This is a genomic window from Acinetobacter sp. SA01 (assembly GCF_011319235.1).
GTDB lineage: Bacteria > Pseudomonadota > Gammaproteobacteria > Pseudomonadales > Moraxellaceae > Acinetobacter.
Genome location: NZ_WXXM01000004.1, coordinates 115,344 through 171,364 on the forward strand (window position 1 = coordinate 115,344; position 56,021 = coordinate 171,364).

General features: G+C 40.5%; 63 protein-coding genes, 1 tRNA gene and 4 pseudogenes (2 of these 68 cut by a window edge). 36 read left to right on the top strand and 32 right to left on the bottom strand.

All coding sequences use genetic code 11. The annotated features are described in order from the left end of the window. Together GTU69_RS05905 and GTU69_RS05910 are read right to left on the bottom strand one after the other, a co-directional pair. A protein-coding gene (locus GTU69_RS05905) for a thioesterase family protein (RefSeq protein WP_166169109.1) crosses the window boundary here: on the bottom strand, positions 1-257 show its 5' portion. 181 nt of this gene lie to the left of the window's left edge; 257 of the gene's 438 nt are visible here — the first part of the coding sequence; its start codon is at positions 255-257; its stop codon lies off the left edge, out of view. 166 nt (positions 258-423) lie between these two features. Further along, positions 424-1,584 (bottom strand): iron-containing alcohol dehydrogenase, encoded by a 1,161-nt coding sequence (locus tag GTU69_RS05910; RefSeq protein WP_166168947.1) that lies wholly within the window; start codon positions 1,582-1,584, stop codon positions 424-426. 116 nt (positions 1,585-1,700) lie between these two features. Between GTU69_RS05910 and GTU69_RS05915 the strand changes: the two genes are divergently transcribed. The 4 genes from GTU69_RS05915 to GTU69_RS05930 are packed head-to-tail and all read left to right on the top strand — an operon-like array spanning position 1,701 to position 5,449. Beyond that, positions 1,701-2,225 carry a low molecular weight protein-tyrosine-phosphatase gene (locus tag GTU69_RS05915; RefSeq protein ID WP_166168949.1) on the top strand — a complete coding sequence of 175 codons (525 nt, stop codon included), beginning with the start codon at positions 1,701-1,703 and terminating at the stop codon, positions 2,223-2,225. A 12-nt stretch (positions 2,226-2,237) separates the two neighbouring features. Beyond that, entirely contained in the window at positions 2,238-3,272 is a 1,035-nt protein-coding gene (gene murB / locus GTU69_RS05920) for a UDP-N-acetylmuramate dehydrogenase (protein ID WP_166168951.1), read from the top strand. A gap of 6 nt (positions 3,273-3,278) precedes the next feature. After that, the gene (locus GTU69_RS05925; RefSeq protein WP_166168953.1) at positions 3,279-4,406 is read left to right on the top strand and encodes an ElyC/SanA/YdcF family protein; all 1,128 of its coding nucleotides are present in this window, start codon (positions 3,279-3,281) and stop codon (positions 4,404-4,406) included. After that, positions 4,406-5,449 (top strand): alpha/beta hydrolase, encoded by a 1,044-nt coding sequence (locus tag GTU69_RS05930; RefSeq protein WP_166168955.1) that lies wholly within the window; start codon positions 4,406-4,408, stop codon positions 5,447-5,449. The genes GTU69_RS05925 and GTU69_RS05930 overlap by 1 nt, the downstream gene beginning before the upstream one ends. Before the next feature lie 100 nt (positions 5,450-5,549). On the opposite strand, the gene GTU69_RS05935 is transcribed toward GTU69_RS05930, so the two are convergent. Together GTU69_RS05935 and GTU69_RS05940 are read right to left on the bottom strand one after the other, a co-directional pair. Next, complete coding sequence (locus GTU69_RS05935; protein ID WP_166168957.1) at positions 5,550-7,220, bottom strand: FMN-binding glutamate synthase family protein; 1,671 nt, start codon at positions 7,218-7,220, stop codon at positions 5,550-5,552. 530 nt (positions 7,221-7,750) lie between these two features. Continuing rightward, positions 7,751-8,752 carry a WYL domain-containing protein gene (locus GTU69_RS05940; RefSeq protein ID WP_166168959.1) on the bottom strand — a complete coding sequence of 334 codons (1,002 nt, stop codon included), beginning with the start codon at positions 8,750-8,752 and terminating at the stop codon, positions 7,751-7,753. 233 nt (positions 8,753-8,985) lie between these two features. On the opposite strand from GTU69_RS05940, the gene GTU69_RS05945 reads away from it, so the two are divergent. The 4 genes from GTU69_RS05945 to GTU69_RS05960 are packed head-to-tail and all read left to right on the top strand — an operon-like array spanning position 8,986 to position 12,716. Further along, entirely contained in the window at positions 8,986-10,545 is a 1,560-nt protein-coding gene (locus GTU69_RS05945; RefSeq protein WP_166168961.1) for a circularly permuted type 2 ATP-grasp protein, read from the top strand. Positions 10,546-10,569: 24 nt separating this feature from the next. Further along, on the top strand, positions 10,570-11,172 hold the full coding sequence (locus GTU69_RS05950) for an alpha-E domain-containing protein (protein ID WP_166168963.1): 603 nt from the start codon (positions 10,570-10,572) through the stop codon (positions 11,170-11,172). Next, on the top strand, positions 11,169-11,948 hold the full coding sequence (locus tag GTU69_RS05955) for a transglutaminase family protein (protein ID WP_166168965.1): 780 nt from the start codon (positions 11,169-11,171) through the stop codon (positions 11,946-11,948). The genes GTU69_RS05950 and GTU69_RS05955 overlap by 4 nt, the downstream gene beginning before the upstream one ends. A 27-nt stretch (positions 11,949-11,975) precedes the next feature. Beyond that, positions 11,976-12,716 (top strand): proteasome-type protease, encoded by a 741-nt coding sequence (locus GTU69_RS05960; RefSeq protein ID WP_086197263.1) that lies wholly within the window; start codon positions 11,976-11,978, stop codon positions 12,714-12,716. 67 nt (positions 12,717-12,783) lie between these two features. On the opposite strand, the gene alr is transcribed toward GTU69_RS05960, so the two are convergent. The 11 genes from alr to GTU69_RS06015 all read right to left on the bottom strand — a co-directional run bounded on the left by alr (position 12,784) and on the right by GTU69_RS06015 (position 23,246). Next, positions 12,784-13,848, bottom strand: a complete 1,065-nt coding sequence (alr, locus tag GTU69_RS05965) for an alanine racemase (RefSeq protein WP_166168967.1) — start codon at positions 13,846-13,848, stop codon at positions 12,784-12,786. Between the two features lie 301 nt (positions 13,849-14,149). Beyond that, positions 14,150-15,595 carry a replicative DNA helicase gene (dnaB, locus tag GTU69_RS05970; protein WP_166168969.1) on the bottom strand — a complete coding sequence of 482 codons (1,446 nt, stop codon included), beginning with the start codon at positions 15,593-15,595 and terminating at the stop codon, positions 14,150-14,152. Positions 15,596-15,855: 260 nt separating this feature from the next. After that, positions 15,856-16,302 (bottom strand): 50S ribosomal protein L9, encoded by a 447-nt coding sequence (rplI, locus tag GTU69_RS05975; RefSeq protein WP_086197266.1) that lies wholly within the window; start codon positions 16,300-16,302, stop codon positions 15,856-15,858. A 9-nt stretch (positions 16,303-16,311) separates the two neighbouring features. Continuing rightward, positions 16,312-16,539, bottom strand: a complete 228-nt coding sequence (gene rpsR / locus GTU69_RS05980) for a 30S ribosomal protein S18 (protein WP_004719336.1) — start codon at positions 16,537-16,539, stop codon at positions 16,312-16,314. Positions 16,540-16,551: 12 nt separating this feature from the next. After that, positions 16,552-16,938, bottom strand: a complete 387-nt coding sequence (gene rpsF, locus GTU69_RS05985) for a 30S ribosomal protein S6 (RefSeq protein ID WP_086197267.1) — start codon at positions 16,936-16,938, stop codon at positions 16,552-16,554. 316 nt (positions 16,939-17,254) lie between these two features. After that, positions 17,255-18,133: a heme o synthase gene (gene cyoE, locus GTU69_RS05990; protein ID WP_166168971.1), complete on the bottom strand. Its 879-nt coding sequence runs from the start codon at positions 18,131-18,133 to the stop codon at positions 17,255-17,257. A gap of 10 nt (positions 18,134-18,143) precedes the next feature. Beyond that, complete coding sequence (locus GTU69_RS05995) at positions 18,144-18,470, bottom strand: cytochrome o ubiquinol oxidase subunit IV (protein WP_086197269.1); 327 nt, start codon at positions 18,468-18,470, stop codon at positions 18,144-18,146. Further along, positions 18,470-19,090: a cytochrome o ubiquinol oxidase subunit III gene (gene cyoC, locus GTU69_RS06000; protein ID WP_086197270.1), complete on the bottom strand. Its 621-nt coding sequence runs from the start codon at positions 19,088-19,090 to the stop codon at positions 18,470-18,472. The genes GTU69_RS05995 and cyoC overlap by 1 nt, the downstream gene beginning before the upstream one ends. A gap of 4 nt (positions 19,091-19,094) precedes the next feature. Beyond that, on the bottom strand, positions 19,095-21,083 hold the full coding sequence (gene cyoB, locus GTU69_RS06005) for a cytochrome o ubiquinol oxidase subunit I (protein WP_166168973.1): 1,989 nt from the start codon (positions 21,081-21,083) through the stop codon (positions 19,095-19,097). 3 nt (positions 21,084-21,086) lie between these two features. After that, complete coding sequence (gene cyoA / locus GTU69_RS06010; RefSeq protein ID WP_086197272.1) at positions 21,087-22,157, bottom strand: ubiquinol oxidase subunit II; 1,071 nt, start codon at positions 22,155-22,157, stop codon at positions 21,087-21,089. A gap of 318 nt (positions 22,158-22,475) precedes the next feature. After that, positions 22,476-23,246 carry an RDD family protein gene (locus GTU69_RS06015; RefSeq protein ID WP_166168975.1) on the bottom strand — a complete coding sequence of 257 codons (771 nt, stop codon included), beginning with the start codon at positions 23,244-23,246 and terminating at the stop codon, positions 22,476-22,478. Positions 23,247-23,452: 206 nt separating this feature from the next. Between GTU69_RS06015 and GTU69_RS06020 the strand changes: the two genes are divergently transcribed. Further along, positions 23,453-24,403: a site-specific integrase gene (locus GTU69_RS06020; RefSeq protein ID WP_166168977.1), complete on the top strand. Its 951-nt coding sequence runs from the start codon at positions 23,453-23,455 to the stop codon at positions 24,401-24,403. Here GTU69_RS06020 and GTU69_RS06025 read toward each other — a convergent pair. The 8 genes and pseudogenes from GTU69_RS06025 to GTU69_RS06060 all read right to left on the bottom strand — a co-directional run bounded on the left by GTU69_RS06025 (position 24,378) and on the right by GTU69_RS06060 (position 27,184). After that, complete coding sequence (locus GTU69_RS06025) at positions 24,378-24,629, bottom strand: hypothetical protein (protein ID WP_166168979.1); 252 nt, start codon at positions 24,627-24,629, stop codon at positions 24,378-24,380. The two genes, GTU69_RS06020 and GTU69_RS06025, sit on opposite strands and share 26 nt — an antisense overlap. Beyond that, entirely contained in the window at positions 24,629-24,979 is a 351-nt protein-coding gene (locus GTU69_RS06030; RefSeq protein ID WP_166168981.1) for a hypothetical protein, read from the bottom strand. The genes GTU69_RS06025 and GTU69_RS06030 overlap by 1 nt, the downstream gene beginning before the upstream one ends. After that, the gene (locus GTU69_RS06035; RefSeq protein WP_166168983.1) at positions 24,976-25,191 is read right to left on the bottom strand and encodes a hypothetical protein; all 216 of its coding nucleotides are present in this window, start codon (positions 25,189-25,191) and stop codon (positions 24,976-24,978) included. Before GTU69_RS06035 ends, GTU69_RS06030 begins: the two co-directional genes overlap by 4 nt. Continuing rightward, positions 25,184-25,411 (bottom strand): hypothetical protein, encoded by a 228-nt coding sequence (locus GTU69_RS06040; protein ID WP_166168985.1) that lies wholly within the window; start codon positions 25,409-25,411, stop codon positions 25,184-25,186. The genes GTU69_RS06035 and GTU69_RS06040 overlap by 8 nt, the downstream gene beginning before the upstream one ends. Further along, the gene (locus tag GTU69_RS17130; RefSeq protein WP_240921595.1) at positions 25,404-25,865 is read right to left on the bottom strand and encodes a hypothetical protein; all 462 of its coding nucleotides are present in this window, start codon (positions 25,863-25,865) and stop codon (positions 25,404-25,406) included. Before GTU69_RS17130 ends, GTU69_RS06040 begins: the two co-directional genes overlap by 8 nt. Positions 25,866-25,881: 16 nt before the next feature. Beyond that, positions 25,882-26,142: pseudogene (locus tag GTU69_RS06050) on the bottom strand (hypothetical protein); the annotation flags it as partial. Positions 26,143-26,162: 20 nt separating this feature from the next. Continuing rightward, entirely contained in the window at positions 26,163-26,933 is a 771-nt protein-coding gene (locus GTU69_RS06055; RefSeq protein WP_166168987.1) for a hypothetical protein, read from the bottom strand. An 11-nt stretch (positions 26,934-26,944) separates the two neighbouring features. Next, on the bottom strand, positions 26,945-27,184 hold the full coding sequence (locus tag GTU69_RS06060) for a hypothetical protein (protein ID WP_166168989.1): 240 nt from the start codon (positions 27,182-27,184) through the stop codon (positions 26,945-26,947). Between the two features lie 54 nt (positions 27,185-27,238). On the opposite strand from GTU69_RS06060, the gene GTU69_RS06065 reads away from it, so the two are divergent. The 18 genes and pseudogenes from GTU69_RS06065 to GTU69_RS06150 all read left to right on the top strand — a co-directional run bounded on the left by GTU69_RS06065 (position 27,239) and on the right by GTU69_RS06150 (position 36,135). After that, positions 27,239-27,793 carry a hypothetical protein gene (locus GTU69_RS06065; protein ID WP_166168991.1) on the top strand — a complete coding sequence of 185 codons (555 nt, stop codon included), beginning with the start codon at positions 27,239-27,241 and terminating at the stop codon, positions 27,791-27,793. A 115-nt stretch (positions 27,794-27,908) separates the two neighbouring features. Next, complete coding sequence (locus GTU69_RS06070; RefSeq protein WP_166168993.1) at positions 27,909-28,163, top strand: hypothetical protein; 255 nt, start codon at positions 27,909-27,911, stop codon at positions 28,161-28,163. A 103-nt stretch (positions 28,164-28,266) separates the two neighbouring features. After that, the gene (locus GTU69_RS06075; RefSeq protein ID WP_166168995.1) at positions 28,267-28,485 is read left to right on the top strand and encodes a hypothetical protein; all 219 of its coding nucleotides are present in this window, start codon (positions 28,267-28,269) and stop codon (positions 28,483-28,485) included. Positions 28,486-28,576: 91 nt separating this feature from the next. Then, positions 28,577-28,816: a hypothetical protein gene (locus GTU69_RS06080; protein WP_166168997.1), complete on the top strand. Its 240-nt coding sequence runs from the start codon at positions 28,577-28,579 to the stop codon at positions 28,814-28,816. A 99-nt stretch (positions 28,817-28,915) separates the two neighbouring features. Further along, on the top strand, positions 28,916-29,245 hold the full coding sequence (locus GTU69_RS06085) for a hypothetical protein (RefSeq protein WP_143222733.1): 330 nt from the start codon (positions 28,916-28,918) through the stop codon (positions 29,243-29,245). 89 nt (positions 29,246-29,334) lie between these two features. Further along, a complete protein-coding gene (locus tag GTU69_RS06090; RefSeq protein WP_086197414.1) occupies positions 29,335-29,799 on the top strand; it encodes a hypothetical protein in 465 nt (154 codons plus the stop codon). A 628-nt stretch (positions 29,800-30,427) separates the two neighbouring features. After that, positions 30,428-30,715, top strand: a complete 288-nt coding sequence (locus tag GTU69_RS06095; protein ID WP_166168999.1) for a hypothetical protein — start codon at positions 30,428-30,430, stop codon at positions 30,713-30,715. A gap of 98 nt (positions 30,716-30,813) precedes the next feature. Beyond that, positions 30,814-30,890, top strand: a tRNA-Met gene (locus GTU69_RS06100). A gap of 267 nt (positions 30,891-31,157) precedes the next feature. Then, a complete protein-coding gene (locus GTU69_RS06105) occupies positions 31,158-31,403 on the top strand; it encodes a hypothetical protein (protein WP_086197412.1) in 246 nt (81 codons plus the stop codon). Between the two features lie 951 nt (positions 31,404-32,354). Next, a pseudogene (locus tag GTU69_RS06110) lies at positions 32,355-32,567 on the top strand (hypothetical protein); the annotation flags it as partial. Between the two features lie 683 nt (positions 32,568-33,250). Beyond that, positions 33,251-33,439 carry a type II toxin-antitoxin system HicA family toxin gene (locus GTU69_RS06115; protein ID WP_086197411.1) on the top strand — a complete coding sequence of 63 codons (189 nt, stop codon included), beginning with the start codon at positions 33,251-33,253 and terminating at the stop codon, positions 33,437-33,439. Between the two features lie 2 nt (positions 33,440-33,441). After that, positions 33,442-33,828 (top strand): type II toxin-antitoxin system HicB family antitoxin, encoded by a 387-nt coding sequence (locus GTU69_RS06120; RefSeq protein ID WP_086197410.1) that lies wholly within the window; start codon positions 33,442-33,444, stop codon positions 33,826-33,828. A 127-nt stretch (positions 33,829-33,955) separates the two neighbouring features. Next, entirely contained in the window at positions 33,956-34,153 is a 198-nt protein-coding gene (locus GTU69_RS06125; protein ID WP_166169001.1) for a hypothetical protein, read from the top strand. Positions 34,154-34,192: 39 nt separating this feature from the next. Beyond that, positions 34,193-34,639 carry a hypothetical protein gene (locus GTU69_RS06130; RefSeq protein ID WP_166169003.1) on the top strand — a complete coding sequence of 149 codons (447 nt, stop codon included), beginning with the start codon at positions 34,193-34,195 and terminating at the stop codon, positions 34,637-34,639. Continuing rightward, positions 34,590-35,003 (top strand): annotated as a pseudogene (locus GTU69_RS06135) (putative metallopeptidase); the annotation flags it as partial. The gene GTU69_RS06130 and the pseudogene GTU69_RS06135, both read left to right, overlap by 50 nt. Further along, positions 34,996-35,400, top strand: coding sequence for a hypothetical protein (locus GTU69_RS06140; protein ID WP_240921596.1), 405 nt, complete (start codon positions 34,996-34,998; stop codon positions 35,398-35,400). The pseudogene GTU69_RS06135 and the gene GTU69_RS06140, both read left to right, overlap by 8 nt. Positions 35,401-35,587: 187 nt before the next feature. Then, positions 35,588-35,776, top strand: a complete 189-nt coding sequence (locus GTU69_RS06145; RefSeq protein ID WP_166169005.1) for a hypothetical protein — start codon at positions 35,588-35,590, stop codon at positions 35,774-35,776. Between the two features lie 182 nt (positions 35,777-35,958). Next, complete coding sequence (locus GTU69_RS06150) at positions 35,959-36,135, top strand: hypothetical protein (protein WP_166169007.1); 177 nt, start codon at positions 35,959-35,961, stop codon at positions 36,133-36,135. 678 nt (positions 36,136-36,813) lie between these two features. Here GTU69_RS06150 and ppsA read toward each other — a convergent pair. Further along, positions 36,814-39,192, bottom strand: a complete 2,379-nt coding sequence (gene ppsA / locus GTU69_RS06160) for a phosphoenolpyruvate synthase (protein WP_166169011.1) — start codon at positions 39,190-39,192, stop codon at positions 36,814-36,816. Between the two features lie 153 nt (positions 39,193-39,345). Here ppsA and GTU69_RS06165 point away from each other — a divergent pair, with 153 nt between their 5' ends. Together GTU69_RS06165 and GTU69_RS06170 are read left to right on the top strand one after the other, a co-directional pair. Beyond that, positions 39,346-40,182 carry a pyruvate, water dikinase regulatory protein gene (locus tag GTU69_RS06165; RefSeq protein ID WP_086197275.1) on the top strand — a complete coding sequence of 279 codons (837 nt, stop codon included), beginning with the start codon at positions 39,346-39,348 and terminating at the stop codon, positions 40,180-40,182. A 140-nt stretch (positions 40,183-40,322) separates the two neighbouring features. Further along, a complete protein-coding gene (locus tag GTU69_RS06170; RefSeq protein WP_166169013.1) occupies positions 40,323-41,009 on the top strand; it encodes a hypothetical protein in 687 nt (228 codons plus the stop codon). A 43-nt stretch (positions 41,010-41,052) separates the two neighbouring features. Here GTU69_RS06170 and GTU69_RS06175 read toward each other — a convergent pair whose 3' ends face one another. The 4 genes from GTU69_RS06175 to GTU69_RS06195 form a co-directional block, all read right to left on the bottom strand. Then, complete coding sequence (locus GTU69_RS06175) at positions 41,053-41,607, bottom strand: flavoprotein (protein WP_166169015.1); 555 nt, start codon at positions 41,605-41,607, stop codon at positions 41,053-41,055. A gap of 512 nt (positions 41,608-42,119) precedes the next feature. Beyond that, a complete protein-coding gene (locus GTU69_RS06185; RefSeq protein WP_166169017.1) occupies positions 42,120-43,121 on the bottom strand; it encodes an LLM class flavin-dependent oxidoreductase in 1,002 nt (333 codons plus the stop codon). 157 nt (positions 43,122-43,278) lie between these two features. Beyond that, entirely contained in the window at positions 43,279-43,797 is a 519-nt protein-coding gene (locus GTU69_RS06190; protein ID WP_166169019.1) for a glycine zipper domain-containing protein, read from the bottom strand. A 194-nt stretch (positions 43,798-43,991) separates the two neighbouring features. Continuing rightward, the gene (locus GTU69_RS06195) at positions 43,992-44,423 is read right to left on the bottom strand and encodes a hypothetical protein (RefSeq protein ID WP_086197280.1); all 432 of its coding nucleotides are present in this window, start codon (positions 44,421-44,423) and stop codon (positions 43,992-43,994) included. 365 nt (positions 44,424-44,788) lie between these two features. Between GTU69_RS06195 and prfA the strand changes: the two genes are divergently transcribed. Beyond that, positions 44,789-45,877, top strand: a complete 1,089-nt coding sequence (gene prfA / locus GTU69_RS06200) for a peptide chain release factor 1 (protein ID WP_166169021.1) — start codon at positions 44,789-44,791, stop codon at positions 45,875-45,877. Further along, positions 45,877-46,695 (top strand): peptide chain release factor N(5)-glutamine methyltransferase, encoded by an 819-nt coding sequence (gene prmC, locus GTU69_RS06205; RefSeq protein WP_166169023.1) that lies wholly within the window; start codon positions 45,877-45,879, stop codon positions 46,693-46,695. The genes prfA and prmC overlap by 1 nt, the downstream gene beginning before the upstream one ends. 37 nt (positions 46,696-46,732) lie before the next feature. Here prmC and GTU69_RS06210 read toward each other — a convergent pair whose 3' ends face one another. The 4 genes and pseudogenes from GTU69_RS06210 to GTU69_RS06225 form a co-directional block, all read right to left on the bottom strand. After that, positions 46,733-47,563 (bottom strand): ABC transporter permease, encoded by an 831-nt coding sequence (locus GTU69_RS06210; RefSeq protein ID WP_166169025.1) that lies wholly within the window; start codon positions 47,561-47,563, stop codon positions 46,733-46,735. Continuing rightward, complete coding sequence (locus tag GTU69_RS06215) at positions 47,563-48,462, bottom strand: aliphatic sulfonate ABC transporter substrate-binding protein (RefSeq protein WP_240921598.1); 900 nt, start codon at positions 48,460-48,462, stop codon at positions 47,563-47,565. The genes GTU69_RS06210 and GTU69_RS06215 overlap by 1 nt, the downstream gene beginning before the upstream one ends. 596 nt (positions 48,463-49,058) lie before the next feature. Next, positions 49,059-49,414, bottom strand: a pseudogene (locus tag GTU69_RS06220) (hypothetical protein). 213 nt (positions 49,415-49,627) lie between these two features. Continuing rightward, positions 49,628-50,647, bottom strand: a complete 1,020-nt coding sequence (locus GTU69_RS06225) for an AraC family transcriptional regulator (protein WP_166169029.1) — start codon at positions 50,645-50,647, stop codon at positions 49,628-49,630. Positions 50,648-50,804: 157 nt separating this feature from the next. Here GTU69_RS06225 and GTU69_RS06230 point away from each other — a divergent pair, with 157 nt between their 5' ends. The 5 genes from GTU69_RS06230 to GTU69_RS06250 form a co-directional block, all read left to right on the top strand. Continuing rightward, on the top strand, positions 50,805-51,575 hold the full coding sequence (locus GTU69_RS06230; RefSeq protein ID WP_166169031.1) for a 3-hydroxyacyl-CoA dehydrogenase: 771 nt from the start codon (positions 50,805-50,807) through the stop codon (positions 51,573-51,575). Between the two features lie 426 nt (positions 51,576-52,001). Further along, positions 52,002-53,138 (top strand): acyl-CoA dehydrogenase family protein, encoded by a 1,137-nt coding sequence (locus GTU69_RS06235; protein WP_166169033.1) that lies wholly within the window; start codon positions 52,002-52,004, stop codon positions 53,136-53,138. Between the two features lie 241 nt (positions 53,139-53,379). After that, the gene (locus GTU69_RS06240) at positions 53,380-55,026 is read left to right on the top strand and encodes an AMP-binding protein (protein WP_166169035.1); all 1,647 of its coding nucleotides are present in this window, start codon (positions 53,380-53,382) and stop codon (positions 55,024-55,026) included. A 135-nt stretch (positions 55,027-55,161) separates the two neighbouring features. Further along, positions 55,162-55,935, top strand: coding sequence for a HesA/MoeB/ThiF family protein (locus GTU69_RS06245; protein ID WP_166169037.1), 774 nt, complete (start codon positions 55,162-55,164; stop codon positions 55,933-55,935). Positions 55,936-55,993: 58 nt separating this feature from the next. Then, positions 55,994-56,021, top strand: partial view of an AarF/UbiB family protein gene (locus GTU69_RS06250; RefSeq protein ID WP_166169039.1) — the beginning only. The gene runs 1,271 nt beyond the window's last position; 28 of the gene's 1,299 nt are visible here — the first part of the coding sequence; its start codon is at positions 55,994-55,996; its stop codon lies beyond the right edge, outside the window.

Here is a 56,021-nt window from a genome sequence, read left to right on the forward strand (position 1 = left end):
GCTACGCCAACCTCAATGATTTCAGGATAAGACAGTTCCTGGAGAAAGCTACATGCCGAATCGACCACCAAGCCAATGACTGGCGAATAGCGAATATCAAAGTCTGCCTTTTCAATCAGCAAGGCATTGGCAGCTGTATCAAAATAACTGTAATAAGTCACATTGTTGACGTGTCCATAAATATCATTATCCGACCAGCGGGTTTGAATAGGTAAAAAATATGAAAAATCGGTACGATGTTTGGGTATTTGTTTCATTGGCATAGTTGTTTTGATGATTTCATTTGTTTTTACTGTGAAGTCCATAAAAATACAAGTGAAAAAATAAGTCATCCCAATAAAATGGGATGACTTATAATAAATTATTATTTGGTTATTTTGATATCACTTAAATCTTGTTTTTATCACAAATATAAATAGAAATTTATGCATAAATAGCTTGGTAAATTTCCCGTGCATCCTGTTGAATCAGGTCACGCGGGTTATTTTGCAACAGCCGGGTTTGCAGCATCGCATCACTTGCCAATTGATCCAGCATATTTTCAGGAACATTTAAATCTTTCAGTCTTAAAATCAGGCCACTTTGGTCTAAGTGATTTTGCATATGATCAATAAATAAATCACATAAACCATCTGTACTGCCAGTACTTTTCGGGTCCAACCAGCACATCAGCTCGGCATAGTATTGTTTGGCATTCGGTGTATTGAATTTTAATACTTCGGTCAAAACCAGAGCATTGCTATGGCCATGTGAAATATGAAAATGTCCGCCTAAGGGATAGGCAAGTGCATGGATTGCTGCCACAGGAGCATTGGCAAAGGCCTGTCCGGCGAGCATTGATCCAACTAGCATATTTTGACGTGCTTCTAAATTCTGCCCATCTGCTAAGACTAAACTTAGATTTTTATTGAGTAATCTTAAAGCCTGTTTAGCTAACATGTCGGCATAGGGATTCTTTTTGATTTTTGAGGTATAGGCTTCAATTGCATGCACCATCGCATCAATACCGGTTGCCGCGGTAATATGTGCAGGTAAGTTTTGGGTAAAAGTCGCATCTAAAATGGCGACATCGGCAAATAAAACTGGAGCAACGATGCCGGTTTTGGTGGTTTCACCGGTGGTGATAATCGAGATCGGCGTCACTTCGGAACCTGTACCGGCCGTTGTAGGAACTAAAAACAGCGGCAATCGCGGTTGTTTGGCATTATTTACGCCATATAAATCCTGCAAATTTTGTTGTTGCTGCGGATGAGCCAGAACCGCAATCACTTTGGCAACATCCAGTGAACTGCCACCACCAAAACCCAAGATGATGTCTGCTTTTTCATTTTTGGCGAAGTTTACGGCGTCCAATACAATATGTTCAGGAGGATCAGCCTGAACGTTTGAATAAATTGCATAGGGCAGTCGAATGGTTTCTAAGATTTCAATAATCGGCATATGCAGTTGCTGCTGAATGATGCCTGAATCGGTGATCAGCAGCAGTTTTTTATACGTCTGTTGTTGTAATAATGGCTTTAACTCATAGATCGAGCCCAGTCCTGAAATAATATTCGAGACGGTTTGAAATTGAAAATGGCTCATCTATTGCTTCCTTTTTGATATCAAATTCAAGATTATTGTTTTAGTGTTCTATAGGATTCATCCTGTAAATAACTTAACATAAGACACCTGAAAATAAAGCAGTAATTGAGGTTGTTATGTCATCCAAAACGCCCTATAAGGTGTTATGTGTATGTTTAGGAAATATTTGTCGCTCTCCTACGGCAGAAGTTGTTCTTAGACATTTTTGTGATAAACAGCAACTGAATATTATGATCGACTCTGCAGGAACCAGTAATTACCATCCCGGAAAAGCACCAGATGAGCGTAGCCAGAAACATGCCTTAAAACGGGGCTATGATTTATCATCGTTACGGGCGCGCCAGTTAAAAGCGCAAGATTTTCTTGAATTTGATCTTATTCTGGCGATGGATCATGAAAATTTATTCAATATTCAAATGCTTTTAAAACAGGCTCAAACCGCATATGCGGCCCACCAGATTCGGGCAAAAATTGCATTGATGAGTGAATACGATCAAACTTATCCCAAACAGGCTTTGCCAGATCCTTATTATGGCGGAGCAAATGGGTTTGAGCGTGTACTCGATCAGTGTGAATCGAGCAGCTTGGCTTGGGTCAGCATTTTTAAACAACAGTTCAAACAACAGATCGATGTTAAATAAAGGTTTAAGCACATGAATATTCAAACTCAAATTCAACTTAAGCCTTTTAATACCTTAAGTCTTGATGCAACCGCATCGCATTACTGCAAAGTTCAGTCCACAGCTGAATTGGTGGATGCCTTACATTATGCCAAGCAACAGCAGTTAAATGTTTTGATTCTGTCTGGTGGCAGCAACATGCTCTTGCCGGAAAAAATCCATGCGCTGGTGATTCATATGGATATTCGGGGCATTGAATATGTGGCTGAAGATGATTACAGCAAAACCATTTGTGTGGGTGCTGGTCAGGTCTGGCATGATTTCGTACTCTGGACTACAGAAAATCATTTATATGGCCTGCAGAATCTGGCACTTATTCCAGGTTTGGTCGGTGCATCTCCAGTACAGAATATTGGTGCCTATGGAGTAGAAGCGGGCGAGTTCATCGAGTCGGTTCAAGTTTATGACCGTCAGCTGGAACAATTCAGCACCATTCTGGCTCAAGATTGTGATTTTTCCTATCGGCACAGTATTTTTAAAGATGACCCGAACCGTTTTGTGATTACTCATGTGACTTTTAAGTTGCTTAAGCAAGCCCATTTAATGTTGAATTATGGTGATCTCAAGCAGGCAGTAGGTGAAGAACAGACGGCTGAAAACCTGCAAAAACAAGTCATTCAGATTCGTCAAAGTAAATTACCAAATCCAAAAGAATATCCGAATGTGGGAAGTTTTTTCAAAAATCCGATTATTTCAGAACAGCTTTTTGACCATTTGGCACAGACATTTCCGAATTTTCCCCATTATCCTCAGGCCAAAGGTAGGGTTAAAATTGCAGCAGGCTGGCTGATCGATCAATCCGGCTGGAAGGGTAAAAAACTGGGGGTGGTGGGCATGTTCCATAAGCAAGCTTTGGTGCTGGTCAATTATGATCAGGCCAATCTGGCAGATGTTCAAGCCACCTATCATGCTGTACAACATGATGTGCAGCAAAAATTTAATATTTTGTTAGAACCTGAACCGGTACTTTTTGATGAAACCGGTTTAATTCGTTCACATATGGAATAAAAGACAATGGCGAAATCACATTGGATGGTTCGACTGGTACAAATTGCTTCAGTGCTATTTGTACTGTTCGGCTGTTTCATGGTTTTGCTTTATTCCCCCTTTTATTCTGGTTGGGTGGTGAGTGCACTAAACAGTTTTGTGCCGGTAGAAGTGAATCAGGTCGCGGCAAAAAGCCAGCAAATGGCAGCTTTAAGTGAACATGAAGATCTGGAACCAGGTTCTAAAGTCTGGATCGCCCGTCAGGCCTATCTGAAATTGATGGAAGAGGCGATACAAAGCCATAATTCACAGGATCTGGTATTGATTCAAGCGCGTTATAAAGCCTTGCAACAAACGATTGAAGATGCACAACTCCAGGAAAAAGAACAACAGGACAAACCGAAAATTCCGCTGCTGGCAAATCCGGTCGAAGCTGCCTCTGAAGCAGAAGATCCAACTCAAACCGTTAAAGACTTGCTGGATTTGAACAGTACTGAAAATAAAGCCTTAATGGAAAAATATCTGGATTTTCTGCGGACGCATGAAATAGAACCGGAAAAGGTCGCTGAAGAACCGGTAGACGAAAGCATTTATCAGGATATTGCCCTGATTCATGAGCAAAATGAACAATCACAGCCACAAAGTTCTAAACCTTATGCGATTGTGGTATTGGGTGGTGGACTGACACTGGATAAAAATAGCAAGGATATTGTGGTAAACAAATATACCCGTCTGCGCCTGGAAAAAACCTTAGAAATAGAACAACAGTACCATTTACCGATTGTGCTGAGTGGTGTTGAAGCACCGTATATGCAGCGCTGGTTAAAAGCATATAATGTCGATGCGAAACTGCTGGAAGACCGCAGCATGAATACCTGTGAAAATTCGCGTTTCAGCTCATTGCTATTGCAAAAAAAAGGCGGAGCGCCACGGGTGATTCTGATTACCGACCGTTATCATATGCCGCGTACCCGTCGTTTATTTGCTTTAAACGGTATTGAAACTGTACCCGTAGAAGCACCCATGCCTACTCAATTGACCCACTGGCGTCCAAGTGAACAGAATTATGATCATAGTCGCCGTGCCAATTATGAAATGTTAGCCACTATTCGTGATATCTGGTTTGGTTCCAGTGATTGCCGAGAGGTACCTTAATGCCTGATATTCCATTTTTAAATCCTGCTATTCTAAAACAGCTGGATTTACCCGTTCCAAGTCGTGAAACCACACCTCAATTACTTGAAGCATTGAATCTGAACCAGCCTTATTACCCTTCAGTCGAAATTCAGGCCTATCGCAAGTTATATGGTTTGCATTTGCTGGACTGTGAGCACTGGCAAGGTTATGTACAAATGCCTTTGTTTAAATTGCATGTACAGGTATTTCAACCGAATCTGGAAAAAATTGCCTTGCCGAAAATACGAGGCACGGTATTTTTACTGCACGGCTATCTGGAACATAGCGGGATTTACCAGCCGATTATTCGTGAATTGCTGGAACAGGGTTTTAGTGTCATTACCTATGATTTGCCCGGTCATGGCCTCAGTGATGGTTCGCCGGCAAATATCAAAAATTTTGATCATTACCAGCAGGTATTACATGCTGTTTATCACTACATTAAAAATGCCGAGCAATTACCGAAACCCTGGTTAGGAATCGGTCAGAGTACTGGTGGTGCTATCTGGATGCATCATTTGCTGGAATTTGCCCAGCGTCGGGAAAATCCCTATGTGGACCGTGTATTATTGCTTTCACCGCTGCTTCGACCAGCCAAGTCGGCGTGGTGGCATAATTCTGTTGGTCTGGGTATTATCCGGCGCATTAAGCGTCAGGTACCACGGCATTTTAGACGCAATAATCATAATCCTGAATTTCTGCGCTTTGTCCGTTTAAAAGATCCGTTACAGCCCCGGATGATGGGAATGGACTGGATTCTGGCCATGTCGAAATGGATGCAGGAAATGGAAGCGCGTCCTGCTTGCCGCATTCCCGTCTGGCTGGCACAGGGGGCACAGGACCAGACGGTCGACTGGTGCTATAATATTGAGTTTATTCGTCGCAAGTTCCGTTTACAGACCTTATTGATGCTCGAAGAAGGGTCACATCAGTTGATTAATGAACGTGCTGATATTCGTGCGGCCTTAACCGGTTTGATTCCAGCTTTTTTACATGCTCAAAGCTCATCTGGTTATTATTGATATTCTCTATTGCATTCATACTTAAAAGAGGCCACATGGCCTCTTCTTTATTATTCTTAGATTAGCATTTAAAATAAGTCTCTCTGAATTTGTGCCGTGATTAAAATCTATCCGCATGGGCTAAATTCCAGATGCGATAATAGAAGTTTTCAGTATCCTCAGCTTTGCAGTTGAGTAATTCACCTTCTTTTAACCAGAAGTGCAACTGGGCATAGTTCTTGATTTCCCGGTCATTAATGCGCTGGGCTAAATGATGCGGCTTGATATCCGCTGGATGTTTTAAGCCTGCGACTGCAATCATTTCGGATAAGGCACGCAGGGTATTTTTTTGAAAATTCAAAACACGAACTGCTTTGCTGGGAACATGCAGGGCTTTTTGCCGTTCCTGGTCCTGGGTGGTAACACCAACTGGGCATTGGTTGGTATGACAACTTTGCGCCTGAATACAGCCTACGGCAAACATAAAGCCACGTGCTGAATTGACCCAGTCTGCTCCAATCGCCATGGTGCTGGCAATGTCAAATGCACTGATAATTTTGCCGCTTGCTCCTATCTTGATTTGATCTCTTAAACCTGCACCGACCAGGGTGTTATGGACAAACAGTAAACCTTCCCGTAAAGGCGTACCTACATGGTCAATCAGTTCAATCGGGGCGGCACCACTACCACCTTCAGAGCCATCTACCACAATAAAGTCCGGTACAATTTGAGTTTCAAGCATGGCTTTGACAATACTCATAAATTGCCAGGGCTGACCAATACAGAGTTTAAAGCCCACCGGTTTATCGCCAGACAGTTCACGCAGTTGCTGTATAAAATGCATCATTTCAATCGGAGTGCTAAATGTAGAATGTTGTGCTGGGGATACGCAATCATGTTCCCGGCTCACGCCACGAATTTCGGCAATTTCTGCTGAGATCTTGCTTTTGGGTAAAATTCCGCCATGACCCGGTTTTGCCCCTTGAGACAACTTGATTTCTATCATCTTGATTTGCGGTAATCGGGCTTGCTTGGTAAATTTTTCCGGATCGAACTGACCCTCCAGAGTGCGGCAGCCGAAGTAGGCACTGCCCAGTTCCCAGACAATATCTCCGCTATTCTCCAGATGATAAGGACTAATACTGCCTTCACCCGTATCATGGTAAAAATTGCCCATTTTCGCCCCCAGATTCAACGCCCGAATCGCATTGGCGCTCAGGCTGCCAAAACTCAGGGCCGAGATATTCATAATGGAGGCACTATAGGGCTGCCGACATTGATGATTGCCGATTTGAATACGGAAGCTTTCAGGATCGGCAGGTTTGCATGGTGTAATGGAATGGGTGATAAAGCGATAATCTTGCTGATAGACATCAATCAAGGAACCAAACGGTTTATCTGCATTTTTATTCTTGGCACGTTGATAAACCAGACTGCGTTGCATCCGTGAAAATGGCAGGGCATCCTGATCATCTTCAATAAAATATTGCCGGATTTCAGGACGAAACTCTTCAAAAATAAAGCGAAAATGTCCAATGATGGGATAATTTTTCAGGATTGAATGCTGATTTTGCAAGATATCATATACACCAACAAGGGTCATGATTCCTGTAATCAGCCATAAAGAATTCAGAAAGGGATCGGAAAGAAAATAATGAATAGATTGAGGCTCATAGATAATTCGAAACCAGCTAATCGTTAAGGTAATAAAAATACAGCTAAACCAGACCGAGTATCGCGAGAAAAAAGTATTTAAAAGTCTATGTCTGACGGCTTGGGCTGGAACTGGCATTTTCATGTTTTCCATCAAATGGTTCATAACATGAATTTGCCTATTTTATATACACTGTACAAGTTCTGATTTGTAAAACCGCTAAAAGGAGGTAAGAGTAAATCTCAGCTGTTAATGTTGAGTACAGGTATTCTTGAATTGAACGAAAGTTGGACTGAACACTACAGAAGAGTATATAAACACAGGGAAATAGAAATTCAGAATAAATACTTAATCAATAATCAGATTAACACTGCTGATCTTATGCTTTCACAAAGCGGAGAGTTTGAATTACATTGGTTTTATCTAAGCCACAGAGGTAATTTATATGACGATGAAATCCATTCGCTATAACAGCGGAGAACTGGCGTGCTAGAGCACAATATGTTTTTCTCCACGTGTAAAATCCGTCACCATCAAGCTTTGTGTCGGGGTGAGAAAATAAAGCTGGATGTTCTAGAGGCCTACCAGACAATACTAAAAATAGATCCAAGCAGAAATATTCTATAGTCCCAAAGATTGGGACTTTTTTATTGTTTATTTGAGTGCTTTTATTCATCCGCGATTTGACGAACTGCATTTGAAACATCAATCGGCTCAATGTGCTGAATCTTGTTGCCAAAACTCCTTAACCACCATGCCAGTTGTGAAGTGAAAGGCACGGTTGCAGTGACTTGGGCCAAACCATTCTCTAATTTTTCAATCACCTGGTCCGTGCTGAGTTGGCTTTCATCAAAGTAATGTGCATCTTCTTCTGTCATGGTCAGTTTTAATGTCACATTTTGGGTCGGTTTGTTATAGTCGACCCTAAAGCCTAAGGCACCGGATTCAATATAGGCATCAATATCAAAGTTAACCGGATGCATCGCGCGCGAATTTAGCACCACAGCCGATTTAAAACGATGCAGGGCAAAGGTCTGAATATCGGTTTTATCATGGCGGGTACAAATCAAATAAATAATCGCACCTTTTTGTACCAACGCTAAGGGATTTAAAATATAGGTTTTTTCTTCGCCAGAATGGCTGCGTCCCTGGTAAACACATTCCAGCTGTTTGTCTTGCAGCAAGCCTTCATAAATGGACTGTTGTGCCAGTTTGTCGACGACAGGGGGAATCAGCGGTTGAGTCGCCGGGACAATACGCACACGGTTAATCCATTGGCGTACATTGTTTTGGGTCGACAAGCTGCGACGCGCCAAATCAAACCATGGATTCATCTCTTCAATCAGGCTAGGTGGCAACAGGTGTTTCAAATGTTCTTCAACCATCATAAAGGTGACCGCTTGCGAGCTGGTCATATGCGGCAAACTTTGAATAGGCGCATCTGAACGCCAGCGCCAGCCTTGAGGCACGGTTTTACTGCTTTCAATAGGAAAACGTAGCGAGATCTGATTTAAATCACGTTGAATGGTACGCAGGCTGATATCAATGCCTTCACGCTGCAAAATTTCCTGTAATTCACGGGTGCCCATCCATTTCCCGGTAGAAAGACGAGATAAAATTTGCCACTGACGATACAGGCTATTTGATGTTTCTTTTTCTTGTGAAGACATAACTAAAATTAAAGAACCAGTAGAGTGTTTATATATCCATTAAATGATGAACACAATAAAAAAACTGAATTATTTTCGCAAGCATGGGTGTCTGTAACTTTGTATATTTTGCTCCAGATCTATGCAAAAAATGATGTTGAATACATAAATCATCATAGCTCAATAACTTAAAGAATGATTGGCATGTTTTTTGCTAGAGTCTAATTACAATAGAAAACAATGACGAGGTTTGTATGCTTAAAGAGAATCAAGATACAAATTCAATTTCTTTATTAGAAAATTTTGCTCACAGTGATATCGGGACTAATAGTAGCGTGACTACGGTAAATCAAGTAAAGCCACAAAATAAGGTAAATGCATTATTTCAACAGTTCAAATCACATTTTTTTAATGAGCTGGTTGATGATCGAGCCATGTCCGGGGAAACCTGCCAAAAGATAGAACATTGGTTATCACAGCATACCTTGGAAGAGTTAAAGTCGCTTAACCAGACCGCCAAGGAGCATTTTTTATATGATGGTATTACTTTTACCGTCTATGGGGAATCGGAAGGAATTGAACGGACCATTCCCTATGATCTGATTCCACGTGTCATTGAGAAAAAACAATGGAACAAGGTGTCACTTGGCTGTGCACAAAGAGTGCGCGCGCTGAATTTATTTTTACACGATATTTATCATCAACAGGACATTTTAAAAGCTAATATTGTGCCTGAGTTGCAGGTGTTGGCTCATGAAGCCTACCAGCCACATATGTATGCACATGACCTGAAAGGAAAAATTTACAGTCAAATCAGTGGGATCGATATTATCCGTGACCGTCATGGTGAATTTTATGTACTGGAAGATAATTTAAGAACGCCATCCGGTGTGTCTTATATGCTGGAAAGCCGGAAAATTAGCCAAAAAATAATGCCACAGCTGTTCCAGCAAAATAACGTTTTGGGTATTGAACAATATCCTCAGTTACTCAAAGAGATCCTTGTTGAAAATGCCTATGTAGATAAGCCTTTTATTGTGGTCTTGACTCCGGGTCGTTATAACAGCGCATATTATGAACATTCCTTCCTGGCAAGGGAAATGGATGTGCCTTTAGTGACATCACGTGACCTTTTTGTAGAGAACGATAAGGTTTATGTCAAAACGATTCGTGGCAGACAGCGGGTTGATGTAATTTATCGGCGAGTCGATGATGCATATCTCGATCCTTTATGTTTTTTGCCGGATAGCACCCTGGGTGTGCCTGGCTTAATGTCAGCATATTTAAATCACAATGTGGTGATTGCCAACGCGCCGGGTACCGGAGTGGCCGATGATAAATCGATCTATCCATACGTGGATAAAATGATCCATTTTTATCTTGGCGAGCAGGCCATCTTAAAAAATGTACCGACTTATCTGTGTCGGGAAAGTGAAGATCTGGAATACGTCTTAGCCAATCTGGAACAACTTGTGGTGAAAGAAGCACAGGGTTCAGGTGGTTATGGCATGTTGATTGGCCCACATGCCTCAAACAGCCAGATTGAATCTTTTAGAGACAAAATTAGTGCGGCACCGCATTTGTATATTGCTCAGCCGACACTGGATTTATCAGTTTGCCCGACTTTAACCGATTTTGGCGTGGCAGAGCGTCATATCGATTTGCGACCATTCGTCCTTAGCTCACCATATCGAACCGAGATTGTACCGGGTGGCTTGACACGGGTAGCCATGCAGGCAGGGTCGCTAGTGGTGAATTCTTCACAAGGTGGTGGCATTAAAGACACCTGGGTTGTCGATAATCTGCATTCATAGATCTTTAACCATGGGAAGGAAATCATGATTTTATTAAATAGTAATGCTCAGCACATTTTTTGGTTAGGTCGTTATTTAACCCGGATTCAATATGCCTGTATCCAGTTCCCGTTTGTGGAAGATCAGGAGGCGTTGCAATATGCCCATGCTTTTTGCTTGCCGGCTTTTGATGCGAGTTCACTCAATGCATTATTGCTGGATGCTGAACAGCCATCGTCTTTTCATCAACAATTTCAATATGCCAAAGACAATATACAGGACTTGCGTGGCATACTTTCAGCCAAGACTTATGCAGAGCTGAATCAGCTAATTAAAAATGCTCATGCAAATGCGAGCTATATATGTGACGTGGCAGCGGATTGTCATGATGTAATAGAGGCTGAATCGGCAGATGTGTTTCTGTTTTTTAGTTTGGGGCAGAATATTGAGCAATTGGACAGACAAATTCGTCTAAAACAGGACCAAAACACAACTTTAGACAATATTGATAAAATTGTTGATCTGCTGGCTCAGATTGGCTGGGATAAGCTGGATGCTGCCTGGCAGCAGCTTAAATTAAACCCGGATAGTATGAATTTCTATCACTTTAGTGATCATATTCAACAGCTGTTTGAGGTGGATGTATGAAGTTGATGATCAATCACCAAACGCATTATCAATATAGTGATCAGGCTTGTAACAGTATTCAGTATATTAAAATGACACCGACCAGCAATGGCCATCAGCAGATACATTGCTGGGATGTCAGCGTGCCCGGACAAAAAGAAATAAAAAACGATGCCTTTAATAATATCTGGATTACCAGTTCGCAGCGCCAGCCTTACAGCCAGATGACCATCATGGCACAGGGCATTGTCGAGATTAATCCTGCGACGCAATTTGGAATTGATACACACATCAATCCGCAATTATTTTTGCAGCCTACCACAAGTACGCTGTGCAATGCCGACATGAAAAGTTTTGCAGATTGCTATGTTCCTCGCATTAATCGGGCTAACTTGATTGTGCTGTCTGAAGCCATCTTGAATTATATTCCCTATACACCTGAGCAAACTTCGGTTCATACCTCTGCAATCGAGGCTTTTCAATGCCGACAGGGTGTATGTCAGGATCACAGCCATGTCTTTATTGCCATGTGTAAATATTTAGGCTTGCCGGCACGTTATGTATCAGGTTATTTATTTGTACCCTATACCTCTCATCTTGCTAGTCATGCTTGGGCAGAGGTTTTTTTTGAAAATACGTGGTATTGTTTTGATACCAGCAACCAGTTATTTACGCCTAATGCACATATATATGTCGCCATAGGTCGGGATTACTGGGATGTTGCGCCAGTGCGAGGTATACGAGAGCGTGGAGGTATTGAATCCATGAGCTCTATTGTTCAAGTGCTCGCTTGCTGAAAATTTTAAAGTCATAAGGAGTTTCTAATGACTTATTGTTGTGCGCTACGGTTAAAAGACGGCCTGGTTTTTGTAAGTGATACCCGTACCAATGCCGGAGTTGATCACATCTCGGTATTTCGCAAGCTCTATATCTTTGGTGTGGAAGGAGAACGGTTTTTAACCATCCAGACATCAGGGAATTTAGCCACAACTCAAGCAGTGATTGGCCACTTAAACAACCATCTGGAACTTAAACAGGAACCGAACTTATATAGTGTAAATACTATGTTTGAGATGGCGGAACTGGTGGGGCACACCTTGAAAAAAGTGATTGCCGATGTGGTTGAAGATGCTCACACGCATGAACAAAGTAATTATTATTGCAGCATTTTGCTGGGCGGGCAGATTCAAGGGTCAGAAATGCAACTGTATAATATTTACCCGCAAGGCAATTTTATTTGTGCCACAGAAGATACTCCGTATTTTCAGATTGGTGAAAGTAAATATGGCAAGCCCATACTCGACCGGGCTTTAATTTATGAAATGCCCTTAGATGAAGCCGTACGTTGTTGTTTAATCTCTTTTGATTCTACCTTGCGTTCCAATGTTTCTGTAGGGATGCCACTTGATACGGTCGTGTATAGAAAAGATTCTTTACATATTCCGAATGGCAAACGAATTTATGAAGAAGATCCCTATTTCTGGAAACTCAGTAAACAGTGGTCAGATACTTTGCGCCGTGGCTTACAGGAATTGCCAATCCCGACTGATGATTATCTAGAATAATAAGCAGTTATGAGATTGTAAAAAAAACCCAAGTACAAGCTTGGGTTTTTTATTGGGATTTAAAATATTATTTTCTTATAGGACGTGCACTTAAACGACAGAGTAGCTCATAACCAATGGTGCCATTGGCTTCGGCAACATCATCAACCAGACGGTTTTTACCCCAGAGTTCAACTTCAGTTCCAAGCGGAGCATCCATACCGGTCACATCAATGGCAATCATGTCCATGGCAACGCGACCAATCACACGGGTCGCTTGACCGTTAATAGATACATAGTTCTGTTTAGGGAAGGCACGAGGGTAGCCATCTCCATAACCAATTGAAACGATAGCGAGGTCCATGTCTTTGTCAGCAGTAAAGGTGGAGCCATAACCGACATGTTCACCTGCCTGAATGTGGTTTAGGGCAATAATTTCAGCCGTAAAAGTCATGACCGGTTTAAGGCCTAAATCATGGACGGATTGATCTGCAAATGGCGATGCACCATAAAGCATGATTCCTGGACGGACAAAATCAAAATGCAGTTCAGGCCATTTATAAATGGCAGCGGAATTACAGCAAGAGCCCATCACGGGCGCACAAGCTTGTTTCACTTGTAGGAACTGATTTTTTTGTTGTTCATTTAAAGGATGGTTGGCATCGGCATTGGCAAAGTGCATGGCCAGTACACAAGTAAAACCCTCAGCTTTAAGCGAATTAATTACTTCAATAATCTCAGGTACTTTAAAACCAAGACGGTTCATACCGCTATTCAGCTTGACCCAAACTTTTAAATTTTTGCCCATATAAGCATTTTTATGTGCTCGTAACCAATCAAGTTGCTGATGGTGATGGATTACACATTCAATATTGTTCTCTATCACCACCTGCATTTCATCTTCAGAAAAAATGCCTTCAATGAGAGTAATTGGTTGCTTATAGCCAAGTTCACGAATTTCTAAAGCTTCTTCTAGGCAGGCGACACCAAAAGCATCCGTTTCCCCCAAGGCTGCTAAACAGTCTTTGACTCCATGTCCATAAGCATTGGCTTTGACCATACTGACAATTTGAGCAGTCGGTGCAAGTTGTTTGACACGGTTTAAATTATATTGAAGGGCTTCTCTATCAATATAAACTGTTGCTTGGCGCACCCTCGTCACTCCTTGGGATTACAATAAAAAATTACAGCAATTTGTTATATCAAATCGCTTATAAGCTCTACATAAGAATATTATAGATATGCTATTCCTCAGTCTTTAAAATGAGGAACTTAAGCAAAATGGAGAGGGATATTGTAGTCCTATGACTGAAAATAAACACTAAGTTAAAGTGTATTTTTCACCAAATATTAAACAGAAAAAATTTATGTAATACGTAGCAGTGATGAATTAAAGCAATGGTACAAGAAAAATAAATTTAAAAAAACGAGGTCAGCACCTCGTTTTTTATCTGTTATTCTTCATCATTATATTGAGCGTAGAACTCAGGTGAGAGATTGCTAAAGCGCGTGTATTGACCTTCAAAAGCAAGACGAACCGTACCGATCGGTCCGTTACGCTGCTTGCCGATAATAATCTCGGCAGTACCGGCTTCTTTGGATTCCTTGTTATACACTTCGTCACGGTAAATGAACATGATCAAGTCGGCATCCTGCTCAATCGCACCAGATTCACGTAAGTCGGACATCACAGGACGTTTATTTGGGCGGTTTTCCAGTGAGCGGTTCAGCTGAGAAAGTGCAATGACAGGACAGTTCATCTCTTTAGCCAAAGCTTTTAAGCTGCGGGAAATTTCTGAAATCTCGCCGACACGGTTGTCACCCATACCAGGTACTTTCATGAGCTGAAGATAATCGACCATGATGCAGCCAATTTTTCCGCCATGCTGTTTGGCAATACGACGGGCACGGGCACGTAATTCCGTCGGAGGCAGGGCAGAAGAATCATCGATGTACAGATGTTTTTCCTGTAGTTGTAAAATGGTACCGGTGACTTTAGACCATTCATCGCCATCCAGTTTACCGGCACGCAGATGACCCTGATGGACTTTACCGTAAGCAGAAATCAGACGCATGGCAATTGAATCTGCGGGCATCTCCATAGAGAAAACCAGGGCAGGCAAGTCACAGTTAAACAGCACACTTTCCACCAGGTTCATGGCGAAAGTGGTTTTACCCATAGATGGACGTGCAGCCACAATAATCAAATCACCAGCCTGCATACCTGAAGTTTTATTATCCAGTTCCACGAAACCTGATGTTAAACCGGTAATGTTGCCTTCCATTTGGGAAAGTTCATTCAACTTGTCAAAAACATCGGCGACTACCGCATTAATTGGTTTTGGGCCTTGGGCCTTGGCATTGTTATTATGCTGTTCAGCAATCGAGAAGATGTTGGTTTCAGCTAAATCCAGAATTTCACTCACGCTACGACCTTTGGTGTCATAAGCATTCTGTAAAATTTCAGAGCTGACTTTAATCATGCTGCGTAAGGTTGAAAATTCTTTAATTTTATTGGCATAAGTTTCCAGGTTATAAAAGCTGGAAGGAGAATCTGCCATTAACTGCATTAAATATTCTTCGCCACCCACAGCTTCAAGCAGGTTCTGTTTGATCAGCCAGTCATTGACCAATACGGCATCATAAGGCGAGTTTTCCTGGGCTAATTTTTCAATGGCACGGAAAATATATTTATGACGTGTGGCATAGAAATCATTTTCACTTAATACATCACCGACTTGCTCAAAAGATTCGGCGACCGTCATCAGCGCGGCAAGAACGGCTTGTTCAATTGCCAAGTTATGCGGAGGAGTACGAAACTCTTTAAGTTGGCCTGACTCATTTGCTTTATTATCTACTTTAACTGAGTTAAGCATAGCGCTGGCATTCGCCTGTGACATATAAAACCCTAATTTTAAATGCAATAAATGAGTAATTTGAAAAAAATGCCGAAGAATAAAAAAGGTATTATCTTCGTATAAACAGATGATACGCGCTCTTAAAAAAAATGCGAATCGAAAATTTCATTTATTTAAGTATCTAAAAACATTCAAAATAAATGAAGTGAACAAGGTCTATATAAGGGTTAATTCAACTATTTTGACTATTTTTAGAGATAAAAAAAGAGCATGCAAAAGCATGCTCTTTTTCTTGCAATAAATTACTCAGATACGATAGTAACGAGAACTTCAGCAATAACATCATGATGCAATTGGATTGCGATGTTGAATTCACCAGTGTGACGAAGCGCACCGTTTGGTAAACGAACTTCTGCACGGTCAACTTCAAGACCTGCATTAGTTAAAGCGTCAGCGATGTCACGAGTACCGATAGAACCGAATAGTTTACCTTCGTCACCAGCTTTAGCAGTGATTACGATGTTAACTTCGTTCAATTGGTCAGCACGTGCTTGAGCAGCAGCTAAAACGTCAGCTTCAGCTTTCTCAAGTTCAGCACGACGAGCTTCAAAAGCAGCAGTGTTAGCTTCAGTCGCTGCAACTGCTTTACCTTGAGGGATAAGGAAGTTACGGCCGTAACCAGCTTTAACTGATACTTTATCGCCTAATTTACCAAGGTTTTTAATGCGTTGTAATAAGATAATATCCACAGCTCAACCTCACTTATGATTGTCAGTGTAAGGGATCAACGCTAAGTAGCGAGCTTGTTTGATAGCAAGCGCCAATTGACGTTGGTAACGAGCTTTAGTACCTGTAATGCGGCTAGGAACAATCTTGCCGTTTTCAGTGATGTACTGTTTCAAAGTATCGATATCTTTGTAGTCGATGTACGTAACGTTCTCAGCTGTAAAGCGGCAGAACTTGCGACGACGGTAAAAACGTGCCATGTAATGTTCTCCTTATGCTTCAGCAGAGTCTTGAGCTTGTTGTGCTTCTTCACGTTGAGCTTTACGCGCACGTTTTTCTTCAGCACTCTTAGCAAGTAAAGACTCTTCAGTGATAGCGTGTTCACGACGAATAATAACATTACGAAGGATTGCATCGTTATAACGGAACAATTCTTCTAATTCATTAAGCGTAGCTTGACCACATTCAACGTTCATTAAAATGTAGTGAGCTTTGTGAATTTTGTTAATTGGGTAAGCCAATTGACGACGGCCCCAATCTTCTAAACGGTGAATTTGACCTTCAGCTTCTTTGATGTGAGTTAGGTAACGTTCTACCATACCCACAACTTGATCGCTTTGGTCTGGATGTACCAAAAGTACGATTTCGTAGTGACGCATTGTCAGCTCCTTACGGTTTATACAGCCTCTGCAAATACAAGCAGAGGCAAGGAGTCACAACCAAAGTTGTGTCGCATAAATTGCGAAGCGTGAATTTTAGAGCCTTTGCATGTTAAATACAAGGTTTGGGAAGAGCAAAAAGCAAAAATACTGAAAATAGTACTGCGCTAAATCTTGCTGAACATGAAATGAAGAATAAAAGGAATTTACTTACTAAAAGTGTGTGAATGAAAATAAGAAGGGCAAGCAAAGTATAACGAGAAGGGGGTAAAGTGTATGACATATCTAATTAAAAGATAGAGCAGGACTCTATCTTTTAAAAAAATATGATGGGTAATTGTGGGGCTGTTGAAGTGAAACTAAACAACAGGCTGATGACCGTGATTAATTTGACAGAGAACATAAAATATTGCTTTGCCCATAACTGATCATTTTCAGCTTTAAAGCCCTGAATACTCAAATACACCCAGTACAGACACAAAAGGTTCAGTACAACCACATAAATCCAATTTGTATAACCATAAACAAATAATCCATTCATGGTGATACAGAACAATACAACGTAAATAAGAGACTCGATCTTGGTACGATGAATTGAACGCGCTACAGGTAAAATTGGAATCCCTGCATTTTTGTAATCTTCAAAGCGGTAAACTGCAATTCCCCAGGAATGAGGCATTTGCCAAAGTGCATACCCAAGAAAAATAAGTAAAGCACCCATGTCAAACTGATTTGCAACAGCGGTATAACCAATTACAGGTGGAGCCGCACCAGAAATACTGCCGACAATGGTTTGATGGATTGTTGTCCGTTTTGTCCATAAGCTGTAAAAACCAACATATACAACAAAACCAATAACAGCAAATAAAAAAGCGTACTGATTGACCCAAAACCACAAAATGCTAAAACCAGCGAATCCAAGTACCAGGGAATAAACCAAAGCAACAGGAACGGAAACTGATTTTTTAACCATCGCACGATTTTGCGTACGTTGCATCTTTTGGTCGATGTCTTGGTCAATGATGTTATTGACTACACAACCTGATGCTACAACTAGAGTGGTACCGAGAAGGGTAATGAGAAGAAGAAGGAAATCTACAGAACCTTGGGCAGCTACAAAGTAGCCACCCAAAGTGGTAACGAAGTTACCAAAGAGAATTCCTGGTTTAGTCAGGAATAAATACTTTTTCAGCATGACAACCAGTTTAGATCATCATGTTGTAGTGAAGGTAGTTCATGATCCATACAGAACCAACCAAAAGGATGGCAATGGTCAGAATCGTATAAACGAATGCAATAACGTTCCAGCGTTGCTCTGAAGAAGAGTTCATGTGCAGGAAATAAATTAACTGTACAAGAATCTGAGCAACTGCAGTAATTGCAATCACGGTAATCAAGATACCGCGGCCAAAACCACCAGCCATCACCATTCCGAAAGGAATGATGGTTAGGATGATAGATAGGATAAAGCCAACTGTATATTGTTTAACGTTACCGTGTGCTGCACCAGCTGAATTGTGATCGTGACTCATTAGAGAACTCCCATCAAATAAACTACGCTGAATACACAGATCCAAACGATGTCAAGGAAGTGCCAGAACAAGCTTAAGCATGCAAGACGACGCGTGTTTGGAAGAGTCAAACCATATTTCTTGATTTGAACCATTAACACGATCATCCATACCAAGCCGGAAGTTACGTGAATACCGTGTGTACCTACTAGCGTAAAGAACGAAGATAAGAATGCACTTGTGCTAGGGCCATGACCTGCATGAACTAAATGATTGAACTCATATAATTCCATGCCGATGAACGAAGCACCAAATACCCAAGTAATTGCAAGCCAAGTCAAAACTTTAGATACGTCTTTCTTGTAGGCAGCAAGAACAGCAAAGCCGAACGTTACAGACGAAATCAAGAGGGCGAAAGTTTCAGTTAATACAAAACTGAGAGATTCACCAAAAAGATCTCGTGCACTTGGAGTACCAACTGGAACGTGACTGCTTAATACAGCAAACGCGATGAAGAGTGTACCGAATAGGATCAAGTCACTCATCAAGTAAGACCAGAAACCAAAGACCGTGATGTCAGTATCATCATGATGATGATGTTCATCGTGTCCGTGGTTATCGTGATGAAGTACTTCAGCCATAGTCTTAGTCCTTCTTCAAGTGTTTTTCAAGTTGTGCATAACGTTCGTTTTCGATGCGTTCAACTTCAGCAGCTGGAACATAGTAATCCACTTTCTTGGTGAAAGAAGACACGATGAAGCTAATGATCGCAGAAACGAATGTAATCGCTACTAACCACCAGATGTGCCAGATTAAAGCAAAGCCCATAACAGTAATGAACATCGCGATAACAAAACCAGCCGCACGGTTGGTTGGCATATGAATGTCTTCATACTTGGTTGGTTTAGTGTATGCAATACCGTTTTCTTTGTCAGTCCAGAAAGTATCAATACCGTTGATCTTTGGAAGATAGGCAAAGTTATAGAACGGGGCTGGAGAAGAAGTAGACCATTCAAGCGTACGGCCATCCCAAATGTCGCCAGTAACGTCCATGTTTTTCTCGCGTTGCAAGAAACCCACCACGATTTGCATAACGAAACATGCAATACCCAGTGCAATAAGAACTGCACCAACCAAAGCAATGTTTACATATGGATCCCATTCAGGGTTGTCAAATGTATTCAAACGACGAGTCATACCCATGAAACCAAGGATATAAAGTGGCATGAACGCAAAATAGAAACCGATGAACCAGAACCAGAATGCTGCTTTACCCCAAGCTTCATTTAACTGCCAGCCAAACATTTTTGGCCAGTAGAAGATGATACCTGCGAACATCGCAAACACTACACCACCAATAATTACGTTATGGAAGTGAGCGATCAGGAATAAAGAGTTGTGTACCAGGAAGTCCGCTGGTGGAACTGCCATTAATACGCCTGTTAAACCACCGATACCGAAAGTCACAAGGAAGCCAAGTGTCCAAAGCATTGGTGTTGTATAGGTAATGCGGCCCTTGTACATGGTGAATAACCAAGAGAAGATTTTTACACCAGTCGGGATCGCAATAATCATGGTCATGATACCAAAGAACGCGTTAACGTTGGCACCTGCACCCATAGTAAAGAAGTGGTGAACCCAAACAATAAGTGATAACACACCGATTGCTATAGTTGCGTACACCATTGATTTGTAACCGAACAATGCTTTACGGCAGAACACGGCAGTAACTTCTGAGTAAATACCAAAAGCTGGTAATACCAAGATATATACTTCCGGGTGACCCCAAGTCCAGATCAAGTTTACATATAACATTGGGCTACCACCCAAGTCATTTGTAAAGAAGTGGAAGTCAAAGTAACGGTCAAGTGACAACATTGCAATAGTCGCAGTTAATACTGGGAATGTCGCAATGATAAGTACAACAGTAACTAAAGATGTCCAGGTAAAAATAGGCATATCCATAAGGGTCATGCCAGGCGCGCGCATTTTAATGATGGTAACGAAGAAGTTAACACCAGTTAAAAGTGTACCCAAGCCTGAAATCTGCAGTGCCCAAATGTAGTAGTCTACACCTACGCCAGGAGAATATTCGATACCTGATAGAGGAGGATAAGCCATCCAACCTGTTGCAGCGAATTCACCTAAAGCAAGAGAAGCCATTACCAGACCGGCAGCGCCAGCGAATAGCCAGAAGCTTAAAGAGTTTAATAGCGGGAAGGCAACATCACGTGCACCAATTTGAAGTGGTACAGAAATGTTCATCAAACCAACCACAAGACCCATCGCTACGAAGAAGATCATGATTACGCCATGCGCAGTAAAGATCTGATCGTAATGTTCTGGGTGCAAGTAACCTTCACCACCACCTTTTGCAAGGAACTGTTGAAGACGCATCATGATCGCATCGGCAAAACCACGCAGCAGCATGACAATCGACACGATGATATACATGATACCAATTTTTTTATGGTCTACAGATGTGAACCATTCGTTCCACAAATAGCCCCATTTTTTGAAATAGGTGATACCTGCAAACAGTGCAAGACCGCCTAGGACCATCATGGCAACTGTCACCAGCACGATTGGATCGTGAGGGATTGCATCCGGACCTAACTTACCTAAGAAGCTCATGTCTTATTCCTCTACAGAAGCAGTCGCATGTTCAACATTTGCATGAGCTTCAGAAGCAGCAGCTTCATGACCAGCAGCGGCTGAGTGATCAGCACCGTGGTAATTACTCATGTATTTGTTAATCACAGATTCGAACAGTTTAGGTTCTACTGAAGAATAATAAGTCACTGGGTGTGGCTTAGTCGGATAAGGCTTCAACGCTTCAGCAGCAGCCTTCTCTTCAGGAGTTTGCGCTTTCGCAACGATTGCTTCGATTTGGTGCTTAGAGCGGTTACCGTCACGTAAGGTTGCAAATTCAGCTTGATCTAAAACTGTTTTTTGAACAGCTTGAGGATTAATGGTATTACCATTACCCGCTTTAACTGCAGCAACCCATTCAGCAAACTGAGCATCAGTCACAGAGTGTGCACGGAAACGCATTTGCGAGAAACCATAACCTGAATAGTTAGAAGAGAAACCGCGGAAGCCTTCAGCAGGACTGGTTTCATTTGCCAAGAAGTTCAGGTGAGTTTGCATACCCGCCATAGCATAAATCTGACCAGACAATGCAGGGATGAAGAACGAGTTCATTGTGAAGTTAGAAGTTAAACGCAGGCTAACCGGAGTTTTTTCTGGGAAACGAATTTCGTTAACAGTCGCAATGTTTTGTTCTGGATAGATAAAAATCCATTTAAACTGTTCAGCAATAACCTGAACATTTAAAGGTGCTTTATCTGATTCTAGCGGACGGTATGGGTCATACTTGTGGGAACCCCACCAAGTTAACCAAGCTAAAATACCAATAATAATAACAGGAACACCCCAGACTACAATTTCAATTGCAGTAGAGTGTGCCCATGTCGGTTTATAGTCTGCATCTTTATTCGACGCGCGATATTTCCATCCGAACCATAATGCCATAATCGCTGATGGAATAACCACCAATAGCATTAAGTAAATCGCAGTCAACATGAGGTTTGATTGACCTTCAGCAACTGGACCTTTGGAGTTCAGAAGTACTAAATCACCACCACACCCAGTCAAGAGTGCAGCCATCGCAGATAAAGACAATACAGCTAAAATTGTTTGTCTCATTTTACAACCTCGGTGAAGAGTCCCATTCCCTAATTTAATATGGGATAGCGATTAAAGTGTCGCATGATTGGAAATGTTTATTTTTCACTTAGAAAACCTAAGCATAGTAAAGCCTTCCCAATCATGAGGCACCGCTACGTTGTAGGGCATTATGCCTGATATCGACAAACTAAGCTATATGTAAAGTGGCTTTAAATATCTGTTATAAAAACTGATTTTTTTACTCGGAATTAAGCTTTAATTATATGATTTTTATTTTAATATCAATATTCTGCGGAAAAACAGGGATATAAAAACAATCCCTGTCTAATTATATGCTTATTGTTTAACCACTTTGGTTTTTGCTAACTTATCATGTAAGGTCTGGCGCTTTTCGCCCAGTGCAAAAACATGATCAATAATTGTAATAAATGGCATAAATAGCAAATTTAAAACGATAAAAATAAAGCTACGTAAAGTGAAAGCACGCATCAGGCTGACTTTTTCACCATTGTCGGCATCTACAATTTTAATTTTGGTCAGTTTTTTACCGATGCTTTGCCCGGATTTTGCCAACATAAATGCCTGTATACCTAGCATAATAATGAGGTAAATAAACATGGTCTGCCAGGCTTCAGAAGGTATAAGGGTAAATAATTCCTGTTGCAATTGCATGGCTTGAGTGGAAGTCTCGGCCGATTGCATTTTTTGCTGAATCTCGGATAACTGGTTAAATTGCTCCGGTTTTAGGAAAAATGACGGAATTGCGGCTGCAGGTAGCCAGAGTAGCAAGTCAATGATTTTTGCCAAAATACGGGTTGGAATTGCAGCCAACTCCTGTCGGGCAGTTGCTTTTTTTTCCACCTGAACTTTACGAATAGCTGAATTCTGTACAGGGCTAGGTTCTGGAAAAGCCGCAGGTGAGATATAGCCTTCAGGTGTATATACAAGTTTACCTTGGGTTAATTCACCTAAAGCCTTCCATTCGGTCATACCTTGATGCCAGGCCAAATCTGTTAGCAGCACTTGTTGGCTAGCGAGCATTTGGTTCAACTGCTCTAAGGTGTATGGACCAGCTTGTTGATTATTTCTCGCCAAGTAAATTTGCATAAAACTCAATTCTCAAAATAAATCTAAAGTACAAAAAATCGCAGAAGAAAAAAAAAGACCCACGAGTGGGCGATAATACTTTAAAAGCATTACAGCTTAAATAAAACATATTACAAAGCTCTTGGTTTTTCACTGGATTTCTAACTGGTTTGATAATAAATTTAAACCGTTTTAAAAATTTAGTGCAACAAGAGTGCAACAAGCCCATGGCAACCTTTCAAAAACGTAACGGTCGCATTACTGCAACAGTACGAATCAAGCCACACAAACCAAAGTCTAAAACCTTTGATACTTTACGTGATGCAAAGAAGTGGGCCCAAGAAACCGAAGTTGAACTCAAAAATGAAAAACAATTGATATTCGATCATGTCATCTTAAAAGATGCAATGGAAGAATACCGCGACACTATCTCTATAAAGAAAAGGGGTGCCGACAGGGAAATTAGCCGTATTAACTATATATTAAAACACATGCGTTGCGACATTCCATTAATAAATGTAGATAAAGAGTTTTTAGTGAACTGGCGTGAGTGGCGTTTGGAGAATGTTTCGTCAGGTACAGCACGCAGAGATTTTGTTTTGCTGGCTGGCTTTTTTACCTGGTGTGTTGAGACCAAGTTATGGCTTAGGCGAAATCCGGTACGTGATGTGCAAATGCCAAAAGATTCAGATCACCGTGAACGTGTCATATCTCAAGATGAAATTGATAAGTTATGTGAATACCTTTCACCGGATCTTAAAGACATCTTCTTATTGGCCATTGAAACAGGAATGCGTCAGGCTGAAATCTGTGGGATGACTTGGGATCGAGTGTATTTAGAAAAGCGATATGTAAAACTACTAATTACAAAAAATGGCAGGCCACGTGAAGTGCCATTAAGCCAAAAAGCAGTAGATATATTATCAGGCCGTCAAAAGAAAAAATCAGGCTCTGTTTTTAATTTATCGCCACTTGCTGCCAGCACTGAGTTTATGAAAGCTCGCATTAGTGCTGAGTTATATGGCTTCACATTCCATGATTCTCGCCATACAGCAGCCACTAGGATTGCTCTCAAATTACCACTTCTTGACTTATGCAAGATGTTTGGGTGGAGCAACCCTAAACGTGCCATGACTTATTACAATCCCACTGCTAGTGAGATTGCATCGCGTCTTTAACTGCCCTAAGAGAGTATTTCCCCCGAATGTTTTTGAGTTTAGCTTTTGTTTCAAGCTTCTTAAATAAATGTCGCGTTAAACCTGGGATACGCTCACAAAGCTGTGTCACGTTTAATAGCTCATCATTTTGACATTGTAATGCTTGTGTAATTGCATTTGACGTCTCTTGACGAATCAATTCACGTAAATCAGCCAAAGGAATCGTTACAATTTCAATAGCTCCCATCAATCTACCTCCAATCTTTTACACGCTTCGATTTCTGCATCCGTGGCATGACGAATCTGAAAATCTAAGCGGCCATAAAATAAGTCATCATTTCCTTGTAAGTGATATAAACGCATTGGTTTACCAATTACTTTAAAGATTGTGTCGTAGTCATCTATATCAGTCATAACCACCAAATCACCAGCTTCATAAATATTGTGCTGGCGGCGGTATTCAAGTAATGCTTTTTTTAGTTGCTGTGACTCATATTCAGAAGAATGACTATAATAAACTTGGTTTATAGCTTCTCTCATATCATCGTAATGCTTTCTAGCCTTCTCATACCCGCCTAACTGTTCAATTAAGTTCATGACACCTCTCCCAAGCTCAATACCACACTAAACGGCAATTTCATATCTACATTTTGCTGTTCATTACGACTAGTGAAACCAACAAGGCTGTGATAGATAACATTGATACTTTCAGAATTAAGTTCCATCTTTGCACCAGTACCACTGATGACATAAGGTGCCAATGCTTCGGTTAGGTCCTTTGCGACTTCAACCATTTCTTCGTCAGTCATTGTCTGGCTCCTCTAAATCTGTAAGGGCGTCATCTGGATCGGTATCAGTTAGTTCGATTTGAGCCATGCATGCGAGCTTCCACATTAGTCTTTCTGTTGGGTGTGTAGAATCGTACAAATTTCCGTGCTTATCACGCTCATGCACATAGCCCATTTCCTTATAAAAGTCCTCAGCAAGCGCATGAGTCTGATCAACAATTTCTTGTGAAGATCTAGTCATTGGCTGGCTCCTGTGCTTCGAGCGTGGAATCTTTGGAATCAAGCTTAATCATTGACAATACAAGGCAATGTGCTTGCTCCAATTGAGTCATTCCGGTTTTTATATAACAACCGTCTTTAGACACATCAAAAACATGACAATCAAATTCATCGTCAAAACTACAATTTATTGAGTACCCATTTGAATAAGTAAGTGTGTCACCATCAAATAAACCAAACCCTTCCGGCACCGCTTTGGCTTTGGCTCGCTTCGCACGCAACCACATAACCCAACCAGTATTCAAAACTTCAAAAGCGAGCTCTTTGTCTTCATCGTCGACAAATTCACTTTTGATTTCGTAATCACCAGTGTTTTCATTGAAATTGAAAAACGGCAGAAGGTGAGAGTGAATAAACTCAGCTTCAAATAACGGTTTTTCTAAAGCCCATTGAGCTTGTTTTTCTTGAATATCCATCATGCTACCTCGCTTAAATAGATGGGCCGTAAGTGTTGATTGTATAAACATCTTGCCCTTCACGAACATCATCCAGAGTAAGTGGCTTGGTGAAGGTAATACCAGCCAACTCCATAGTTTCAACTTTGATGCAAAACTCATAGCCTGGTTTAGCAAAGATGTTGGCAGGGAACTGATCGATATCATCAAATTCGATCAATTCACCAATAGCGCGACACATGATATTCCGACCAGCCATCATTGCTGCAAAAGCTTCATTACTATTTAAAATATTCATATTCTTATCCCTATGTTTAATTAATGATGAAGCTGGCTAGGCTGGTTATTTTGTTGCTGCGATCGACTTTGAGTTGGCCAACCCATCTGATCGGCTCGAGCACGGCAAGCATTGGTGATACCTGCCTCATACGTGGTGCCTTTAAATCTTTCAGCTGCTGCTTTAAGAATGCCTTTGTCTTTAGCATCTTTAATTGCAACTAAAGCATCGTTGTAAAGCTGTGCCTGGGTACGTTTTGGCTTTTGCTGAGCATTTGGTTGTTGTTGAGTCGGTTGCTGATTATTCTGAGGTTGCTGTGGTGGGGCAGTCTGTTGGTTCTGACCGTTATAATGTGCTGCTGCCATTTCCTGATATTTCCAGTCATCCCAAATTCCTGAGAAAATATCTCCAGCAAAACCGATAAAACTAAGTGCTTTCACCATGGCATCAGTCACGGACTTTTTGGGAGCATCTTCGTCATACACCATTTTCCCGGCATTGGTTTTATACATAGCCATTGTTCCGCCCATGTGTTCAACAGAACATTTCTTGCCATCCTGCATATACCAAACGCGGACAGTAGCGTAATGCATCATGGTTTCGGCATTACATTGCTGGAAACCCTGTTGAACAATTTCAATGCCCCATCCCAAGCCACATGGTCCAAAGGTTTCTGTCGCACGTTGCACTAACCAGTAGGGTTGAGGGGATGAACCTTTATAAGATTTCCCGGTAATAGGTTTAACTTTTTTCGGATCAGTAATAGAAACTGATGCCCATAGATCCATATTTGAATTATTAGAAGTTGTCATGAAATTTCCCCTTAATGCACAGCACGATGGGATTTAGCCCATTTTTTATATTCGTCAGATTTGAAGTGGCCAGTATTTTCTAGAATCTGGTTACGCTCAGCATTCCGTTTTGCGTTCCGTGCAGTGATTAATGCTTTGATTAACCAATCTGCTGCCGTGCTTTTTTCTACAAGTGAGAGATTGCCTTGAAACTCTTTGTAGATAATGAAGCCATCCAGGTTGATACCACTGCGACCACTAGGCTTAAGCACATAGACACGCGGGTTAGCGGTTCAGCAGATAGAGAAGATGGTTGGAGATTTGGGATGAATGCAGTGGCTGAAAAAACAGAAAAACTTTCTAATATTGAATGGTTGGGGCAACAACTACGTGCCAAGACAGCAAATTACGAAGCAGGGATTCCAAGCACTGGTGAAACACCTATCAACTGGGAAGATCGTTGTGGAGCTATTGCAAGCCTGCCAAACAAAGAAACCAAAGCTTATGCATCAATTTTGGTGTGGGGTGATCTTCGAGATAATACACAGCAATATAAGGACTTAACGGACTACATTGCTGAGTACTTGTGGCGAATGGTTCAGGATGAACTTGATAAACAACGTGAAACTTTCAACATGGTAACTTTCTGTCAGCATGTTGCACGTATGGAGTTGTTTTATAGCCTGCGTCCACATTTGCGTGAATACCACACATTGAAAGGCCGTTTGGTGTTTTCGGGAATTAATTACATCGAACCTAATACCTACTCAAAACGATATGCTTGGCTGGGTAACGCCGTCGAACTATTGTTAAAAGAATTGCAAAATGAAATTGAAACCTATGTTGGAAACTACCGCTCAAAATTAAAGAAGGCTAGCTGATTGACATCCTAAATGGATATAAGCTATAGTTTTTCTATACTGGTCGTATTACTGTTCAACCGAGACCAACACTTTAAAAGCTCGCCAAATGGTGGGCTTTTTTGTAGGGAAAATAATGTTTAAAAAAAATTCTCCTGTTATTTTTATAATTATCACTGTTGTTGGGGGTATCTGGTATTACGTTACTGGAGATAACTTAATTTTGGCCCGCAAGCCAAATCGAATAGACTCAGCATGTTATGGGGTTGATGTTCCTGAATCGATAAAATATACCAGGGCTGAGTTATTTTGCTCGTGTGTCCATGCTGGTGGGCATGTAAGCAAGGAAGAAAATTATAAATATTGTTTAAATAAATTTACTGATAACTAATCTATAAAATCCAAGCCAAGCTTTGTCAAAGTAAAACTTAGACCACCATCTAGGTGGTTTTTTATTTGTACTATAGTCTGTTCCAGATAAATAGGGCAGTAGCATGAATATTTGTATCGGTGGTGATTTAGACGGTCAAGCTTTTGACTTTGATAAAGGCTACTTCAAAGCTGATGAGATAGAAGACGGTAAAACTTCAGAATATCGTAGGCAGAAATATATTATTGGCAATGATTTGTATCGCTTTTGGCTCGAAACTGATTTGGGTCTAGGTGATGCCACAGAACAAGTAGAATTAATACTGCGAAAGCCAAAGAATTGAATTTAAGAGCTCATCAAAAGGTGGGCTTTTTGACATTGTTTGTTTATATTAATAAAGGATAATGACTTTTTATTTTTGAGATTTAATTGAGATGGCAATTCTAACTGTCAAGAAATTAGATGATACTCTGAGTGAGTTAGCAGTTAATGGCAAAAAACCTGAAAAGATTTTGTTAGGTTATAAAGCATATGCCGACCTAATGAATGATCGCGGATTTTTTGAAGAAGTAGCAGGCTCAGCAATGGATCCAAACAAACGAAAATATAAGAATATTAAGATTAAGGTTACCCAAGACGAATACCAGCTTGAAGTGAAGTGTTCAAAAGAATAGATTTGTATAGCAACGAAAGCTCGCCAAATGGTGGGCTTTTTTGCATTTATAATCTTTCAAAATTGGAACGAGCTGCAAATACACTTTTTGTACATCGTAATGAGAAGTATTGATTTATCTTTGATGGGTGACGTTAACCAGTTGGACATTGTTATGGTCCAGGAGATATTTGACTTTATTTATGATGAAGCTCTAAAGGAGTATGAGCCATCAAAATATGACATAGTCAATAAGTTAAATTTTTTTTTAATAGCGCTGCGATTATTTGCAGAGCTCAGGGATGAAGATGCTTACATTGAAATGAATACTTTGACTCTCATATTCAAATATAGGCTTAAATCTACATGTTATTGGGTATTTGATGTACCTGAAATAGAGGATAAAAAGCAGTTCATTGAGTATCTGTCTTCTGAATTAAATAAATTGTGATGACAGTTCAAAACTCAGTAAAACTTAAAGAATATGCGTCCCTTTATCTTAGGGTTCTAGTATCTTTCCCATGTAAACGAGTATGAGTCATGGGTCTAATTCTTCTCCTTATTGTTATCTTAATAACAGCTTTTGTAATGGTAAACCCTTTCCAACAAAAGTCTGGTGGAAAGTTTAAAGAAATGACTAAAAATAAGTTTGGTCATAAAGTTTCCAGTGCAATAGACTTTCAGCACCCCATAATTGAGATAGTTGGCCCTCAGCTTGATCATTCTGTCAGTAAAGTTGTCAATGCTCTTTTGATCATGGATACCACAAACACAGAATATACCTATGCAATTATGGTGATTGTTGGTGGTATTCAAGTAGGTTATCTAAGTGACGAAGATGCTGAAAAATTTCTCAAAATTTTAAACGATAAGCATCTATATGAAGATACTGGAATTGAAGTAAAAGCGCTTATTTATGGGGATTGGGGCAATGCTGATCAAATTGCAAATTTTAAAATAAATTTAAATCTCCCTAAAAATTTTGAAGATTCAGAAATCACATAATTAGATTGCTAAAGAGGCCTCCATTGGGAGGTTTTTTTAATGCCAGGAGAAAAGTATTTTAAAACCCATTTTCTATAGTTTGCTGATTAGCTAAAGCCTGTTTGAGTAAACACGTTTAGACTCCTCGAAAGAGGGTACAACCCATGCAGTTCATCGAGCATGAATAGGATATGCAGGAAAGTGAATACAGAGTTGGAATGGATACACATGATATGTGTATCCATCTGATACAGATGGGACCTCACCGAAAGTTAGGCTTTTTATTTAACTTATACTTCAAATGTATTTATTTACATTCTGTACAAAAAACAATCTAGATGGGGTTGAAAGGCTACAAATCCAAATGATAGTTTTGATGTATACCAAAATCATTAAGCATTTGAGGTGAGTAATGAAATTATGGAATCTGCTTGGTCTAAGCGTAGCAAAAAGCTATTGTCAAAAAGTTATAAAAAAAAACTCGGTATTCGAAAGCTGACTTTGATGAAATTGTCAGAAAAGCATTATTAAAAGATTTTGCCAACTATAAAATTGATTAACATTTACCAAATGAATAAGCTCATCGAAAGGTGGGCTTTTTTATTGTTTAAAATGGTATAGTGGAAATATCATTTAAGTACTTAGCTCCATGTCTGAATCCTACAAATACATTTATACTCAAATTAGTATATTTGGTTCATTACCTACATATAAGGTTTTTTTAGATAGTGTTGAGAGAAAAGTAAAATATATTTTTGCCGATAATACATTTATTTATGGAACTATTTCTGATTGGGCTCTTAGTCATTCAGGTCTTGATTCAAGAAAATCATCCTGGTCGGATGAACCTAAATCATTTTTAGAGAGTGAAAAAAATAGATTGCGTAAGTATAGAGACTTACATCCAGCTTTTATTACTAAAACGAATAATGGTTAGATTTAGATACTTATTGATGCCGGATATGCTGTAAGTATTTATTTTTAAAATAAAGTTTGCTTTGATGCTGCTTATGACGTATAAAGCTAACTCGTTGATGCGGGATGGAGCAGTCTGGTAGCTCGTCGGGCTCATAACCCGAAGGTCGTTGGTTCAAATCCAGCTCCCGCTACCAACGAAAAAGATTCAAAGTTTATATACCCACTTATCTCAATTTGTGGGTATTTTTTTGCTCATCGAAAGGTGGCTTATTTTGTTCAAAATTCAGTATTGACACCAATTAAATTTTGAAGAAAATAAGCACCACCAGCGCATGGATGCTTTGGGTAATTTCGATTGACAGCTCGGAAAAGACGGCAAAACCTCAGAAAGCTCACATAGTGGGCTTTCTTATTTGTCATAATCCTTTGCTATTCTTTAGAAAAAATACTGAGCCGTTGTTATGAGTGCATTAACTAAAGATGAATTACAGTCGTTATTGGCAATGGTGATGCACGAAAATGAAGAATTAAAGGAAGAAAACCGAAAGTTATTGTTAATGGTTGCTGATTCTGCTGAGCAAATAAAGAAGGCTACTTATATTACTGAAGAGTATCAGCGAATGTTTAATGAGATTACTGAAGCGCTTCGGACTCGTTATCCTGCAGAGTTTAAATTTGTTGAAGATATTCCAAAACACCTAAGTTAATTCATATAAAAAATCTAAGCTCGGTCATTGATCGGGCTTTTTTGTTGTCTAGTGTTTTTGATACACAAATGAATTTGTCTCTCAAAATAACCCAAAAAGGAGAATCAAAATGCCAGTATTTGCTTAAGCAGCTTTTGAGCTAGTTAGATCGCACGAAAGACGATACAACCCATGCAGTTCATCGAGCATGAATAGGATATGCAGGAAAGTGAAATCAGAGTTGGGAGTGATGCCCCGCCATACATTGATAATGAAACCGAAAATTGATTAGTACTGTGCCTATTCAGTGGCAATCACAGTAGGGAGTAGCGGTAGATCAGTTGCCGAGCTGGTTAATATCGTAATCTGAGGCAATGGGTACACATGATGATATGTGTATCCATTTTTTATGAGCTTATAAGTTACTGAAATGGCAAACCAAAGTACATCATGCTTATAAATTTGCTAATAGAATGGGTTTTAACTAAATTACGCCCACTGTTATGAGGCAGTACTTATACATCTTGAATCAGCGCAAAATGATACAGATGGGGCTCACCGAAAGGTGGGCTTTTTATTTAATACACATAAATTTACCTGACATACAAAAAACTATCGAAACGTGCTTGGAGTGTAATGAATAGAGGTGATAGTTATATATGCTTGCATTTCTGATTGGTTGAGGTGAAAGATGAAACTATTAACTTTGATTGGTACAGGTGTGGTAGCCGGATATTGTTATAAAAAGCTTAAAGATAAGAAGAATTCAAAAAACAATAATTATCATTATATGAAGGGGGATACTAAGTATTCATAATGCAGATGGGATTGTTTGTGCCCTGAGAAATGTCATGTGTAAGCAATATCAGGGCACCCAGATTTTTTTGATCACAAATTTATATAAAAAATTAACAACACATAAAGATGGCACTTCTATAATTCTTTGGAAAAAAATAAAAAGAGTTATTGGAAATGTCTAAAATTTTTATATTAAAAGAAGTAAAAGCTATAAGTCGTTGCGGTATGAAGATAGTGGTAGAGCAGGTATTTGAAAAGGTTTTCAATGAATATGGAAGAAACCCTATATGTGTGCCTTTACCCCAAATAGTGATTAATGAAAATGTGATTAGTTTAGATGGTGAAAACACTTTTATTCATCCTGGAACAAAGAAAAAGTTCAGGGTAACAAGAGAGGAAGTAATGTTTAAATCAAAATTGCCATACCTTAAAAAGAAAAATAACCCAAAGTAGACAAGTGAAAACAGTTCCTGTGCATTCTCTATACTTTGTTGTTAATTTTTTAGTGCTATCTTATTTTTGCGAAAACAAGAAAACGCAAATAAAACGAAGAAAATGACTACAGCACCGGCCCACTTATTTGAAGGAGTAAGTGGGCTTTTAATTGCCTGAAAGTTACCTATCAGCTTTCATCTTTAATGTTAATAAATAATTAATTAAGTTATTCTAATAATTTGATTTAATTATCATTATTTTAATTTTTGGTATATTTTGCCACTGAAAAATACTTAAATGGTGTAGAAAATAACCAACAGAAACAGCTGTAGTTTCTGAATGACCTACTCCATGGTCAGTGTTTATAAGCCCACCAATGTTCTCGAGGTGGGCTTTTTTTTGTCAGGAGAAACTAGATGCTCCAATTCCTACGCAAATTATTTTGTATACATGCATTTGATTACGAGTCAGACATATTTGCCGAGGTCGAATGTCGTAAGTGTGGTAAAACAAAACCTGAGTGATTTCTCCATTGCCGAACGTATTACGGCATATAAAACCCCGCTACATACTAGATATTGGCGGGGTTTTTCTTTTCTATTCCCTATTAAAATAATGTTGTGTATAATTACACAATGAACAGCAAAGACATTATTAAGCGTCTAGAGCAGGAAGGCTGGTACAAGGTTGGCGGCAAAGGCGACCATGAAAAGTACAAGCATCCCGATAAACCCGGTCATGTTGTGGTTCCACATCCACGTAAAGATATGCCGATAGGTACTCTACGCAATATATATAAACAGGCTGGTTGGGAATGGAGGTAAATATGTTATATCCGGTATATGTTCATAAAGATGAAGATACTGCTTACGGTTTAACTTTCCCTGACTTTGAAGGATGTTTTAGTGGTGCGGATGAAATGCAAGAAATCCAGCGCATGGCACAGGAAGCGGTTGAGGTTCACTTTGATGGTGAAGATATTCCGTTGCCTGCACCATCAAGCCCAGAGCAATGGTTAGGTGATGAACGATTTGAAGGTGGTTTTTGGCTGTTAATTGATATTGATACAACAAAGGTAAATACGAAGTCTGTTCGTATTAATGTCAGTATGCCAGAAGCTTTAGTTAAGCGTATTGATGCAGTTGCGAAGAAGCAGCATTTAAGTCGTTCAGCATTTTTAGCAAAAAGTGCGGAAATGGCATTGCATCAGTAAAAGTAAATAATTTCATATACCCAGCCTGAGTGCTGGGTTTTCTTTTATTGAAAAGTAAAGCAAGTATTTCATGTAGCATAAAATAAGGTAATATTTTGATCACTTAAAATAAAAAATGGGATGTGATATGTTTTTACAACATAATGAATATTTAATTAATATTAATAATATCAATTATATAAAATCTAAAATTGGGAAAACCCAAGTGACAGTAGTCTTCGAAGGTGAGCTTACAAATTCTGATACTGGATATCATTTAAGTCTAAAATTTGAAAGTGAAGAAGAAAAAGATAAATTTCTTGAACAGATAAAAAAGATAAAATAACAAAGCCTCCTCAGGGAGGTTTTTTAATGGGTACAATTTATGGAACTGGACGCATACAAAGCCCTGACTGATAAGAAATCCATCAAAAAGAAACCACGTACCAGACCATTACCCAAAGCCGGTGAAAAATACTTAGAAGCATTCGAGCGATTGAAAGAAATTCTTGATCGCATGGAAATCAAGTATGAAGAGTATTTTCATTTTAAAAGCACCAAACACTGGCGTTTTGATTTGCACCTTATTGAATATCGCATGTTGATTGAAATTGCTGGTGGCCCTTGGTCAGGTGGACGAAAAGGCAAACTGGCCACAAAAGCATGGAGTATTGACCGGTACGACCATGCTGAAGAAATGGGATATCGGTATATGCGCTTTGAAACCGGTGATATCAATATGGGAAGAGCTACCAAGTGGCTTAGAAATTTAAAGGCATCTTATGGAACAGTTCAGACCATTCCCGCCAACGGATCTGATGGATCAGGCTGAGGAAGAAGAAGCGATTCGTTTGGCACCGGCACCAGAGCTTAAAGAATGGGTTGTCAAAAACTGGCTGACTTTGGGCGGTGAACTTCACAACCCGGATCATGATCATATTGCTGAGTTACTTCACGATAATGAAGAGTTCCTTGCATTCGCTTGGGCATCATCTGCCGCCGTAGCTAAAAAACGTATGGTGCTAGGCCAATGTGAAAAAGTGATGTTTAACCAGGGTGGATGGAAGAAGGCACGCCAGGAACAACAGATGCGGGACTGGTTCGGTTTCGTACCTCAATATTTGATTACGATAGACGCAGCATTCTGTGAGCAAGCTTCAGATCGTGAGTTCTGTCGGCTCATTGAGCATGAGCTATGCTGAATCAGCATGCGATGCGCGTGTGGCCAAAGCAATTAAGCCTTATCGAGATTCGATAGTAAAAGCCAAAGAGCAGAAAGCTATTACTGAAAAAGCTTGGTCAGATAAATATATTGAGGTAGAACAAAATGCAATTAAAAAAATACAAGATGCGAATGCTGCCGCTCGTAGTGCTGACCTGGCTGCTAGTGGGTTGTCAAAGCAACTCAGTGAAGCCAACAAACGCCTGTCCACAGCTCCCAAAGAAACCATTATTGAGTACACCGTTACCAACAATGAGTTACTCGAAGCATGCACAGCAGAATATCGAAGCATGGCAGAAAAAGCAGATGGCCACGCAATTGATGTTGAAAGATTAAGTAACATTTGGCCAGAAAAAGACCTATTTAAATGAGAGTTTTAAGTAATGATTGTTAATGAGATTTGAATAATTTTATTAAGGATCAGTCTGCTCCATCTGTAGTTACTTACATTAACGTAAATTGATACAGATGGAGTCTTGGGTAATTATAGATTTAAAGAGTAGTTTGATAAAGCTGCTACAAAGCAGCGTATTCCAAAACTATAGGATGGAAATTGAAATGGCTAATCAACAACAAGGTCAACAGGACCAACAAAAACAGCAACCAAACCAACAACAGGACAAACAGAATCAGCAAAACCAGCAACAGCAACCAAATCAACAGCAACCAAACCAAGGGCAGGATCAACAAAAGCAACACCAGCAACAGCAAAGTGATCAGCAGAAACAGCAGCGACCAAATCCATAAGTTTAATAGAATTCATAATAGGCTTGCTCAACAAAGAAATATAAATGGCCTACAAGAATGAAATAAAATATTTACTAACCCTGACTTTTTAAATCAGGGTTTTTTCAAAGTAACTTTATAGAAATTTCTTCATTTTTAATTTCTTCTATTTATTCTCATTAATCTGCAATTGGAGAACAATTATGAGTATGACCCCAAAAGATAGAAATATTATTATTGCTGTAATAGCGGCGATTGTAGTAATCGCAATAATTCTATATTTCGTTTATGAGAGAGACTCAAATAAAATGGGAGGAGTGAGTGAAACGCAAAGCAATTCATTAAATACCCTTAAGAGTAAAATAATTTCCAATGTATGAATTAAAAGGACTGGGTTGTATAGATACAGAACTCAGTCCTTAAAGGTCGATTAATCAAAAAAATTAGCTTTTTGTGGTAGATCAAAGCGAAGGTATTCTTATTTAATTATCTTAGACCAACTACATTCCTTATAGATGGATTACTATTTTTTATAGTGTATTCAATGCAGAAGTTGAGCCATGGTTTCAGTTTTATTCCACTCAATAATAAAAATAGGGATCTTGAGCTATCCTAGCCTCCTTATTGCAGTCCTTGCACTCAATACTCTCAATCGAGTAGCACCCATTACTTTGCTTGCCTTCTGCAGCAGCGATAATAAAAAAGTGTTTAGTGGCATTAAAACTATAGTCATCCTGTGCCCCACAAACAGAGCACTTAATAATTTTTCTATCGCAGTAAATATGCGGCTTTTCCATTCTTTATCCTTATTATCAAGAGTGTTTTGAATTAGTGCTAAATTTAAAATCTGTCAACCAAGTTTTATTGCTGATTTTAAGTTTTGTCAACTAACTTGCAGAAATGCGCAAGTTGGCATATTTCACAAATTTAAGGAGAGTTTGGCTTCCAAAATTCTTGTTTTTCGGATGGGGTGCAACAAAAGTGCAACTTATTTATTTAACTTATTGTTTAATAGATATAAAAAAGACCCACGAGTGGGTCTTTTTTAACATGTTTTATTACGCTTGTTGAGCTTTTTCTTCTGCAAGGAAGAACCAGGTGTCTAAAACAGAGTCTGGGTTTAAAGAAACAGACTCAATACCTTGTTCCATCAACCATTTAGCCAAGTCAGGGTGATCAGAAGGACCTTGACCACAAATACCTACATATTTGCCTGCTTTACGGCATGCATGAATCGCCATAGAAAGAAGTGCTTTAACCGCTGGGTCACGTTCATCAAACAGGTGAGAAACGATACCAGAGTCACGGTCAAGACCCAATGTTAACTGAGTCAGGTCGTTAGAACCGATTGAGAAACCATCGAAGTGCTCAAGGAACTGTTCAGCTAACAATGCGTTGGTTGGTAATTCGCACATCATGATCACTTTCAGACCATTCTCGCCACGTTTCAGACCATTCAATGCCAATAATTCAATGACACGTTTCGCTTCGTTTACTGTACGTACGAATGGAATCATGATTTGAATGTTGGTTAAGCCCATTTCGTCACGAACTTTTTTCAATGCACGGCATTCAAGTTCGAAGCAATCACGGAAGTTGTCAGAAACGTAGCGGCTTGCACCACGGAAACCAAGCATTGGGTTTTCTTCTTCTGGTTCGTATAACTTACCACCGATCAGGTTGGCATATTCGTTTGACTTAAAGTCAGACATACGCACGATCACTGGTTTGTCAGCGAATGCAGCAGCAAGGGTAGAAATACCTTCAACCAGTTTCTCTACATAGAACTCGATTGGAGAAGCGTAACCTGCAGTACGTGCCATTACAGCAGCGCGAGTTTCGCGTGGAAGGCTGTCAATGTTGAGCAATGCTTTAGGATGCACGCCAATCATACGGTTGATGATGAATTCAAGACGTGCCAGACCAATACCTGCGTTTGGAATTTGTGCGAAGTCAAATGCACGGTCAGGGTTACCTACGTTCATCATGACTTTAAATGGAAGCGCAGGCATAGATTCGATAGAGTTACGTTGAACTTCGAAATCTAAAGCACCTTCATAGATAAAGCCTGTGTCACCTTCGGCACAAGAAACAGTTACTTCTTGACCATCGGTCAGAACTTCAGTTGCGTTACCACAACCTACAATCGCTGGAACACCAAGTTCACGTGCAATGATGGCAGCGTGACAAGTACGGCCACCACGGTTGGTTACAATAGCAGCAGCACGTTTCATCACTGGTTCCCAATCCGGGTCAGTCATGTCAGATACAAGTACGTCACCGTCTTGTACTTTATCCATCTCTTTAATCGAAGTGACGATGCGGACTTTACCAGAACCGATACGTTGACCAATTGAACGGCCTTCACAAACCACAGTACCTTTTTGTTTAAGCAGGTAGCGTTCCATTGTGCCGACATTTTCACGGCTTTTTACGGTTTCTGGACGTGCCTGAACGATATAAAGCTGACCGTCATCACCATCTTTGGCCCATTCGATGTCCATTGGGGCACCGTAATGTTCTTCAATGATCAAGGCTTGTTTTGCAAGTTCTTGCAGCTCATGATCATTTAAGGCAAATTGTTGACGCTCTTGTTTTTCAACGTCGACGACAACCACAGATTTACCTGCAGCGCCTTCTTCACCATAAATCATTTTTTGGTGTTTAGAACCAAGGTTGCGACGCAGGATTGAATGTTTGCCGTTTTTAAGAAGTGGTTTAGAAATATAAAATTCGTCAGGGTTTACTGCACCTTGAACAACCATTTCACCCAAGCCATAAGAAGCGGTAATAAATACTGCATCACGGAAACCAGATTCTGTATCCAGTGTGAACATTACACCAGCAGCACCAGTTTCAGAGCGGACCATACGTTGCACGCCAGCCGACAACGCTACGATGTCATGAGCAAAGTTTTGGTGTACACGGTAAGAAATTGCGCGATCGTTATAAAGTGAAGCAAATACTTCCTTAATGGCTACAAGAACGTTGTCGATGCCACGGATGTTCAGGAAGGTTTCTTGTTGTCCTGCAAATGATGCATCTGGCAAGTCTTCTGCTGTTGCAGATGAACGAACGGCAACCGCGATGTCAGGGTTGCCGTTTGAAAGAGCAGCGAAAGATTCGCGAATTTCCTTTTCAAGTTCTGCTGTAAGCGGAGTTTCGACAATCCATTGACGGATTTTTGCGCCAGTTTCTGCTAGAGCTTTTACGTCATCAACATTAAGCGCTGTAAGCTCGGCGTTGATTTTAGCGTTTAGGCCACTTTGCTCGAGAAATTCACGATACGCAGCAGCTGTGGTTGCAAAACCACCCGGTACTGATACACCAGCATTAGACAAATGGCTGATCATTTCACCCAGTGATGAGTTTTTCCCACCAACGAGTTCAACGTCGTGTTTCCCTAATTTTTCTAGACCAATTACGCGCGCTTCCAAAGTTGTTACTCCACTTATGCAGTATTAATCACTATCTTGGCATGAAATTATAACAAATCGCCCAGCTTTTTGATTTACTCGGCGACAGTCATGTAAGATCGGTTTACTATAAAGATTTTACAGCACTTAGACAAATATTTAAGGAGAATTTTAATGTCAGAAGGTAAACAGATTAAGCGCAGTGTGTTTTTTATCTCCGATGGGACTGCAATTACTGCTGAAACCCTTGGACACTCACTGTTAGCACAGTTTCCTCATGTAGATTTTGACATTCATATTATTCCTTATATTTCTTCAGAAGAAGCTGCGATGAATGTGGTAGCTGAAATCAACCAGCGTGCCGATCAAGATGGGCAACAACCTTTGGTGTTTGATACCTTGGTAGACCCGTATGTGCGTGATATTATCAATACCGCAAATGCAGTAAATCTTGATGTTTTTGAAGGTCTTATTGGTAAATTGTCTGAGGTGCTGGGTACTGCGCCTACAACTTTAGTCGGACAAACCCATGCTGTAACAGATTCTGAGTCATATAAAGCACGTATTGATGCGGTGCATTTTGCCCTAGATAACGATGATGGCGCACGCACACGTCATTATGACAAGGCTGATCTGATACTGATTGGGGTTTCCCGTTCCGGTAAAACACCGACTTCAATTTATCTTTCATTACAGTTTGGAATTCGTGTAGCGAATTATCCGCTGACCGAAGAAGACCTGGATGACAACCGTTTACCTGCGGTGTTAAAGGCACACAAGCATAAGCTATTTGGCTTAATGATTGATGCTGAACGACTTGTAGCGATTCGTAGCGAACGTAAAGCCAATAGCCGTTATGCAAGTTTTAATCAATGCCAAATGGAACTGCGTGCCGTAGAAGGCATTTATATTTCAGAAGGCATTAAATATCTGAATGTTTCTGAAATGTCGATTGAGGAAATTTCAACCCGTGTTTTACAGATGACAGGTTTAAAACGTCGTATTGGCTAATTTAAAAATGGAGTTAAATTCAGATTTAACTCCATTTCTATAATCGAAAATATAGAGCGTAATTATATGAATAAAGTATTAAAAATAAATAAAATAACTCTTGGTTTAGTCTGATAACTGCGCATGTTTTTGCACAATCTGTGGCTGATTTTGAAACCCAAATGATCAAACAATATGATCAAAGGCGTTTAGCAGACAGTTATGAGAGTGAGGGTGTTAATCAGGATGTGGCTATAAAAGTAGTCGATTTTATTCAGAGTCATCCACAAAGTTTCCACTATAATTTTAAAAATCTAGCCAGCAAAAACATGGTTTCTATACATTATAGCCCTGATCAAAAGCTGAAATTTTATACATTTGATATTTCAGCTGGCGGTACAATGCGGGAATTCGAATCCTATGTGCAATTTAAACAGGGCAATAAAGTTGTTACTCAGGCGGTGAATGATGGAGGATTTATACGATCCATTCAGCAAACTGAGCTGAATAAAGTACCCACTTATTTTATTTCAAGTACCTATATTGGCAGCAGTTGTGTAGGGTCCTATGCTATTCAGGCGGCGAAAATTAGAAATGCGCAATATCAAGCTGTCGAGGTATTTAAAACCGGAACGAAAGCACTGAACCATATTGATGTCAGTTATGACTGTCATTATTATCCAGAAAATATCCAGCCTTTTGATATGAATCGGCACTATATTCGTGTTTCCAAAAATCTTAAAAACATCGATATTTTAGTCATTAAGCCATCAGGTGAATTAACTTCTAATTATTTGCGTTATCAAAAGGCTAAACATTATTATCAATATATTGGCATAGTAAAATAAAATGCATAATAGGGGCTGATATGTCTCTTTTTATGTTGAAACATCAATAGGTAGTAATAATGACATCTACTAAATGTTCAACACCTTCCATGCTTTGTACTGCATTTTCAGTAATTTTTACCACAGGCCAGGTAATCAGCTTGCAGTTATCCTGTTGCAGCGCAGTGTAATAATGATCCGATTTGAGAAAAACCTTGTTTCCAGATGCCGAATTGGGCATTAGCTGGCGTTTTAACCAGGTATTTTGAACTTGGGAATCCAGATAGCGAATAGCCAGTAATGATTTGATGCGGGTATTAAATAAACGACGATTCTTGATAATCAAAGGATGCGAAAGTAGTTTGTGAATGCCTTTTTCAGTTTGAGGTAAGATAAAAAGTGGTGTAATTTGAAATACTTCTACAAATTTTGCGGTATTGCAGATGTGTTCCAGATGCATAACTGTCATCTGGTTGCCCCCAACAATAGCTACATTTAAATTAGTGAAATCGAAGTTGTTAATATCTTCAGAAGCGACGATTTTTCCCTGAAATTTCTGGAAAAAATCGGGTGCATTTTTAAAGAATCCATCCAACGGATTCTTTTTCTTGTTGACCATTTTTATATCCTTTTTTATTTTTACTTTTGTTGCAGTTTGTTCTGTACTTTATAGGTATATCCAAGATGGAACTTTGGGTAAAGATTTTTCTGGAATCTTGTCAGTCATCGCCATCATGGCATCGGCAGGAATATGAAACCATTTTTTTAGGTCTGTTGAAGCCATTATGTACACCTCTAAAATCATGGTTTAATGACAAGTGTATGAAAAAGCCGGAAAATGTAATTTGCTTAAGTACTTAAAGTGAGATGAGCATTTTTGTTAATTGTCTAGTGTGTTTATTTGTTGAAATAATTTATTTAAATATTTGATATTTATAATTTAATTAATATGGTTTCTGGTCGGGTTGTATCCTTAAAATGGATTATTCTTTATAGAGAGATGCCTCGAACACAAGTTCGTAAATGTTATCCAGTCTTATTGCTAAAAATAGATCAGATGATGAACTGAATGGGGCAGTTGTGATAAAAAAATAGCACCTCAAGCAGATGCTATTTACGATTTTAAAAGGATTAAGCGTTTTTGATATTCATCAATAATTCAAAGTTTTCAAGACGTTTATCTGTGTCATAGATATCACAGGTAAAGATAAATTCATCCACATCATATTTCTCTAGCAGCTTTTCTAAACCAGCTTTAACCGTTTCAGGTGAGCCAATTTGTGCCATGGCATAGAAACTGTCAACCGACATTTTTTCTGCAGGTGACCAGATTTCATCAATATTTTTGATTGGCGGTTTCAACTTGCCACGTTGGTTACGGAACATTGAAATAATACGCTGATAGGGTGATGTTGCTAAATATTGCGCTTCTTCATCTGTCTGAGCGATTACCGTTGGAACACCCATTGAAACATAAGGTCGATCTAGGTATTCAGAGGGTTCAAAGTTCTCTCTATATAGCTTGATCGCCTGATCGAGCATTCGCGGTGCAAAATGGGAGGCAAATGAATAGGGTAGACCCAACTTTGCGGCCAGTTGTGCGCTAAACAAACTTGAACCGAGTAACCAGACCGGAACATGGGTACTTTGACCTGGAGTTGCCACAATACGTTGCTGTGGTAGTGGGTCTTTAAAGTATTGCATAATTTCCAGTACATCTTGTGGGAATTGATCTTCAGTTTCCTGACGGCCACGACGCAGTGCACGCATTGTATTTTGATCCGTACCCGGTGCACGACCAAGACCAAGTTCAATACGGTTTGGATAGAGTGTTGCTAAAGTACCAAATTGCTCTGCAACTATTAAAGGGGCATGGTTCGGTAGCATGATGCCGCCTGAGCCGACTCTTAAAGTTCGAGTATTTGCCAATAAATAACCTAAGAGAACAGCAGTTGCTGAACTGGCGATGCCGGACATATTGTGATGCTCAGCGAGCCATAAGCGTTTATAACCTAATTTTTCGGCATGTTGAGCTAAAGCAAGTGCATGATGTAATGAAGATTGAATGCTTTTATTTTCACGAACAGGAACTAGGTCCAGAATTGAAAATTGGGTATCTTTTAAAGAACGCATTGGTTTTCTCTAATATCAGGGCTAAGAAAAGCATACGCTGCCTACTGGAACTTGTATATCGTTTTTTTTCGATATATGAGCGATGTCTGTGATTTGGCTTGTAGCAAGCATAAAAAAGCACCCGAAGGTGCTTTAAGGCAATTTGTATTGCGATGAATTAACGTTTACCGTTTTTGTACCAACCTAAATGACGACCATTGTCGTGGTGGTCACTGTAACGATAACTGTTATAACGGCGATCATAGCGGTCATCATAACGACGCTCATCACGATCATAGCGACGTTCATCACGGTCATCGTAGCGACGGTCTTCGCTTACTTTTTTACCCAGTACCGAACCACCTGCAGCACCTAATCCGGCACCGATATAACCGCCATTAGTACCACCCATATTTTTACCTACGGTATAGCCACCAGCACCGCCCAGAGCACTACCGATCACGGCACCAGTACGGTCACGTTTGTTGGAAGCAACACCGGCACCGGCTCCAGCACCAATCGCTGAACCAATCATTGCGCCTGTGGTACCACCCATCTGTTTACCCACGGCGGCACCTACAACACCGCCCAGAGCAGAAGTTAAGGCTGTATTTGTTGTATTGCCTGCATTGGCTGTAGTCATGGTTAAAGCAGATGAAGTCACTACAGCAGCAAGAATGATGGAATTAAATTTCATGGCAAACTCCTTTTGGAAGCTTTTGTTATTTCTTGAGTTAAATGTAATAAAAGATGTAGAAATGATAATGGGTGAGTTGTTTATCATTTGTATTTTTATCTTTCAGATTTATCCATAATTAATAACGGATCATTATGATAAAAAATCCAAAAAGCACCTTCAGGTGCTTTTTAGTTCTGTCCTGGCATCATCTATTAACGATGGCTACGATAATATCTTTTAGAATGTTTTTTGTATTTGCGTTGATCCGCACGACGGTCTTCTGAAACTTTTTTACCCAGTACCGAACCACCTGCAGCACCTAGTGCAGAGCCGATATAGCCACCAGTAGAACCACCGACATTTTTACCTACGGCATAACCACCAACACCGCCTAGACCACCACCGATAGCAGCACCAGTACGATTACGTCGGTCTGCAGAAACTGCAGCACCACCCGCACCACCGATAGCAGAGCCAATCATTGCACCGGTATTACCACCCATCTGTTTACCAATTGCAGTACCTGCTACGCTACCTAATGCGGATGTTGCCGCAATACGAGTAGAGTTGTCTGCATGAGCAGTAACAGTAAACATTGATGCAGCCGCCATAGTTGCGCTGAGTAATAATGCATTCAGTTTCATAGTTAACTCCATGTCCAAAATGAACGTTGTAGGTAAGTTATTTCGATGTCGGCAAATGTAACAAAAATTTTTTCCAACAATGTGGAGAGGTTCAACTAGAGTTGTGGCGTTTAGTGTCTGCTTTGTAAAGTTATATTAACAATATTTAAAAGTGCTCATAAAATGCACGCTTATAAGGCAAATATGAATAAAGCTGGTATCAATACAGTTTTTATCTTAAAAAAATCCCTTTCTATATGTGGGTTTGTCCCCACAATATCTATGTCATTTAACCCTTAGAATCGTTACACTAGGCACAATTTTTTTGCGCTGATCTATGTCCTATAAGGCATGGAGATAGCCTTTGTATTGAGATATTTAGCAAAATGAAAGAATCGTTACGTTTACGATTAGATCAACTTTCTGACCGTCATGAAGAATTAAACGCATTACTTGCCGACGTTGAAGTGATTTCAGATAACAAACGCTTCCGCCAATTGTCTCGTGAGCATAGTGATTTATCTGAAATTACTGAAGTCTGGACTAAATTCCGTCAGGCAGAAGAAGATATACAAACTGCTGAAGCCATGTTGAGCGATCCTGACTTTAAGGAAATGGCTCAGGAAGAAATAAAAGACAATAAGGCGCTGCTGGAACAACTGGAAGCAGACTTAAATATTCTGATGATTCCGAAAGATCCAAATGATGCCAACTCAGCTTATCTGGAAATTCGTGCCGGAACCGGGGGCGATGAAGCTGCGATTTTCTCGGGTGATTTATTCCGCATGTATAGCAAATATGCGGAAAATCAAGGCTGGCGCATAGAAATCCTGTCTGAAAATGAAGGCGAACATGGCGGTTATAAAGAAGTCATCTGCCTGATTAATGGTGAAGGTGTTTATGGTCGCCTGAAATTTGAAAGTGGTGCACACCGTGTACAGCGCGTTCCTGCAACTGAATCTCAAGGCCGTGTGCATACTTCAGCATGTACGGTTGCCATTTTGCCAGAAGTGGATGTCGATACTTCGGTAGAGATTAACCCGGCAGACTTGCGTATTGATACTTATCGTGCATCGGGTGCAGGTGGTCAGCACATTAACAAAACTGATTCGGCAGTCCGTATTACCCACATTCCAACCGGTACGGTGGTTGAATGTCAGGATGAACGTTCACAACATAAGAACAAAGCCAAAGCCATGGCACTTCTGGTTTCACGTCTGGAAAATGCCAAACGTGCGGCGGCAGATGCGGCAACTTCGGAAATGCGCCGTGACCTGGTGGGTTCCGGTGACCGTTCGGAACGTATCCGTACTTATAACTATCCGCAAGGTCGTATGACTGATCACCGTATCAACCTGACTTTATATAAGCTGGATGCCGTGATGGAAGGTGACTTGACCGAATTGCTCGACAGTTTGCATCGTGAATATCAGGCAGATCAGTTGGCACTTCTTGCACAGCAGAATGGTGGTTAATGAATATTGCACAGGCTTTGGCCTTACGTGGTGATGCAGAAAGCTATGAACGCCAGGAAAATGCGTGGTTACTTGAGCACATTACCAAAATTGATGCTTTTGATTTGCCATTGAAAAAAACTCTGGAATTAACAGCAGAGCAAGAACAGGCATATCGTAATGGCTTGGCACGTATTGCAGCAGGTGAGCCTCTGGCTTATGTCACGGGGTCACAGCCATTCTGGACACTGGATTTAAAAGTCACCAAAGACACCTTGGTGCCACGTCCAGACACAGAAGTACTGGTCGAAACGGTACTGAAACTCGACTTGCCTGAAGATGCCCGAATTGTCGATTTAGGCACCGGAACCGGAGCCATTGCCTTATCTCTTGCCAGTGAACGTCCGGATTGGTCTATTACGGCAACCGATATTTATGCGCCGACTCTAGAAGTTGCTCAGTTTAATGCTGAAAAGCATGATCTTGAGCATGTGCGTTTTGTTTGTGGTTCCTGGTTTAAACCTCTGGGCCGTGAATTCTTTGATGCCATTGTTTCCAATCCGCCGTATATCGATGCAGATGATATCCATATGCAGGATTTGGCGACTGAACCGGAGTGGGCTTTGGTAGCAGACAAACATGGTCTGGCAGATTTAGAGCAAATTATCCAGCAGGGCAAAAAGCATTTAACCGTCAATGGCTGGGTGGTGTTGGAACATGGTTATGATCAGGGCGATGCTGTGCGGCATATCTTTACTCAAGCCGGGTATAAGCAAGTGCGTACGGTAAAAGACTATGGTGGTAATGACCGTGTGACTTTGGGGCAGTGGCCACATTAATCTTAAAAAAGATAAAAAATAAAGCGCATCATGCGCTTTATTTTTTGACTACATCCCGCCAGCGTAACAGCCAGTTTTCAGCAATTTTCATTAAGCTATCAGTTATTTTGCCTAAAATCGCCAATAAGATAATCGCAATAATGACAATGTCAGGTCGAGAGGTTTCCCGTCCATCACTAAGCAAATAACCAATCCCTTGAGTGGCCGCGATCAGTTCAGCCGCGATCATAAACATCCAGGACAAGCTCAGGCTGTTGCGTAAACCGGTTAAAATACCCGGGGATGCTGCCGGAAGTACAATCTCCTTGATCTGTTGCAGGTATTTCAGACGGTAGACTTGCGCGACTTCAATCAGCTTGCGGTCTACGCCCTGAATCGCGGCAACGGTATTGGTGTAGGTCGGGAAAAATGCGCCGATGGCAATCAGGGTAATTTTGGATGCTTCATCTATGCCTAACCACAGCAGTAACAGGGGAATCCAGGCCAGACTTGGAATCGACTTAATCGCTGAAAAAGAAGGTTCTAAAAATTCTTCAGCTTGCTTGTTTAAACCGACCAAGATGGCGAAAACCAGCGCAAGTCCGCTACCAATAAAGAAGCCTAGAAATACCCGCCAGGTACTGGTCCAGATATGTAGCCACAAATCACCTGTAGACAGTTCTAATAACGATTGCCATAAACTGCTGGGTGCGGGGAGCAGATAGGGTGCTATAAAACCGTTTCTAACCAAAATTTCACACAGGATCAACGCAAGAACAGGGATGACCAACCCCTTCAGCTTGCTTAATAATTTAAGCAAGCCAGGCGCTTGGACTCTATCCACTTTAGGTTGAACCAGTGCCTTATTCGTTGTTACAGACGAATTCATTATCTATTTACAACCTTGTTTGCATATTTCGCATCAAACAGTTGATCAATCACCTGATTGACATTTGTGCCTTTACGGACCAAATCTTCTTCAGTCAAAATCGTTCCTGATTTTTTCAATGCATTGAGATGTTTTACAGTCGGGATGTTTTGCTCAAAATTGGTACGGCTGAGTTGGAGTTTGGCCACAGCAATAGGCAATTTCGATTCACGTGCCAGCAATTCGGCCAGTTTTGCTGGATTGGCTTTGGCCCATTTACGTGCCTGTTCATAAGCTTTGATCACCGCTTCGATGGCTTCCGGGCTTTGGCTGGCAAATTGTTCCCTAGTACTTAATACACTGTAACTATTAAAACCGACATTTCGATACAGCAGTTTTGCACCTGACTGGACTTGTGCAGAAGCCATCAGGGGATCTAAACCTGCCCAGGCATCGACTTGTCCACGTTCCAGTGCCGTTTTACCATCTGGATGCTGCAAATGTACAAGCTGAACATCCTTTTTATTCAAGCCTGCTGTTTCCAGTGCCTGTAAGGTAAACAGGAATGGGTCTGTACCTTTGGTGGCGGCAATTTTTTTACCTTTTAAGTCTTTGATGCTTTTAATGGGAGAATTTTTTGCAACCAATAAGGCGGTCCATTCAGGCTGACTCTGGATGTAAACTGTTTTAATCGGACTGCCATTGGCACGGCTGAGTACGGCTGCCAAACCGGCAGTTGAGGAAAAATCTACGCTGCCACTATTTAAATATTCGAGTGAACGGTTACTCCCTTGACTAAACACCCATTTAATCTGGGTTTTAGGTAAAGCTTTTTCCAAAAGTTTTTGTTCCTTCACCACCAAACTGGTCGGAGCATAATAGGCATAATCTAGCTTTAGCATATCAGGTAGGGCTGCCATGCTATATTGACTGACCAAGCCGAATGTGATCGCTGTGAGTATTTTCGTTTTGAAACCAGAATTTTGCATATAAGTCCCGATAGAATGATTTGAATGAGATGCGGCAAATACTGCCAGTAACTTAAGGGATAAGACAAAAAAGTAATTTTTATAAAATTATCTTAATTATGGATATATTGAATTTTGTGAAATAAGTTTTTGAATTTTAATGAATTTATTTTATTTGTTTAAATATTTTGTACTTTATATCAAAAAGTTACATCAGCATGAATAAAAGTAAAATATGAAACAATTAAGAAAGATGAGATTTTGTTATTTCAATGTCATTGCTATGTAATTACATTAATGGTTGCGTTTAGCGATTGCTGAAAACGATGACTTAAAGAAAATGGTCAAAACCATGTTTTTAAATGGCAATGCAATCCGACGACAGGATTTGATGAGTAATTCAGATCTGTCTGGTGCAATGCATGAGAGATGTGACTAGAAAAAGATATGTGGGAAAATCTACTTGGGGCGTGATATAAAATCAAACAAATTAAATTGATTTAAAAAAAGCGACTCACTGGAGTCGCTTTTTTTAATGGGTTTTAGATTTATATTAGAAAATCTTGTAAACCATCAGATATGTCCAAGTGTGCAAGCGCATCGGTTTCAAGGGCTAAACAAAGCGCCACAATTTTTGCAGTATCTGCAAGATATTGCGCATCTTTTAAAGCTACGCCAGTTTGTAAAGCTTGAATACGATCAGCACTGAGATATCCAGTGCCTGAGCTGATTCAATGGCATCTGCACGATTGAAGAAATTGACCACCACATTTTGAAGTGCAGAATCAGCAGTATTTAAAATACCTTGATTGAATAACTCATCAAATTGACTGGTGTGAGAATTGAGAGAATGAGTAAAATTTTGCACCAAGCTTTGCTCTAGTACATCAATCATTTTAAGCATGTCAGAACCTTTAATATAAGGTGATTTAACAGGGAGATTACAGCAGGGGTGGCATAAAGATATGCCTTTAAGTTGGTTGAAAAGTAATCTATTTTGTCGCTTTTTGCAAATAAATTCCGACGAAAAATGCATCATTTTTTAAGTTAATGAAAAGCAAAGAATTATCAAATTTTTAGAAAAGCAGCTATATTCTTATGGCTTATATTGAATTTATTACTCCTTATTTTGCCGATAAGCCCCGGGACTGACGCCGGTCCATTTTTTGAAAGCACGATGGAATGCACTCGGATCGTGAAAGCTGAGTTCATCACTAATTTGTTGCAAAGTTTTCTCTGTTTTAGTCAGAAATTCAATGGCGGTATCACGCCGGATATCATTTTTAAGTTGTTGATAGCTGACACCTTCGCTTTTTAAACGTCTTTGCATGGTGGCATCCGAAATATTTAAGCGCTGGGCAATTTCATTCAATTCTAACCATTCAGCAGGTGGAACATTCATTAAATGTTTACGGATTTGAGAACTAATCGCATGTGGATTTTTAAAGCGCACCAGCAGGTTATGCGGTGTTTGTCTAATAAACTGATGCCATGACTGTTTGTCCTGTTTGATCTGAATATTTAAATAATTGGCATCGAACTGGATATAGTTTTCATGGCTATTGTATTGAATATTTTCACAAAAACGGACTTTATAGTCCTGATCATCCAGTGGGGCATCACATTTGAGCTGAATCTGGTTCAGTAAGACCCTTTGTCCACTTAACCAGCACATCAAAGCATGAATCAGCATTAAATAGGTGGCATAGCTGAACATTCTTTTGGTGTGTTTCTGTTCATAAATCACAATATAGGCATAGTTTTCCTGCACAGATAATTGACTGATAAAATCATCCAGTACCAGATTTAAAAACTGCAAAATTTGCTGTAGGGCTTTTCCCAGAGTTTCGGCATGCATGACCGATTGTGATAACAGTTTAAAACTGCCGCGCCGCATTGGGTGGCTGTCCATCCCAAAAAACTCGTCATTCATGACATCTGCCAGTTCGGTCCAGAGCTGGGCATATTGTGAAACTGAAACGCGAGCCTTACTGGAATGCAGCAGCTCAACAGGAATACCGGATTTGAGCAAGATATTTTGAGTGTTCAATCCCTGATGCTGGGCAGATAAAAGTGCTTCATGCACCAGACTGATCGAGATCGTGCCTTTACTGTAATTTAAGTTTTGTTCATTCATGTACAGATATCCGTATTCCGTATTTTTTGCTGTGCTGACCTGGATTGTCCAAATCCATCATAAAAGATGCAAGGTTTGGAAATTGTACTCTAGCTGAACTGCCTTTACTCTGCATCTTAAGTCGAGTGTTTATTCAAATAATTAACAGGAACAAAAAATGAAAATTCAAGGAAAAGTATTTGTCGTGACAGGCGGTGCATCGGGTTTGGGTGCAGCCACAGCCACTTATCTGGTGGGTCAGGGCGCTCAGGTGATTATGGTGGATATGAACCAGGAGCTGGGTCAGGAAATGCAGCAGCGCTTGGGTGAGCATGCAGTTTTTGTCAAACTGGATGTGACCGACGAGCATGCAGTCAAAGTTTTCTTTGAAAATATTGAGCAGCAGTACGGTCAGTTAAATGGTTTGGTGAACTGTGCCGGGATTGCACCGTCTGCCAAAGTGTTGGGTCGTGATGGCATTCATGATTTAGGTATGTTCCAGAAAGTATTGAATATCAATGTCAGTGGTACTTTTAACATGATCCGTTTTGCGGCAAGTTTGATGGCGAAATATCAATTGCAGCCAGGTGAAGAAGAGCGTGGGGTGATTGTCAATACTGCTTCAGTGGCTGCATTTGAAGGACAACTCGGGCAAGCGGCTTATGCTGCTTCTAAAGGTGCTGTGGTGTCCATGACTTTACCTCTGGCGCGTGAACTTGCGCGTGAGGCGATTCGGGTGATGACCATTGCGCCAGGCATTATGGAAACACCGATGCTGAAAGCCATGCCGCAAAATGTTCAGGAGGCTTTAGGGCAGATGGTGCCGTTTCCACCGCGTTTGGCTAAACCGGAAGAGTTTGCGCATTTAGTGGGTCATATTTTTGAAAACACGTATTTGAATGGTGAGGTGATTCGTCTAGATGGCGCGATTCGTATGCAGCCGAAGTAATTATTGATAATTGCGGTGGCATGACGGAGTTTTTTCAATATGTAATAAAAACTCTGTTTAACCTTCGGTTCGACCTACTTTTCTTCCGGGAAAATGAGTGCCTCAAAATATATTTTGAGGCCGCAAGAAAACCATAGTTATCTAGAACCTGTTTGAAGCATTGTTATTTATCTTACGCTCAGGTTGTTGATGCTATTTCCGAGTTTCATATGTTTTGAAGAAATTGCTAGTCAAGTTTAAATAGCTTCGCATATGTATGTATTTTCTTTTGAGGGATCAAAAGAAACAAAAATCCTTTGTGAAACTGAAGATACGTCCTTGTATCTCAGTTTCACAGGCGACATCCATGTCGCCGTCATGTACTCCAGATACAGTCATTTTTAAAAAGTTTGAAATGAATAAAATAGATATAGAAAGGGAAGCTCAATGATTTTAAATGATGAACAAAAGATGGTTCAGGACATGTTGCGGAATTATTCGCAAAATAAGTTAAAACCTACTGCCGCAGAACGTGATAAAACTGCGCAATTTCCCGCGCAAGAACTGAAAGAACTTGGTGAGCTGGGTGCTTTGGGCATGACCGTATCCGAACAATGGGGCGGTGCGGGTTTGGACTATGTTTCGCTGGTGCTTGCCTTGGAAGAAATTGCTGCAGGTGATGGCGCGATTTCAACCATTGTCAGTGTGCAAAACTCTTTGCCGTGTGGCATTACCCAGCGTTACGGTACAGAAGCACAGAAACAGAAATATCTTACCAAACTGGCCACCGGTGAATGGCTTGGATGTTTCTGTCTTACCGAACCGCAAGCCGGCTCCGATGCCGGTGCACTGGAATGTAAGGCAGAACGTGATGGAGATGAATGGGTATTGAATGGTACTAAACAGTTCATTACTACAGGCAAACATGCCCAAGTGGCGATTGTCTTTGCCGTGACCGATAAAGCCGCAGGGAAAAAAGGCATCTCCTGTTTCCTGGTTCCTACAGACACAGAAGGCTATATTGTTTCGCGTCTGGAAGAAAAAATGGGACAGCATTGTTCCGATACCGCAACCATCATTTTTGAAAATTGCCGGATTCCTGCCGAAAATTTATTGGGTAAAGAAGGTGAAGGTTACAAAATTGCCCTATCTAACCTGGAATCAGGACGAATCGGGATTGCCGCACAATCCGTCGGCATGGCGCGTGCTGCACTTGATGCTGCGGTGGAATATGCCAATCAGCGCAAAGCATTTGGGGTAGAAATTGTACAGCATCAGGCGGTTGCATTTCGTCTGGCAGATATGGCCACGCAGATTGAAGCGGCACGACAACTGATTTTCCATGCAGCAACTTTAAAAGATGCCGGCTTACCGTGTTTGAAAGAAGCTTCTATGGCCAAGCTGTTTGCATCCACCATGGCGGAGCAGGTGTGTTCCGATGCCATTCAGATTCATGGCGGTTATGGCTATGTCTCGGATTTCCCGGTAGAGCGGATTTACCGTGATGTACGGGTCAGCCAGATTTATGAAGGGGCTTCGGATATTCAGCGCCTGGTCATTGCACGCGAGGTGACTAAAATCTAAACCTACTAAAGCTTTAAATGGCTAAATTTTAGACTTTAGTCGGTGTTCAAATCCTGCACATTTTCTGATGGATAAGGAAATTGCAGGAGCTTGGAAATCATGGTTATCTAAGTCAACTGTGAAGTAAAAAATTTAAAGATGCTGAATCAGCTTTGGCAATTTTTAGAGTCAGAACAATAAGCAAAATGGATCAGCAAAGCAGGAGCTTTGTTTATAAAATAACGGATGAGAGGTTGTCGTCATGAAGGCACTACAACAAGCATATCAAGAATTTAATTTTGATGATTTTCTTGCAGAGCAGCTGGTCGGTACGGCTGAGTCAGTCAATGCCTATGTTGAATGTTGCGAGCGTTATCTCGGTTTAAACAAAACGGCCTTAATCTGGGAAGGCAAAAATGGCGAATCTGCCGAATGGACATTTGAACAGCTGGCAGAAGCCTCTGGAAAACTGGCAAATTATTTTAGCTCGATTGGCTTAAAAGCAGGGGATTGTATTGCCGGTTTATTACCGCGTACGCCTGAACTGCTGATTACCATTTTGGCTACCTGGCGCATGGGTGCAATTTACCAGCCATTGTTTACTGCTTTTGAGTCCAAAGCCATTGAGCACCGGATCAATACTGCCAAAACCCAATTGATTGTGACCAATGCAGAACAACGCTCAAAACTGAATGGTGTCACTGTACCGCATATTTTAACAGTACATCCACGCGATGCTTCAAGCCATGCAGATGCCGATTTCTGGACAGAACTGGCTGGGCAATCAGAAACTTTTGAACCGGTGATGCAGACTTTTACAGATGATTTCCTGATGATGTTTACTTCTGGAACCACAGGTTTGGCAAAATCGGTACAGGTTCCTTTAAAAGCACTGCTGGCATTTAAAGGCTATATGATCCACGCGGTGGATTTGCGTGAAGAAGACTCTTTCTGGAATCTGGCCGATCCGGGTTGGGCTTATGGCTTGTATTACGGTATTACCGGACCTTTAAGTCTTGGGCATAGCATTATTATGGATGAACGTGCCTTTAGTGTAGACAACGCTGTGCAGATCATTAAAAAGCATAAAGTCAGTAACTTGACCGGTTCACCAACGGCATTCCGGATGTTTTTTGGATTTAAGGAAAAATTTGATCCATCGATTAAAAAACATTTACGTGCCGTCAGTAGTGCCGGTGAGCCATTAACTCCGGAAGTGATTCACTGGTTTAATCATGATTTGAATGTGAATATTTATGATCAGTATGGCCAGACTGAACTGGGGATGGTGATTGCTAATCATCATGCTTTAGAACATGAAAAGAAAGTCGGTTCTGCAGGTTTTGCCAACCCAGGTCATCGTTTTGTGGTCTTGAATCAAAACCATGAAGAAGTGGAAAGAGGTGGCATTGGTACCTTGGCCATCGATTTTTCGCAATCACCTTTAACCTGGTTTAAAGGTTATGGCGGCAATAACCGTAAATCATTCGTTGGGCATTATTATTTAACCGGTGATACGGTGAAATTAAATGAACTGGGTGGGGTGGATTTTATCGGACGTGCTGACGATGTCATTACAACGTCAGGCTATCGTGTGGGTCCTTTCGATGTGGAAAGTACTTTACTGGAATGTGCCGAGGTTTTGGAATCTGCAGTCATTGGCAAGCCAGACCCGGAACGTACCGAGGTGGTGAAAGCTTTTGTCGTGCTTAAACCGCAATTTGCGGCTTCGGATGCGTTAAGCCATAAACTTCAGGAATATGTGCGTTCACGTTTGTCTAAACATGCCTATCCTAAAGAAATCGAATTTGTGGAAGGTTTACCTAAAACCACGAGTGGTAAAATTCAACGCAATTTACTCAAGCAGCAGGAAATTGCCAACATGCAAGGAATTCAGAAAGTCAGTTAATTAAACCTTTTTCGTTTTTTTAAGTTTCATGCTCTTGCACCCGAAAGGGTGCTTTTTTAGTCCTATGCAAAATTCATTTTGAACTATAATGGCTGTCTGGTTTAAGCAAATGCAAGTAATAGACAGGATAAGTAAGTGACCCAATCACTCGACATGGACCTAGAGTTAAGCGATGAAGAAATGCATCTTTACAGCCGGCAAATTCTGCTGGATGGCTGGGACATTGAAGCCCAGGAAAAACTGAAACTGGCCAATGTCCTGATTGTCGGTTGTGGTGGAATTGGCTGTACTACAGCTGAACTTCTTGCTCGAGCAGGTGTGGGGCAAATCACTTTAATTGATGCTGACACCATTGAAATGAGTAATCTGCAACGGCAAATAGCCTATGTAGAAGACAATATTGGTTTTTATAAAGCTGAAATACTGGCCAAGCGTTTAAAGCAGATTAATCCGCATATTCGTGTTGAGTCAGAAACTGTAAAATTGGACGAGAGCAATGCAGAAGTATTAATTTCAGTGCAGGATCTAGTCTTAGATGGCTGTGATAATTTCACTACACGTTATCTCGTCAACCAAAGTTGCAAGCAATTCAATATACCTTTAATCAGTGCTTCAGCGATTGGTTTTCAGGGACAGCTGTTTATGGTAGAAGGCGAATCGGCCTGTTATGAATGTCTATTTCCCAAAGAACAGCATGCCAATGAAAACCTGCGCTGTGCAGATTCAGGCGTATTAGCTACGACTCCGAATGTTATGGCGAGTTTGCAGGCGCATCATGCTTTACTCTACTTGGGGCTGGGCAAAACACCACTGAAGCAAAAACTGATGCTTTGGGATGGATTAAGCATGAAACAACGTCTACTTGCTTTCGAAAAAGATACAGATTGTCCAATCTGTCAGGCAAGATAGACCTGCAAGCGCATATTTTTTTGCTACACTCGCTATAATTTAATTCTAAGCTGACATTATGAAAAACAATATCTGGTTAGATGGCC

What these genes read in the sequence shown, in the direction of transcription:
- GTU69_RS05910 (WP_166168947.1), bottom strand. Translation starts at nt 1,584, where the DNA reads ATGAGCCATTTTCAATTTCAAACCGTCTCGAATATTATTTCAGGACTG.
- GTU69_RS05915 (WP_166168949.1), top strand. Translation starts at nt 1,701, where the DNA reads ATGTCATCCAAAACGCCCTATAAGGTGTTATGTGTATGTTTAGGAAAT.
- murB (WP_166168951.1), top strand. Translation starts at nt 2,238, where the DNA reads ATGAATATTCAAACTCAAATTCAACTTAAGCCTTTTAATACCTTAAGT.
- GTU69_RS05925 (WP_166168953.1), top strand. Translation starts at nt 3,279, where the DNA reads ATGGCGAAATCACATTGGATGGTTCGACTGGTACAAATTGCTTCAGTG.
- GTU69_RS05930 (WP_166168955.1), top strand. Translation starts at nt 4,406, where the DNA reads ATGCCTGATATTCCATTTTTAAATCCTGCTATTCTAAAACAGCTGGAT.
- GTU69_RS05935 (WP_166168957.1), bottom strand. Translation starts at nt 7,220, where the DNA reads ATGCCAGTTCCAGCCCAAGCCGTCAGACATAGACTTTTAAATACTTTT.
- GTU69_RS05940 (WP_166168959.1), bottom strand. Translation starts at nt 8,752, where the DNA reads ATGTCTTCACAAGAAAAAGAAACATCAAATAGCCTGTATCGTCAGTGG.
- GTU69_RS05945 (WP_166168961.1), top strand. Translation starts at nt 8,986, where the DNA reads ATGCTTAAAGAGAATCAAGATACAAATTCAATTTCTTTATTAGAAAAT.
- GTU69_RS05950 (WP_166168963.1), top strand. Translation starts at nt 10,570, where the DNA reads ATGATTTTATTAAATAGTAATGCTCAGCACATTTTTTGGTTAGGTCGT.
- GTU69_RS05955 (WP_166168965.1), top strand. Translation starts at nt 11,169, where the DNA reads ATGAAGTTGATGATCAATCACCAAACGCATTATCAATATAGTGATCAG.
- GTU69_RS05960 (WP_086197263.1), top strand. Translation starts at nt 11,976, where the DNA reads ATGACTTATTGTTGTGCGCTACGGTTAAAAGACGGCCTGGTTTTTGTA.
- dnaB (WP_166168969.1), bottom strand. Translation starts at nt 15,595, where the DNA reads ATGTCACAGGCGAATGCCAGCGCTATGCTTAACTCAGTTAAAGTAGAT.
- rpsR (WP_004719336.1), bottom strand. Translation starts at nt 16,539, where the DNA reads ATGGCACGTTTTTACCGTCGTCGCAAGTTCTGCCGCTTTACAGCTGAG.
- rpsF (WP_086197267.1), bottom strand. Translation starts at nt 16,938, where the DNA reads ATGCGTCACTACGAAATCGTACTTTTGGTACATCCAGACCAAAGCGAT.
- cyoE (WP_166168971.1), bottom strand. Translation starts at nt 18,133, where the DNA reads ATGCTGAAAAAGTATTTATTCCTGACTAAACCAGGAATTCTCTTTGGT.
- GTU69_RS05995 (WP_086197269.1), bottom strand. Translation starts at nt 18,470, where the DNA reads ATGAGTCACGATCACAATTCAGCTGGTGCAGCACACGGTAACGTTAAA.
- cyoC (WP_086197270.1), bottom strand. Translation starts at nt 19,090, where the DNA reads ATGGCTGAAGTACTTCATCACGATAACCACGGACACGATGAACATCAT.
- cyoB (WP_166168973.1), bottom strand. Translation starts at nt 21,083, where the DNA reads ATGAGCTTCTTAGGTAAGTTAGGTCCGGATGCAATCCCTCACGATCCA.
- cyoA (WP_086197272.1), bottom strand. Translation starts at nt 22,157, where the DNA reads ATGAGACAAACAATTTTAGCTGTATTGTCTTTATCTGCGATGGCTGCA.
- GTU69_RS06015 (WP_166168975.1), bottom strand. Translation starts at nt 23,246, where the DNA reads ATGCAAATTTACTTGGCGAGAAATAATCAACAAGCTGGTCCATACACC.
- GTU69_RS06020 (WP_166168977.1), top strand. Translation starts at nt 23,453, where the DNA reads ATGGCAACCTTTCAAAAACGTAACGGTCGCATTACTGCAACAGTACGA.
- GTU69_RS06025 (WP_166168979.1), bottom strand. Translation starts at nt 24,629, where the DNA reads ATGGGAGCTATTGAAATTGTAACGATTCCTTTGGCTGATTTACGTGAA.
- GTU69_RS06030 (WP_166168981.1), bottom strand. Translation starts at nt 24,979, where the DNA reads ATGAACTTAATTGAACAGTTAGGCGGGTATGAGAAGGCTAGAAAGCAT.
- GTU69_RS06035 (WP_166168983.1), bottom strand. Translation starts at nt 25,191, where the DNA reads ATGACTGACGAAGAAATGGTTGAAGTCGCAAAGGACCTAACCGAAGCA.
- GTU69_RS06040 (WP_166168985.1), bottom strand. Translation starts at nt 25,411, where the DNA reads ATGACTAGATCTTCACAAGAAATTGTTGATCAGACTCATGCGCTTGCT.
- GTU69_RS17130 (WP_240921595.1), bottom strand. Translation starts at nt 25,865, where the DNA reads ATGGATATTCAAGAAAAACAAGCTCAATGGGCTTTAGAAAAACCGTTA.
- GTU69_RS06055 (WP_166168987.1), bottom strand. Translation starts at nt 26,933, where the DNA reads ATGACAACTTCTAATAATTCAAATATGGATCTATGGGCATCAGTTTCT.
- GTU69_RS06065 (WP_166168991.1), top strand. Translation starts at nt 27,239, where the DNA reads ATGAATGCAGTGGCTGAAAAAACAGAAAAACTTTCTAATATTGAATGG.
- GTU69_RS06070 (WP_166168993.1), top strand. Translation starts at nt 27,909, where the DNA reads ATGTTTAAAAAAAATTCTCCTGTTATTTTTATAATTATCACTGTTGTT.
- GTU69_RS06075 (WP_166168995.1), top strand. Translation starts at nt 28,267, where the DNA reads ATGAATATTTGTATCGGTGGTGATTTAGACGGTCAAGCTTTTGACTTT.
- GTU69_RS06080 (WP_166168997.1), top strand. Translation starts at nt 28,577, where the DNA reads ATGGCAATTCTAACTGTCAAGAAATTAGATGATACTCTGAGTGAGTTA.
- GTU69_RS06085 (WP_143222733.1), top strand. Translation starts at nt 28,916, where the DNA reads ATGAGAAGTATTGATTTATCTTTGATGGGTGACGTTAACCAGTTGGAC.
- GTU69_RS06090 (WP_086197414.1), top strand. Translation starts at nt 29,335, where the DNA reads ATGGGTCTAATTCTTCTCCTTATTGTTATCTTAATAACAGCTTTTGTA.
- GTU69_RS06095 (WP_166168999.1), top strand. Translation starts at nt 30,428, where the DNA reads ATGTCTGAATCCTACAAATACATTTATACTCAAATTAGTATATTTGGT.
- GTU69_RS06105 (WP_086197412.1), top strand. Translation starts at nt 31,158, where the DNA reads ATGAGTGCATTAACTAAAGATGAATTACAGTCGTTATTGGCAATGGTG.
- GTU69_RS06115 (WP_086197411.1), top strand. Translation starts at nt 33,251, where the DNA reads ATGAACAGCAAAGACATTATTAAGCGTCTAGAGCAGGAAGGCTGGTAC.
- GTU69_RS06120 (WP_086197410.1), top strand. Translation starts at nt 33,442, where the DNA reads ATGTTATATCCGGTATATGTTCATAAAGATGAAGATACTGCTTACGGT.
- GTU69_RS06125 (WP_166169001.1), top strand. Translation starts at nt 33,956, where the DNA reads ATGTTTTTACAACATAATGAATATTTAATTAATATTAATAATATCAAT.
- GTU69_RS06130 (WP_166169003.1), top strand. Translation starts at nt 34,193, where the DNA reads ATGGAACTGGACGCATACAAAGCCCTGACTGATAAGAAATCCATCAAA.
- GTU69_RS06140 (WP_240921596.1), top strand. Translation starts at nt 34,996, where the DNA reads ATGAGCTATGCTGAATCAGCATGCGATGCGCGTGTGGCCAAAGCAATT.
- GTU69_RS06145 (WP_166169005.1), top strand. Translation starts at nt 35,588, where the DNA reads ATGGCTAATCAACAACAAGGTCAACAGGACCAACAAAAACAGCAACCA.
- GTU69_RS06150 (WP_166169007.1), top strand. Translation starts at nt 35,959, where the DNA reads ATGAGTATGACCCCAAAAGATAGAAATATTATTATTGCTGTAATAGCG.
- GTU69_RS06165 (WP_086197275.1), top strand. Translation starts at nt 39,346, where the DNA reads ATGTCAGAAGGTAAACAGATTAAGCGCAGTGTGTTTTTTATCTCCGAT.
- GTU69_RS06175 (WP_166169015.1), bottom strand. Translation starts at nt 41,607, where the DNA reads ATGGTCAACAAGAAAAAGAATCCGTTGGATGGATTCTTTAAAAATGCA.
- GTU69_RS06185 (WP_166169017.1), bottom strand. Translation starts at nt 43,121, where the DNA reads ATGCGTTCTTTAAAAGATACCCAATTTTCAATTCTGGACCTAGTTCCT.
- GTU69_RS06190 (WP_166169019.1), bottom strand. Translation starts at nt 43,797, where the DNA reads ATGAAATTTAATTCCATCATTCTTGCTGCTGTAGTGACTTCATCTGCT.
- GTU69_RS06195 (WP_086197280.1), bottom strand. Translation starts at nt 44,423, where the DNA reads ATGAAACTGAATGCATTATTACTCAGCGCAACTATGGCGGCTGCATCA.
- prfA (WP_166169021.1), top strand. Translation starts at nt 44,789, where the DNA reads ATGAAAGAATCGTTACGTTTACGATTAGATCAACTTTCTGACCGTCAT.
- prmC (WP_166169023.1), top strand. Translation starts at nt 45,877, where the DNA reads ATGAATATTGCACAGGCTTTGGCCTTACGTGGTGATGCAGAAAGCTAT.
- GTU69_RS06210 (WP_166169025.1), bottom strand. Translation starts at nt 47,563, where the DNA reads ATGAATTCGTCTGTAACAACGAATAAGGCACTGGTTCAACCTAAAGTG.
- GTU69_RS06215 (WP_240921598.1), bottom strand. Translation starts at nt 48,462, where the DNA reads ATGGCAGCCCTACCTGATATGCTAAAGCTAGATTATGCCTATTATGCT.
- GTU69_RS06225 (WP_166169029.1), bottom strand. Translation starts at nt 50,647, where the DNA reads ATGAATGAACAAAACTTAAATTACAGTAAAGGCACGATCTCGATCAGT.
- GTU69_RS06230 (WP_166169031.1), top strand. Translation starts at nt 50,805, where the DNA reads ATGAAAATTCAAGGAAAAGTATTTGTCGTGACAGGCGGTGCATCGGGT.
- GTU69_RS06235 (WP_166169033.1), top strand. Translation starts at nt 52,002, where the DNA reads ATGATTTTAAATGATGAACAAAAGATGGTTCAGGACATGTTGCGGAAT.
- GTU69_RS06240 (WP_166169035.1), top strand. Translation starts at nt 53,380, where the DNA reads ATGAAGGCACTACAACAAGCATATCAAGAATTTAATTTTGATGATTTT.